The 57132-nt window shown below is 62.0% G+C and carries 54 protein-coding genes (2 of these 54 only partly in view); 27 read left to right on the top strand and 27 right to left on the bottom strand.

Annotated elements, in window-relative coordinates; all coding sequences use genetic code 11:
* Window positions 1-506, top strand: the 3' portion of a protein-coding gene (locus FFM53_RS36125; protein WP_138390158.1) for a pyridoxal phosphate-dependent aminotransferase. The gene continues 697 nt to the left of window position 1, outside the view; the window shows 506 of its 1203 coding nt (coding positions 698-1203); its start codon lies off the left edge, out of view; its stop codon occupies window positions 504-506.
* Window positions 507-517: 11 nt separating this feature from the next.
* On the opposite strand, the gene nac is transcribed toward FFM53_RS36125, so the two are convergent.
* On the bottom strand, window positions 518-1423 hold the full coding sequence (gene nac, locus FFM53_RS36120; protein WP_138390157.1) for a nitrogen assimilation transcriptional regulator NAC: 906 nt from the start codon (window positions 1421-1423) through the stop codon (window positions 518-520).
* 246 nt (window positions 1424-1669) lie between these two features.
* On the opposite strand from nac, the gene FFM53_RS36115 reads away from it, so the two are divergent.
* The 6 genes from FFM53_RS36115 to FFM53_RS36090 all read left to right on the top strand — a co-directional run bounded on the left by FFM53_RS36115 (window position 1670) and on the right by FFM53_RS36090 (window position 6296).
* Window positions 1670-2449 (top strand): SDR family oxidoreductase, encoded by a 780-nt coding sequence (locus FFM53_RS36115; RefSeq protein ID WP_138390156.1) that lies wholly within the window; start codon window positions 1670-1672, stop codon window positions 2447-2449.
* On the top strand, window positions 2446-3153 hold the full coding sequence (locus tag FFM53_RS36110; protein WP_003555457.1) for an amino acid ABC transporter permease: 708 nt from the start codon (window positions 2446-2448) through the stop codon (window positions 3151-3153). The genes FFM53_RS36115 and FFM53_RS36110 overlap by 4 nt, the downstream gene beginning before the upstream one ends.
* A complete protein-coding gene (locus FFM53_RS36105; RefSeq protein ID WP_138390155.1) occupies window positions 3150-3908 on the top strand; it encodes an amino acid ABC transporter permease in 759 nt (252 codons plus the stop codon). The genes FFM53_RS36110 and FFM53_RS36105 overlap by 4 nt, the downstream gene beginning before the upstream one ends.
* Window positions 3905-4669 (top strand): amino acid ABC transporter ATP-binding protein, encoded by a 765-nt coding sequence (locus FFM53_RS36100; protein ID WP_064246187.1) that lies wholly within the window; start codon window positions 3905-3907, stop codon window positions 4667-4669. Before FFM53_RS36105 ends, FFM53_RS36100 begins: the two co-directional genes overlap by 4 nt.
* Window positions 4670-4700: 31 nt before the next feature.
* On the top strand, window positions 4701-5537 hold the full coding sequence (locus tag FFM53_RS36095; RefSeq protein WP_138390154.1) for an ABC transporter substrate-binding protein: 837 nt from the start codon (window positions 4701-4703) through the stop codon (window positions 5535-5537).
* A gap of 84 nt (window positions 5538-5621) precedes the next feature.
* Window positions 5622-6296, top strand: coding sequence for a 4-carboxy-4-hydroxy-2-oxoadipate aldolase/oxaloacetate decarboxylase (locus FFM53_RS36090; RefSeq protein WP_138390153.1), 675 nt, complete (start codon window positions 5622-5624; stop codon window positions 6294-6296).
* An 84-nt stretch (window positions 6297-6380) separates the two neighbouring features.
* Here FFM53_RS36090 and FFM53_RS36085 read toward each other — a convergent pair whose 3' ends face one another.
* The gene (locus tag FFM53_RS36085; RefSeq protein ID WP_173883723.1) at window positions 6381-7415 is read right to left on the bottom strand and encodes a LacI family DNA-binding transcriptional regulator; all 1035 of its coding nucleotides are present in this window, start codon (window positions 7413-7415) and stop codon (window positions 6381-6383) included.
* A 166-nt stretch (window positions 7416-7581) separates the two neighbouring features.
* Between FFM53_RS36085 and FFM53_RS36080 the strand changes: the two genes are divergently transcribed.
* The 9 genes from FFM53_RS36080 to FFM53_RS36040 all read left to right on the top strand — a co-directional run bounded on the left by FFM53_RS36080 (window position 7582) and on the right by FFM53_RS36040 (window position 18962).
* Complete coding sequence (locus FFM53_RS36080; RefSeq protein ID WP_138334724.1) at window positions 7582-8556, top strand: substrate-binding domain-containing protein; 975 nt, start codon at window positions 7582-7584, stop codon at window positions 8554-8556.
* A gap of 111 nt (window positions 8557-8667) precedes the next feature.
* Complete coding sequence (locus FFM53_RS36075) at window positions 8668-9666, top strand: ABC transporter permease (RefSeq protein ID WP_138390151.1); 999 nt, start codon at window positions 8668-8670, stop codon at window positions 9664-9666.
* Between the two features lie 10 nt (window positions 9667-9676).
* Window positions 9677-10489: an ATP-binding cassette domain-containing protein gene (locus FFM53_RS36070; protein WP_129421274.1), complete on the top strand. Its 813-nt coding sequence runs from the start codon at window positions 9677-9679 to the stop codon at window positions 10487-10489.
* A 92-nt stretch (window positions 10490-10581) separates the two neighbouring features.
* Entirely contained in the window at window positions 10582-11487 is a 906-nt protein-coding gene (locus FFM53_RS36065; protein WP_047612241.1) for a sugar phosphate isomerase/epimerase family protein, read from the top strand.
* 119 nt (window positions 11488-11606) lie between these two features.
* Window positions 11607-12779: a Gfo/Idh/MocA family protein gene (locus FFM53_RS36060; RefSeq protein WP_138390150.1), complete on the top strand. Its 1173-nt coding sequence runs from the start codon at window positions 11607-11609 to the stop codon at window positions 12777-12779.
* Between the two features lie 78 nt (window positions 12780-12857).
* Entirely contained in the window at window positions 12858-13799 is a 942-nt protein-coding gene (locus FFM53_RS36055) for a sugar phosphate isomerase/epimerase family protein (RefSeq protein ID WP_138390149.1), read from the top strand.
* 122 nt (window positions 13800-13921) lie between these two features.
* The gene (locus FFM53_RS36050) at window positions 13922-15835 is read left to right on the top strand and encodes a bifunctional 5-dehydro-2-deoxygluconokinase/5-dehydro-2-deoxyphosphogluconate aldolase (RefSeq protein ID WP_138390148.1); all 1914 of its coding nucleotides are present in this window, start codon (window positions 13922-13924) and stop codon (window positions 15833-15835) included.
* Entirely contained in the window at window positions 15832-17667 is a 1836-nt protein-coding gene (gene iolD / locus FFM53_RS36045; protein WP_138390147.1) for a 3D-(3,5/4)-trihydroxycyclohexane-1,2-dione acylhydrolase (decyclizing), read from the top strand. The genes FFM53_RS36050 and iolD overlap by 4 nt, the downstream gene beginning before the upstream one ends.
* Window positions 17668-17777: 110 nt before the next feature.
* Window positions 17778-18962: a hypothetical protein gene (locus FFM53_RS36040; RefSeq protein WP_138390146.1), complete on the top strand. Its 1185-nt coding sequence runs from the start codon at window positions 17778-17780 to the stop codon at window positions 18960-18962.
* Between the two features lie 15 nt (window positions 18963-18977).
* On the opposite strand, the gene FFM53_RS36035 is transcribed toward FFM53_RS36040, so the two are convergent.
* The 8 genes from FFM53_RS36035 to FFM53_RS36000 are packed head-to-tail and all read right to left on the bottom strand — an operon-like array spanning window position 18978 to window position 27169.
* Window positions 18978-19991, bottom strand: coding sequence for a succinylglutamate desuccinylase/aspartoacylase family protein (locus tag FFM53_RS36035; protein WP_138390145.1), 1014 nt, complete (start codon window positions 19989-19991; stop codon window positions 18978-18980).
* A 31-nt stretch (window positions 19992-20022) separates the two neighbouring features.
* Window positions 20023-20367: a RidA family protein gene (locus FFM53_RS36030; RefSeq protein ID WP_028755790.1), complete on the bottom strand. Its 345-nt coding sequence runs from the start codon at window positions 20365-20367 to the stop codon at window positions 20023-20025.
* A gap of 37 nt (window positions 20368-20404) precedes the next feature.
* On the bottom strand, window positions 20405-21715 hold the full coding sequence (locus FFM53_RS36025; RefSeq protein WP_138390144.1) for an alanine racemase: 1311 nt from the start codon (window positions 21713-21715) through the stop codon (window positions 20405-20407).
* Complete coding sequence (locus tag FFM53_RS36020) at window positions 21708-22664, bottom strand: amidohydrolase family protein (protein ID WP_138390143.1); 957 nt, start codon at window positions 22662-22664, stop codon at window positions 21708-21710. The genes FFM53_RS36025 and FFM53_RS36020 overlap by 8 nt, the downstream gene beginning before the upstream one ends.
* Entirely contained in the window at window positions 22661-23602 is a 942-nt protein-coding gene (locus FFM53_RS36015; RefSeq protein ID WP_138390142.1) for an ABC transporter permease, read from the bottom strand. The genes FFM53_RS36020 and FFM53_RS36015 overlap by 4 nt, the downstream gene beginning before the upstream one ends.
* Entirely contained in the window at window positions 23599-24561 is a 963-nt protein-coding gene (locus FFM53_RS36010) for an ABC transporter permease (protein ID WP_138390141.1), read from the bottom strand. Before FFM53_RS36010 ends, FFM53_RS36015 begins: the two co-directional genes overlap by 4 nt.
* On the bottom strand, window positions 24558-26072 hold the full coding sequence (locus tag FFM53_RS36005) for a sugar ABC transporter ATP-binding protein (RefSeq protein WP_138390140.1): 1515 nt from the start codon (window positions 26070-26072) through the stop codon (window positions 24558-24560). The genes FFM53_RS36010 and FFM53_RS36005 overlap by 4 nt, the downstream gene beginning before the upstream one ends.
* A 23-nt stretch (window positions 26073-26095) precedes the next feature.
* The gene (locus FFM53_RS36000) at window positions 26096-27169 is read right to left on the bottom strand and encodes an ABC transporter substrate-binding protein (RefSeq protein WP_138390139.1); all 1074 of its coding nucleotides are present in this window, start codon (window positions 27167-27169) and stop codon (window positions 26096-26098) included.
* A gap of 218 nt (window positions 27170-27387) precedes the next feature.
* On the opposite strand from FFM53_RS36000, the gene FFM53_RS35995 reads away from it, so the two are divergent.
* From FFM53_RS35995 to FFM53_RS35975, 5 genes are all read left to right on the top strand, one after another.
* The gene (locus FFM53_RS35995; RefSeq protein WP_138390138.1) at window positions 27388-28173 is read left to right on the top strand and encodes an IclR family transcriptional regulator; all 786 of its coding nucleotides are present in this window, start codon (window positions 27388-27390) and stop codon (window positions 28171-28173) included.
* 406 nt (window positions 28174-28579) lie between these two features.
* Window positions 28580-29932, top strand: a complete 1353-nt coding sequence (locus tag FFM53_RS35990; RefSeq protein WP_029873577.1) for an LLM class flavin-dependent oxidoreductase — start codon at window positions 28580-28582, stop codon at window positions 29930-29932.
* A 10-nt stretch (window positions 29933-29942) separates the two neighbouring features.
* Window positions 29943-30794: an ABC transporter permease gene (locus FFM53_RS35985; protein WP_138334709.1), complete on the top strand. Its 852-nt coding sequence runs from the start codon at window positions 29943-29945 to the stop codon at window positions 30792-30794.
* A 40-nt stretch (window positions 30795-30834) separates the two neighbouring features.
* Window positions 30835-31818, top strand: coding sequence for an ABC transporter substrate-binding protein (locus tag FFM53_RS35980; RefSeq protein ID WP_113544853.1), 984 nt, complete (start codon window positions 30835-30837; stop codon window positions 31816-31818).
* A gap of 9 nt (window positions 31819-31827) precedes the next feature.
* On the top strand, window positions 31828-32598 hold the full coding sequence (locus FFM53_RS35975; protein WP_138334707.1) for an ABC transporter ATP-binding protein: 771 nt from the start codon (window positions 31828-31830) through the stop codon (window positions 32596-32598).
* Window positions 32599-32688: 90 nt separating this feature from the next.
* On the opposite strand, the gene FFM53_RS35970 is transcribed toward FFM53_RS35975, so the two are convergent.
* Window positions 32689-34503, bottom strand: a complete 1815-nt coding sequence (locus FFM53_RS35970; protein ID WP_138390137.1) for a chloride channel protein — start codon at window positions 34501-34503, stop codon at window positions 32689-32691.
* Window positions 34504-34704: 201 nt separating this feature from the next.
* Here FFM53_RS35970 and FFM53_RS35965 point away from each other — a divergent pair, with 201 nt between their 5' ends.
* Window positions 34705-35139 carry a MarR family winged helix-turn-helix transcriptional regulator gene (locus FFM53_RS35965; protein WP_138390293.1) on the top strand — a complete coding sequence of 145 codons (435 nt, stop codon included), beginning with the start codon at window positions 34705-34707 and terminating at the stop codon, window positions 35137-35139.
* 29 nt (window positions 35140-35168) lie between these two features.
* On the opposite strand, the gene FFM53_RS35960 is transcribed toward FFM53_RS35965, so the two are convergent.
* The 5 genes from FFM53_RS35960 to FFM53_RS35940 all read right to left on the bottom strand — a co-directional run bounded on the left by FFM53_RS35960 (window position 35169) and on the right by FFM53_RS35940 (window position 39240).
* Entirely contained in the window at window positions 35169-36077 is a 909-nt protein-coding gene (locus FFM53_RS35960) for a homocysteine S-methyltransferase family protein (RefSeq protein ID WP_138390136.1), read from the bottom strand.
* Window positions 36078-36199: 122 nt separating this feature from the next.
* Complete coding sequence (locus FFM53_RS35955; RefSeq protein ID WP_138390135.1) at window positions 36200-36889, bottom strand: ABC transporter permease; 690 nt, start codon at window positions 36887-36889, stop codon at window positions 36200-36202.
* Window positions 36890-36901: 12 nt separating this feature from the next.
* Window positions 36902-37627: an ABC transporter permease gene (locus FFM53_RS35950; protein WP_033184140.1), complete on the bottom strand. Its 726-nt coding sequence runs from the start codon at window positions 37625-37627 to the stop codon at window positions 36902-36904.
* Between the two features lie 12 nt (window positions 37628-37639).
* The gene (locus tag FFM53_RS35945) at window positions 37640-38413 is read right to left on the bottom strand and encodes a transporter substrate-binding domain-containing protein (RefSeq protein WP_017997599.1); all 774 of its coding nucleotides are present in this window, start codon (window positions 38411-38413) and stop codon (window positions 37640-37642) included.
* A 47-nt stretch (window positions 38414-38460) separates the two neighbouring features.
* On the bottom strand, window positions 38461-39240 hold the full coding sequence (locus tag FFM53_RS35940; RefSeq protein WP_138390134.1) for an ABC transporter ATP-binding protein: 780 nt from the start codon (window positions 39238-39240) through the stop codon (window positions 38461-38463).
* A 163-nt stretch (window positions 39241-39403) separates the two neighbouring features.
* Between FFM53_RS35940 and FFM53_RS35935 the strand changes: the two genes are divergently transcribed.
* The 5 genes from FFM53_RS35935 (at window position 39404) to mctP (ending at window position 43950) form a co-directional block, all read left to right on the top strand.
* Window positions 39404-39868, top strand: a complete 465-nt coding sequence (locus tag FFM53_RS35935; protein WP_003555489.1) for an Lrp/AsnC family transcriptional regulator — start codon at window positions 39404-39406, stop codon at window positions 39866-39868.
* Between the two features lie 121 nt (window positions 39869-39989).
* Window positions 39990-41375: a two-component system sensor histidine kinase MctS gene (gene mctS / locus FFM53_RS35930; protein WP_138390133.1), complete on the top strand. Its 1386-nt coding sequence runs from the start codon at window positions 39990-39992 to the stop codon at window positions 41373-41375.
* On the top strand, window positions 41372-42016 hold the full coding sequence (mctR, locus tag FFM53_RS35925) for a two-component system response regulator MctR (RefSeq protein ID WP_138390132.1): 645 nt from the start codon (window positions 41372-41374) through the stop codon (window positions 42014-42016). Before mctS ends, mctR begins: the two co-directional genes overlap by 4 nt.
* 271 nt (window positions 42017-42287) lie before the next feature.
* Window positions 42288-42485 carry a DUF3311 domain-containing protein gene (locus FFM53_RS35920; RefSeq protein WP_003555492.1) on the top strand — a complete coding sequence of 66 codons (198 nt, stop codon included), beginning with the start codon at window positions 42288-42290 and terminating at the stop codon, window positions 42483-42485.
* Entirely contained in the window at window positions 42475-43950 is a 1476-nt protein-coding gene (gene mctP / locus FFM53_RS35915; RefSeq protein ID WP_138390131.1) for a monocarboxylate uptake permease MctP, read from the top strand. The genes FFM53_RS35920 and mctP overlap by 11 nt, the downstream gene beginning before the upstream one ends.
* A gap of 148 nt (window positions 43951-44098) precedes the next feature.
* On the opposite strand, the gene FFM53_RS35910 is transcribed toward mctP, so the two are convergent.
* The 11 genes from FFM53_RS35910 to FFM53_RS35860 form a co-directional block, all read right to left on the bottom strand.
* Entirely contained in the window at window positions 44099-46060 is a 1962-nt protein-coding gene (locus FFM53_RS35910) for a HAMP domain-containing methyl-accepting chemotaxis protein (RefSeq protein WP_138390130.1), read from the bottom strand.
* 503 nt (window positions 46061-46563) lie between these two features.
* Entirely contained in the window at window positions 46564-47634 is a 1071-nt protein-coding gene (locus FFM53_RS35905; protein WP_138390129.1) for an LLM class flavin-dependent oxidoreductase, read from the bottom strand.
* A 63-nt stretch (window positions 47635-47697) separates the two neighbouring features.
* A complete protein-coding gene (locus FFM53_RS35900) occupies window positions 47698-49071 on the bottom strand; it encodes an LLM class flavin-dependent oxidoreductase (protein WP_138390128.1) in 1374 nt (457 codons plus the stop codon).
* A 35-nt stretch (window positions 49072-49106) separates the two neighbouring features.
* Window positions 49107-49856 (bottom strand): ABC transporter ATP-binding protein, encoded by a 750-nt coding sequence (locus FFM53_RS35895; protein ID WP_138390127.1) that lies wholly within the window; start codon window positions 49854-49856, stop codon window positions 49107-49109.
* On the bottom strand, window positions 49832-50722 hold the full coding sequence (locus FFM53_RS35890) for an ABC transporter permease (RefSeq protein ID WP_138390126.1): 891 nt from the start codon (window positions 50720-50722) through the stop codon (window positions 49832-49834). Before FFM53_RS35890 ends, FFM53_RS35895 begins: the two co-directional genes overlap by 25 nt.
* A gap of 33 nt (window positions 50723-50755) precedes the next feature.
* Complete coding sequence (locus FFM53_RS35885; RefSeq protein ID WP_138390125.1) at window positions 50756-51781, bottom strand: ABC transporter substrate-binding protein; 1026 nt, start codon at window positions 51779-51781, stop codon at window positions 50756-50758.
* A 328-nt stretch (window positions 51782-52109) separates the two neighbouring features.
* A complete protein-coding gene (locus tag FFM53_RS35880; RefSeq protein ID WP_062940405.1) occupies window positions 52110-52448 on the bottom strand; it encodes a hypothetical protein in 339 nt (112 codons plus the stop codon).
* A 95-nt stretch (window positions 52449-52543) separates the two neighbouring features.
* Complete coding sequence (locus tag FFM53_RS35875) at window positions 52544-53641, bottom strand: ABC transporter substrate-binding protein (protein ID WP_029873594.1); 1098 nt, start codon at window positions 53639-53641, stop codon at window positions 52544-52546.
* Window positions 53642-53692: 51 nt separating this feature from the next.
* A complete protein-coding gene (locus FFM53_RS35870) occupies window positions 53693-54733 on the bottom strand; it encodes an ABC transporter permease (protein ID WP_003555504.1) in 1041 nt (346 codons plus the stop codon).
* Between the two features lie 18 nt (window positions 54734-54751).
* Window positions 54752-56248 (bottom strand): sugar ABC transporter ATP-binding protein, encoded by a 1497-nt coding sequence (locus tag FFM53_RS35865; RefSeq protein WP_138390124.1) that lies wholly within the window; start codon window positions 56246-56248, stop codon window positions 54752-54754.
* 107 nt (window positions 56249-56355) lie between these two features.
* On the bottom strand, window positions 56356-57132 hold the 3' portion of the coding sequence (locus tag FFM53_RS35860) for an NAD(P)-dependent oxidoreductase (protein WP_138390123.1). The gene runs 117 nt beyond the window's last position; the window shows 777 of its 894 coding nt (coding positions 118-894); the start codon falls outside the window, past its right edge; it ends in the stop codon at window positions 56356-56358.

The raw sequence follows: 57132 nt of genomic DNA, 5'->3' as shown, positions 1-57132 counted from the left end.
CGATGAACGGCGTTTCCAAGGCTTACGCGATGACTGGCTGGCGGCTCGGCTTTTGTGCCGGGCCGAAAGACTTGATCTCCGCCGTCAGCAACGTCAACGGACAGAATGGCGGCGGCATCGCGACGCTGACGCAGGCTGCGGCGACTGCGGCGCTCGATGGGCCTCAGGATCTCTTGAAGGAGCGTGCGGCGATCTACAAGGAAAGACGCGACTTCGTTCTCGACAAATTGTCTGAGGTGGAAGGGTTGCGCTGCCATAGGCCCGAAGGCGCCTTCTACATCTATCCCAATATCTCGGGGCTGATCGGCAAGACCAGCAAGGGCGGGCGAAAGATCGAGACCGACGTCGATTTCGTCATGGCGCTCGTCGACGAGCATCATGTCGCGACCGTGCAAGGAGCGGCTTACGGAATGAGCCCCTTCTTCCGCATTTCCTATGCGACCAGCATGGAAAAGCTCGGCGAAGGCTGCGCGCGCATAGCCCAGTTCTGCAGGGATATGCGCTAAGCGCAGCCTCCTCAGACTTTCAACCGCGCCGTCAGCTCAAGAAGGATGTCGCGGACGGCGAGGGCCGGTTCCGACAGGGGATTCTGGTCGGAAACGCATAGCGACAGGGTTTCTTCGATCCGCGGCGAGACGAGCCGGCAGATCAGCGGCTCGCTCGATTCCGATACGATGCGGTCGGCGATGGCTTTCGGCATGATCGTCGCGCCGAGACCGCTGCCCACCGCGCGGGCGAGCGTGCGGACGATTTCGACTTCCGCCACGACTTTCAAATTGGTGCGCGTGCGCGTGAAGGCGGTATCGACCGCGCGGCGGACGAAATTATAGGCCGGCGGCAACAGCAGCGGTATTCCGTCGAGAGTGTTGACCGGAACGGGTTTCGAATCCGCTTCGATCGCAAAGTCCCGATGCGCGACAAGGAAAAACTCTTCGCTCAGGATCGGCTCGAACCGGACGCCCTTGATCGGTCCGGTTCCATGGAGAAGCGCCATCTCCAGCCGACCGTTCATGATCATCTGGCTATAGGTCTGGCCGACGCTTTCGGTGAGGTGCAGCAGGATACCGGGATGCCGTTTCCGGGTCTCCGCCAGGAGGTCGACCGACAGCGTGGCGGCACTGCTGAAGGGCACGAGACCGACGGACACACGCCCGGCAAGCGAATTGCCGGCTGCCGATGCATCGGCTTGCGCCTGCTCCATCTGCCGAAGGATAATCTGCGCATGGCGGTACACCGCATGTCCCGCATCGGTCATGCTGACGCCCTGCTGGCTGCGGATCAGCAGCTTGTGGCCGAAATGCTCCTCCAGTGCCGCAAGCTGCTGGCTGAGCGCTGGCTGGGCGATATGCAAAAGGTCCGCCGCTCGCGTGATGCTGCCGCTGTCGACGATCACGATGAAAGATTTGAGGCGTCTGATGTCCATGAGGATCGGGGTACCGTTCTGATCTGCGCGGCTTACATTTGCAGACACGCATTGCTTTTGCAACGCGACGCCGTCGCTGCTTTCCTCAGGCCCGGACGCAGCAAGCTGATGCCCGGCATCAGCTCTTTCTCTTCTTCAGCAGCCTGCGCGGGCTCCATAACCGTTGCTTATTGCTCCAGAGATAATCGGTCTTAGGCAAGGGGTTTAAGCTTCGCTACTGTCTCGATCAACAACAAGGGAACGACAATGCCATTCTCCGACTACAAGACCGCACTGGTGACCGGCGCATCCTCCGGTATCGGCGCAGCCGTGGTTGAGCGGCTCCGCCGGGAGAACATCGAGGTCCATGCCGTTGCCCGCAGTGCCGAAGCGCTACAGCAGCTAGCCGCCCGAACGGGCTGCGTCGCCCACGTCATCGACGTGACCGACCGTCAGGCCATTGCAGAGCTCACCCGTCGGGTGGAGTTCGATATTCTCGTCAACAATGCCGGTGTCGACCGGCCGAAAAAGTTCCTGGAAGCCGACGAGGGCGATATCGATCTCATCGTCGACGTCAATCTCCGGGCGGTCCTGCACATCTGCCGACTGGTCGTGCCCGGTATGGTGGCGCGCGACCGCGGGCATGTCATCAACATTTCGTCGATCGCCGGCGCCTACAATTTCGGCGGCAACTCATCCTATCACGCCACCAAGGCAGGGGTGAGCATGCTGTCCAACCAGCTGCGCATCGACGCTTTCGGCAAGCGGGTACGGGTCACGGAAATCTGCCCCGGCCGGGTCGCCACTGACATTTTCAATCACGTCCATGGCGATGACCCCAGCATCCGCGAACGGTTCATCGACGGCTTCGAACTGCCGCAGGCGGGCGATATCGCCGACGCGATTGCCTTCGCCATAGCAGCCCCCGTCGCCGTCAACATCGGACACATGGAGATCACACCAACGCTGCAGGTCATGGGCGGCCTGCAGACGGCAAAGCCCCAGCCTCCGGCGAAGCCGGATCAATCCGGGGAGCCAAGCCCGTGAGCGGTTTCGACCTTTCGGCAATCCTCGGAAATCCGGAATATACCGCCATGCTGCTGCATGGCATCGAGATGACCTTCATCATCTATGCCGGCTCCTGGTCTATGGCGATGGCGCTGGCACTTCTGCTGCTGGCTTTGCGTTTGTCGCCCTTTCGCTTCGGCGATCCGTTAGTTGCCGCTTACGTCTCCTATCACCGGAATGTTCCCACCCTGGTTCAGCTGATGCTGTGGTACTTCGGGATTTTCACCCTGATGCCAAGCGGAGTAGCCGAATGGCTGGCCGTCCATAATGCCGAGGCCATCTTCGCGGTGATCGGGCTCGGGCTTTGCCAGGCGGCCTATTTCAGCGAAGATCTTCGTTCCGGCGTACGCTCGGTCAGCCCCGGCCAAATGCAGGCAGCCCGCGCGCTTGGCCACGGCTATGTCTCCGCAATGCGTTTCGTCATCATGCCGCAGGGCGTGCGCAACGCGCTGCCGCCGCTCATCAATCACAGCGTTTCCCTGTTCAAGAACAGCAGTCTCGCCGTCGTCATCGGGGCTTCGGAACTGACGCATGCCGTCAAGGAAATCGAGAACCTCAGCTTCCGGACCTTCGAGATCTACCTGATCGGCACGGTTCTCTACCTTTTCTTCTCGCTCGTGATCATGAGCATCGGCGCCTATCTGTCGATGCGCACCGATCCTGCCAGGAGCGCGCGCGCATGATCCACGACATGATCGCCATCGTCCAAGACTACTGGCTGCTGCTGCTGATCGGCCAATATCCGAACGGGCCGCTTGGCGGGCTCGCCAACACGCTAATCCTTTCGGCGCTCAGCATCGCTCTCGCCTTTCCGGTCAGCATCCTGTTCGCACTGGCGCGGCTCTCCAAGTCGCCGCTGCTGCGCTGGCCGGTCACGGCACTCGTCTATTTCACCAGGGGCGTGCCGCTGCTGATGCTCATCCTGTGGAGCTATTTCCTCGTTCCGCTGCTGACTGGCGCCGATGTACCGAGCTTCGTGACGATGCTGACGACGCTCGTGGTCTATCAAAGCGCATTCCTGAGCGAAGTCGTCCGTGCCGGCATCGTCGCGCTCGGACCGGGCCAGATGGACGCGGGGCGTGCGCTTGGCCACGGTTATTTAGGTGCGATGCGCTTCATCATCCTGCCGCAGGCGCTCTACAACATGATCCCGAGCATCATCTCCACCTTCGTCTCAACGATCAAGGACACGACGCTCGGCTACGTGATCAACGTGCCGGACCTGACCTTTGCCGCAAGCCAGGTCAACAACCAGCTCCTGACGCAGCCTTTCCAGGTCTTCCTCATTCTGGCGATCGTCTACTTCGCCATCTGCTGGACGCTCACCTACTTCGCAAATCGCCTCGAGCGGAGCATCACGCGGCGGCGTGCGGGACTTTCCAACCTTCCTGCCGCCGCCTTGGTCGCGCCATCGAAAATCATATCGGAGCAGCCATGACCATGTCAGTTTCAGCCCAGGAATTGCAGACGATCCGGCTTTCGCAGGTCTGCAAGAGCTACGGCGACTACCCGGTTCTGAAGGACATCGATGCGCAGGTGACACGCGGCGAAGTCGTGGTCATCTGCGGGCCGTCCGGTTCGGGAAAATCGACGCTGATCCGCACGATCAATCGCCTCGAGGAGATCAACAGCGGATCGATTACGCTCGACGGGCAAAACATTCATGCCGCCATGCGGGCGAAAGAACTCAATGCGCTGCGCAGCCGGATCGGCTTCGTATTTCAGAACTTCAACCTGTTTCCGCACCTTTCGGTGGTCGAAAACGTGTCGATGTCGCCAATCCGGGTGAAAGGCGTGGCGCCTGACGTCGCAAAGGATAAAGCCCTCAAGCTTCTCGATCGGGTCGGCCTTGCCGACAAGGCGCGGGCCTATCCCGGTCAACTCTCGGGCGGCCAGCAGCAGCGGGTGGCAATTGCCCGCGCCCTTGCCATGGAACCGCCGGTGATGCTGTTCGACGAGCCGACCAGCGCGCTCGATCCTGAAATGGTCGGCGAAGTGCTGGCCGTCATGAAGAGCCTGGCGTCCGAAGGCATGACCATGCTCTGCGTCACCCACGAAATGGGTTTCGCGCGCGACGTCGCGGATCGGGTCTGGTTCATCGATGCCGGCCAGATCCTCGAAATGGCGACCCCCGAGGAATTCTTCAACAATCCACGCCATCCCCGGGCTCAGCGATTCCTCGCTGATCTCAGGCATTGATACCAACCACCAAAAACAAAGGAGAACAGCAATGAACTGGAAATGCCTAACCCTCACCGCCGCATTTGCCGGCATGGCGGCCGCCTTGCCCGCACAAGCCGATCAGCTCGACAGCATCCTGTCGGCGAAAACCCTGCGCTGCGCGACGTTCGCCGACGTTCCTCCCTTCGCCTCTCCCGATCCGAAGACCCGCGAAATGGCCGGTTTCGACGTCGACCTCTGCGGCGCCATCGCCAAGGAATTGGGCGTCAAGGCTGAAATCAAGCCGGTTTCGGTCGAGGCGCGCGTGCCCGAGGTCAAGCTCGGCCGCGTCGACATCACCGTTGCCAACCTTGCCTATACTCTCAGCCGCGCCGAGCAGATCCAGTTCAGCGATCCCTATTATCTCGCCAAGGAAATGCTGATCGTGCCGGCGGACGATGCCGGCAAGAAGAAGGCCGATTACGCAGGCCAGCGCATCGCTTCGACCAAGGGTTCGACCTCCGAGATGTCGATCAAGCTCAACAAGTCCGACCCGCTGACCTTCCAGGATACCGCCTCGGCCTATCTCGCCGTCCAGCAGGGCAAGGCGCGCGGCATGGTGGCCAACACCATGACGACGACCAAGTTCGTCAATGAATCGAAGAGCAAGGGCAAGGCAATGCGGATGATCGAGGAGCCGATGCTGTACCAGCCGATCGGAATCGGCATGGCCAAGGATCAGCCGGCGCTGACCGCCAAGATCAACGAGATCCTTCGCAAGCTCGACACATCGGGCGAGATCAACAAGATCTGGGACAAGTGGCTCGGCCCGGATACCGAATACAAGATGACGCGCACCGACAAGGTCGTATCGCTCTCGGAACTGAAGTTCGACCCGATCCCTTAAGACCTCGGCGTCTTCCAATGACGATATCCAAACGAAATCAGACGGCGGGACACGCCCGCCGTCGGCCAAAAATGGGAGGCATCCATGATCCATATTAAAGATATTGCCGAACGGCCAAGCAAAGCCGATATCGACGCCGTTTCCAAATTTTCGCCCGCGACGATCCACGAGGCCCAAGGGCGCCGCGGAGCCCTTTCCTCCCGCCTCAAGCCCGTCGACTACCGCATGAAACTCTGCGGTCCGGCCTTTACGGTGAAGTGCGCGCCGCGTGACAACATCATGCTGCAGCTCGCCATCAACTACGCAAAGCCGGGCGATATCATCGTCGTATCGGCAGGAGAGTACGAAGAGGCCGGATCCTTCGGCGATGTGCTTGCCAATGCCTGTCTTGCAAAGGGCATCGGCGGTCTCGTGACCGACACCGGCGTGCGCGACACGCTGCAACTGAAAGAACTCGGTTTCCCGGTCTTCTCGCTCAGCGTCTGCATCAAGGGTACGGTGAAGGAAACCATTGCGGCGGTGAACGACACGATCATCGTCGGCGGCGAAATCATCCATCCCGGCGACATCATCGCCGGCGATGCCGACGGCCTTGTGATCGTGCGCCGCCAGGAAGCGCAGGAAGTCGCCAGGCTGTCACAGGCCCGCGAAGATGCCGAGGCCGGCTATATCGCGGCATATAAGCAGGGCAAATCGGTCATCGAGGTCAGCAATCTCGAACCGGTGCTGAAAGCCAAGGGCCTCGTCGTCGACATCTGAGACGACACCGCAACAGCTATCAGCCCTGCCACTTTATAGGGCGGCTGGCCTTTTCTGCCAGCCGCCCTATGCAAACCGGGCGGTTCAAACGCTTTCGGGCGTAATCGTTTCGAAGGGAACCACACGCTGAAGGATGGTTGTGCTGTCGCGGTGTTCCAGCGCGGCGATCATCGTGGCGATCAATTCGTCTGATATCTGATCCAGCGGATGGCACAATGCCGCCATGATCAGGCCTTCCGTCAAGCCCTTGCGCGTTTCCGGGCCGATGTCGCGGCAGACGACCCTGACCTTATCTCGCTTTTCGACCGGCGCTTCGCGAAGAGCGCGCAGCACACCGGAAATCCCCCCTCCGACAATGAAAATGCCTCTGAGGTCATCGAGTTCAGAGAGCAGCTGGCTGACGATGCGGTAGGCTTCCTGCGGCTCCTCATGTGTCGGTCTGCTGTCATCCACCTGAAGATGGGGTGCGTGCTCGCGCATATAGGATCGAAAGCTCGCATCAGAAACATCCTGGCATTGATAACGATGATTGCCGATGAAGACGGCGATCCGGCCGGGCGCCGGCGTGGTCTGAGCCAGAAACCATGCCGCGGTCCGCCCAAGTTTCCAATTGTCGGTGCCGACGAAGCCGGCGCGATCCCGGGCAGACTGATCGGTTATGTATGCAACGACCGGCTTTCCTCTCTCCTTGAGGGATTGGATGGTCTGCCCGATTAACGGGTGGTCACCCGCAATGACAGCAACTGCATCACAGCGTTTGCCAAGCGCTTCGAGACGATCTGCAATATTTTGTGGCTCCAGGACATCGACGAAATCGACCACAGCCACAACTTTTTCGTGCTGGCGTCTCGCGGCCGCCTCCGTGATCTTGGAGCCGAACAGCCGGTAGAGCTCACGGCTCGACTGCTGGAGAAGAAAGCCGAAACGATAATTCGGCAGGAGCCGTTGTCTGCGGTCCTCGATCACGCCGCGGCCATAAAATCCAATCTCTTCCGCGGCATTTTGCACCCTCTCGATCGTTTCCGCACGCACTGTGCCGGTACCTCCGAGGATGCGGTTGACCGTGGCGATGCTGACGCCGGACGCCTGGGCAAGATCGGCAATGGTCGGTCTCTTCATGAGATATTTCATTCCATTTTTGGATGAAATGAAATGATACATTAATTTCATCAAAACGCAATAGGCATTCCATTTTCGGCGGTCCGTTGATACAAATATTCCAGCGAGTTGGGAGCCTTGCTTTGAGGAATTGTTACTCTCGACCGCCTTTTTGGGAGGAAATCACATGAGTTTTTCAATGCGCGCCGTACGCGGGCTGCTGGCTGGCGCTGTTTTCGTTCTTGGCGCGTCTTCAGTCATGGCCGCGAATATTGCTGTCGTCGGCGGCAAGACCGACGACGAATTCTGGAGCCGTATCAAGAAGGGCGTCGATGACGCCCGGCTCGTCGTCGAGAAGAATGGCGGCTCCGTCAGCTATCTGCAGCTGCAGACCTACGACAATCTCGGGCCTGACGCCGCCCAGCTCGTCCGCACGGCCATCAGCCAGGGCGTGACCGGCATCGTGGTGCCCGACTGGGTGCCCGAGGCCGAGGACGAGGCCATAAAGGCTGCCGTCGCTGCAGGCATCAAAGTCATTCTCATGAATGCCGGCAGCATCGACAAAGCTCGTGAGCTTGGCGCGATCAACTATGTCGGCTCGGATGAATACACGGCCGGCAAGGCAGGCGGCGAATATTTCGCGTCCAAGGGTGCGAAAAATGTCATTTGCGTCAATACGCTCCCGGGTGCGGCAAACCAGGAGGCCCGTTGCAAGGGCGTCATCGACGGCATCACCGGAAAGGGCGGCACTGGCAAGCAGCTGCCATTGCCGGCGACCAGCTTCGGCGATCAGACGGCAATCGCCGAGGCCGTCAAGGCGACACTGCTCCAGGACGACACCATCGACGGCGTCCTCAATGTCGGCGCTTCCGACGCCGATGCGGCTGCAAGCGGGATCGTTCAGGCGAACAAGGGCGGCAAGGTCGCGCATGGCACCTTCGACCTGAATGCCTCGGGGCTTGCCCGCATCAAGGATGGTTCGCAGACCTTTGCAATCGACCAGCAACCTTACCTGCAGTCGCTGCTGGGGGTCTCGCTTCTCGCCGCGCATATCGACTACGGCACCAACCTGCCGACCGCACCGGTGCTGACAGGCCCGGGCATCGTCGATGCGTCGAACATCGACGCCACCCTGGCCGGCGTCAAGGAAGGCGCTCGCTGATCGTTCGAAACGGGCTCCGGCCCGCGGGATATCCGCGGGTCGAAGTTTATCGAGCGTGCGGACCACCGCGTCCGCGCGCCTGGAGATTCACGCCCAAACTGGGATAGGCATATGAACAATCTTTCATTCGGCAACCTGTTGCGCCGTCCCGAGGCGGGTGCATTCCTCGGACTTGTCGGCGTCCTCCTGTTCTTCGTCGTATTCGGCAGCACCAAGTTCCTGGAGCCCGCCGGCGCCGCAAGCTGGCTCAACGTCGCCGCCAATCTCGGCATTATAGCTCTTCCCATCGGACTTTTGATGATCGCAGGCGATCTCGACATTTCGATTGGAGCGATGATCCCCGCCGGCTCGATGACGGTTGCGGTCCTCTCGGGCTACTACGATCTTCCCATATGGGTCGGAATGTTCGGTGCGCTTGCCTTCGGCCTCATCGTCGGGCTGGTCAACGGCTACCTCGTCGTGCACACGGCCGTGCCTTCGCTGATCGTAACGCTCGGCACCCTCTTTGCTGTACAGGGCCTGATGCTTGGAACCTCGGTTCTCGTAACCGGCACCACGAGCGTGGCGCTGACGGCCGACCCCTGGGCAAAGTTCCTTTTCGGGCAGTTCCTGGCCGGATCGTTTCAGGTGATCATTCTGTGGTGGGTGGCCATCACCGCGATCTTCATCTTCTTCATTCACTTCTCGCCTTACGGGAACTGGATTTTCGCGATGGGCGGAGACAAGGTCAGTGCCCGCAACGCCGGCATTCCGACGACCCGTCTGACGATGGTCCTCTTCGTCCTCTCGGCAATGAGCGCGTCCTTCGTCGGCATGTGCCAGGCCATCCTGTTCAATTCCGCGCAGGTTTCGGGCGGAATGACATTCATCTTCAACTCGATCATCTCGGTCGTCGTCGGAGGTGTGCTGCTGACCGGAGGGTTCGGGTCGGTGATCGGGATCTTCTTCGGCACGATCACCTTCGCCGTCGTCAACCAAGGCATCTATTTCACGACCTTCGACCGCAATTGGTCGAGCCTGATCATCGGCGTGATGCTGCTCGTGGCCGTCCTGATGAACAATACGTTCCGCCAGATGGCGCTGACCTATTCACCCAAGAAGAAGAAGTGAGAGCTGAGACATGGCTGGCCCAATTCTTGAACTTGAAAACGTCAACAAGTCCTTCGGCCCGATCGATGTGCTCTACGACATCACATTGAGCGTTCATCCCGGTGAAGTACTTTGCCTGCTGGGAGACAACGGCGCGGGAAAGTCCACCCTGATCAAGACCTTTGCCGGTGTCTACAAGCCGACGAGCGGCGCGGTAAAGTTCGAAGGTCAACCCATCGTCTTCCAGAATCCGCGCGAAGCCGCAGACCTCGGCATCGCAACGGTCCATCAGTTCGGCGGCACCTTTCCGCTGATGAGCATCGGCCGTTCGTTCTTCGTCGGGCGGGAACTGACCAAGGGCTTCGGCCCGTTCAAAATCTACGACCGCAAGGCGGCCAATGAAATCGCAGTAAAGGCCGTGCGCGAGTTCGGCATTACCCGCATCGACGATGGCGATCGCCTGATCGGCGGTCTGTCGGGCGGTGAGCGGCAATCCCTGGCAATCGCCCGAGCCGTCCACTTCGGCGCCCGGGTGCTGATCCTCGACGAGCCGACCGCCGCTCTCGGCGTCAAGGAGGCGGCGCATGTGTTGCGTATCGTCCTGGAAGCGCGCCGTCGCGGCCTAGCCGTCATTTTCATCACTCACAACGTCATTCACGCCATGACGGTGGGAGACCACTTCGCGGTGCTCATCAAGGGTGCGAAGGCGGCCGACTTCCGCAAGGGCGAAAAGACGCGCGAAGAGATTACCGACCTGATGGCAGGAGGCGAGGCCATGGCCGAACTCGAAGCCGAAATCGAAGCGTACTCGACGGCGCATAGCGGACATCCCCCACCGGTCTGACCGGCCGCCGCCGCGGATGAACTCCAGAAACTCTAAAGAGCTCGCCTACCCCGGCGGGATGGCCCAGCACAATCATCGGACGGGTAACAGCCATGAAGATTGCAATCGACCCCTTTATGCATCGCCACCTCTCACTCGAAGAGCTGCCCTCGAAAGTGGCCGAACTCGGATACGAGTGGATAGAGCTCAGCCCGCGGGCCGATTTTCTCGAGTGGTTCAAGGCGCCGCGCGTGTTTCCGGCCCGTGCCAAGGCATTCAAGAAGGCGCTTTCCGATGCCAATGTCGGCATTGCCTCGATCCTGCCGATGTATCGGTGGGCCTCGAACGATGAAAATGAGCGGCAAGCTGCCGTCAAACACTGGAAGCGCGCCATCGAGATCAGTGTCGAACTCGGCGTCGACACGATGAACTCGGAATTCGGCCGCGGCCCCCACCCGGACAAGGGTTCGTGCTACTGCTGCCATACCGGTTCCATGATCGAGGCCTGCGAAGACGCCTGGTGGCGCTCGATGGAAGAGTTGGTGCCGATCTTTGAAAAGGAAGGCATAAATCTGCACGTCGAACCGCATCCCGAGGATTGGTGCGAAACCCTGCAGCCGGCGCTCGATATCATCAGGACGGTCAACTCGAAGAACGTCAAGTTCCTCTATTGCGCGCCGCATACCTTCTACTTCGGTGATGACACCAAGGCGATGCTCCGGGAAGCAAAGGACGTGCTCGCCCATGTCCATGTCGGCGACACCTTCAATCACAAGGCCTCCTCGGGGCTCCGCTACATCCTCAACCCTCCGGGCACGCAGGCGAGGGTGCATCAGCACCTGAACATCGGCCAGGGCGAGGTGCCTTGGGAAGATTTCTTCAGCACGCTGGCGGAGATCGGGTTCGACGGCATCATGACCGCATGCGTCTTCGCCTGGGAGGACAAGGCCGACCACTCCGGCAAGTTCATGCGCGCCGAAATGCAGCGCTTTGTCGACAAATACTGGACCGCGAAATAACGCGCGATGCCCCTCCAGCGGTTCGCGATGCAGCCAGGAGATTGACGCGAGCGACCGCGACCGGGGGTTCTGCCCGGAACGCTTAAACATCACAGACATCATTCCTGGAAGGACAGAAGATGATCAACGGAGAAAGATCCATCGAGCGCCCCCTGCGCTGGGGCATGGTCGGCGGCGGCCGCACCGGGCAGGTGGGCTACAAGCATAGAACCGGCGCCCAGCGGGACGGCACCTACCGGCTCATCTGCGGAGCCTTCGATCTCGACGCCGAGCGCGGACGCGACTTCGGCACGAAGATCGGCGTCGCTGCGGACAGATGCTATGGCGATTATAAAGAGCTGATCGCCAAGGAGGCCGGGCGCGAGGACGGCGTCGAGGTCGTCTCGATCGCCACGCCGAACTTCACCCATTACGAGATCACCAAGGCGTGCCTCGAAGCCGGTCTTCACGTGATCTGCGAAAAGCCGCTGTTCTTCACCGTCGCCGAATGCGACGAGGTCGCGAGGCTCGCCGAAGAGAAGGGCCTGATCGTCGGTGTCACCTACGGCTTCACCGGCCATCCGCTGGTTCACCAGATGGCGGCGATGGTCAAGAAGGGCATGCTCGGCGATATAAGAATCGTCGACATGCAATATACCCACGGCTTCAACGCGGGCGACGATGTCGGCGCCGGCGAAGCCTTGAAATGGCGCACCAATCCGAAGACGGCCGGCCCGACCTTCGTTCTCGGCGATATCGGCACGCACCTCTACCATCTCTCCGAAGTCGTGCTGCCGCATATGAAGATCGAAAAGCTGCTCTGCGACCGCAAGGCCTTCATTCCGACCCGTGCGCCGCTCGAAGACCATGCGACCGTTCTCATGCATTACGACAACGGCGCCCGCGGCCGTCTTTGGGTGTCCTCGGTGAATGCCGGGAATATGGGTTCGCAGCGCTACCGTTTCGTCGGCTCCAAGGCTTCCGTCGAATGGTCCGATTCCCACCCCGACCAGCTGATTTACGAAGTACAGGGCGAACCGAACCGCACCTTGCATCACGGCATGCCCTACCTCGAAGAGGAAAGCCTCGCCTACGACCGCATGGGCGCACTGCACACCGAAGGCCTGGGCGACAGCTGGGCGAACATCTACCTCTGGATCGCCCAGGCGATCGACGCAAAACGCCGCGGCGACGAGGCATTCCTCAAGGGCCATCATTATCCCGGCATCGAAGCCGGCACCGAAGGTGTGCGCTGGCTGGAAAACTGCGTCCGCTCGGCAGACGCAGGCTCGGCCTGGGTCGAGTTCAAGTGATCAGCCAGGGGACGTGCCGGATCTCCTCCATCCTCCTCCCAGGCGCGTCCCCAACCTCTCCTTTAGAAAGACAATGACATGAAACTATCGATCTGCACCGACGTGATGGGCGACCTCTCCTTCACGGACATGCTCGACAAATGCGTCAAACTTGGTGTCGAGGGTATCGAGATGACCGGCGGCGGCTGGTCGCACGGGCCGCACTTCCGTGCCGACGAGCTGCTGGCCGACAGGGGCCTGCTCAAGACCAAGCTGAAGGAAATCGAAGCCCGCGGCCTGGAAATCGCCGCGCTGAATTGCTCGGCAAACCCGCTCGATCCGGGTGACATGGGCAAGCGCCACCGCAAGGAAATGGAAGACACCATCCGGCTCGCCGGCGAAATCGGCGTGAAGACGATCGTCACCATGTCCGGCCTGCCGGAAGCCGCCCCCGGCGACACGGTGCCGAACTGGCTGGTCTACACCAAGAGCTGGCCGAATGAGATGCCTGAGCGCGACCGATATCAGTGGGAAGATCGGGCCTTCCCGCTCTGGCACGGCCTGGTCAAGCTCGCCGATGAAGTCGGCGTCGAAAAATATGCGCTGGAAAACTTCTCGGCCTTGCTCGTATGGAACCCCGAGACCCTCTTCCGCCTGCGCAACGAAGTCGGTCCGAAAGTCGGCATGAACCTCGACCCGTCGCATCTGATGTGGATGGGCGCCGACCCGATCGCCTCCGCCCGTGCGCTGGGCGATGCCATCCATCATTGCCATGGCAAGGATACCCGCATCGAGCGGGGCCTCGCCGACGTCAACGGCTTGCTCGAGCTCAAGGACGTAACCGACGTCGCCAATCGCAGCTGGAACTATGTCGCCGTCGGCGCCGGCCATGACCTGCAATGGTGGAAGGAGTTCTTCTCCGTGGTGCGCATGGTCGGCTACAACGATTGGGTCAGCCTCGAGATGGAAGACTTCACCATGTCGACCGAGGCGGGCATCCAATCCTCCATCGATGCGCTGCAGGCAACAATCAGCCGCTGATGGACTGGCGCGGGCGGTAGTTCGCCCGCGCTCCCTTGCATTGGTCGTTTCTTGTGAAGAGGCCGACGATGCCCAACCCCGATCAGCATGACCGAATTCAATACTATTGCGAGGAAACCGACATGACCAAGACATTGGACGTGATCACGATCGGGCGCGCCGGCGTCGACCTCTATGGGGCGCAGGTCGGAGGACGGCTGGAGGATATGGGATCCTTCGAAAAATATATCGGCGGCAGTCCGACCAACATTGCCTGCGGCACGGCGCGACTGGGCCTCAAGTCGGCACTGATCTCCCGGGTGGGCGATGAGCATATGGGCCGGTTCATCCGCGAGGAGCTTGCCCGGCATGGTGTCAACGGCAAGGGCGTCGTGACGGATCCCGAGCGGCTGACGGCACTCGTCATTCTCGGGATCCGGGACGAAGAACGTTTCCCGTTGATATTCTACCGGGAAAATTGCGCCGACATGGCGCTTTGCGAGAATGATATCGACGAAGCTTTCGTTTCCAGCGCCCGTTCGGTGCTGGTGACGGGAACACACCTCTCCCATCCGCGCACGAAGGCGGCCGTGCTCAAGGCGCTCGGCTTTGCGCGCAAGCATGGCGCCAAGACGGCTCTCGACATCGACTATCGTCCAAACCTTTGGGGAGTGGCCGGCCATGGCGAAGGGGAAAGCCGCTATGTGGCAAGCGGACAGGTAACCGAAAAGCTCCAGACGACGCTTCATCTGTTCGATTTGATCGTCGGGACAGAGGAAGAATTCCACATCGCCGGCGGGACGACCGATACCGTGGCGGCACTGCGGGCCGTGCGCGCCGTGACTGCGGCGACGCTGGTCTGTAAACGCGGCGCCAAGGGGGCGGTCGCATTCGAAGATGCGATACCGGACAATCTGGACGAGGGCATTTCGGGTGAGGGGTTCCCGGTCGAAGTCTTCAACGTTCTCGGCGCCGGAGACGGCTTTTTCGCCGGGCTGCTGAAAGGCTGGCTTGATGGCGAGGATTGGCCGACCGCACTCAGATACGCCAATGCCTGTGGCGCTTTTGCAGTCTCTCGTCATGGCTGCACGCCGGCATATCCGTCACTGCAGGAACTGAATTTCTTCCTCGAGCGCGGCATGGCGCGTCACGACCTGCGCAATGATGCCGAACTGGAGCAGATACACTGGTCGACCAACCGGCATGGCGACTGGTCTGAGATGCGAGTCTTCGCCTTCGATCACCGGATGCAGCTCGAAAGCATGGCGGGCTACACGCCGTCGAAGGGCGGCGCTTTCAAGGAACTTTGCCTTGAAGCGGCACTCAAGGTGCAGAACGGGCGTTCCGGTTACGGAATCCTCTGCGACGACCGGATCGGCCGACGCGCACTCCACGCTGCCTCCGGGAGCGGCCTTTGGATCGGCAGACCCTGCGAATGGCCGGGGTCTCGGCCGCTTAGCCTGGAGCCGTCACTCGGTCCCGATTGCGGGGGACTTTCGGAATGGGCGCGCGAGAACGTCGTCAAGGTGCTCTGCTTCTGCCACCCCGATGACGACGATGCGACCTGGGCCCGGCAGCTGGCGGAAGTGCGGCGGCTTTACGTGGCCTCGCGCCGCAACAGGCTGGAATTCCTGCTCGAGGTCATCCCCTCCAAGGTCGCAAGCGTCACCACGGATACGACCGCGACGCTGATCCGCAGCTTCTACGCCGAAGGCATCTATCCTGACTGGTGGAAGCTCGAGCCGCTGGACGAGCCCGAAGCTTGGACGCAGGTCTGTGCCGCCATCGAGGACAACGATCGTCATACAAGAGGGATCGTCGTCCTCGGCCTGGATGCGCCGGAGGACGTGCTGAAGGCGAGCTTCGAAGTTGCCGCGCGCTTCCCGCTCGTCAGGGGATTTGCCGTCGGCCGTACAATCTTCGGCTCGGTCGCCCGCGGCTGGTTCGAGGGCTCGATCAATGACGAAGAGGCCGTCGAGGAAATGGCGAAACGATACTCCCGGCTTTGCACGGTCTGGGACGGCGCGCGGGCGCGCGTTCAGGAGGCAGCAGAATGAGCACGATACGACTGACCGCCGCGCAGGCCATGGTGAAATGGCTCTCGGTCCAGATGACGGAGGATGGCGAGCGCTTCATCGAAGGCGTCTGGGCGATCTTCGGTCACGGCAACGTCGCCGGCATCGGAGAGGCGCTGCATGGGATCGGCGACGCCCTTCCCACATGGCGGGGCCAGAACGAACAGACCATGGCGCATGCGGCGATCGCCTATGCGAAGACACTGAAGCGCCGGCGCGCCCAGGCCGTGACATCGTCGATCGGCCCAGGCGCCACCAATATGATCACGGCCTGCGCACTTGCCCATGTCAACAGATTGCCGGTTCTTTTCATACCCGGCGACGTGTTCGCCAATCGCCGCCCCGAGCCGGTGTTGCAGCAGATCGAGGATATGAACGACGGAACGGTCAGCGCCAATGACTGCTTCCGGCCGGTCTCGGCCTATTTCGACCGGATCGCCCGTCCCGAGCATCTCCTGACTTGCCTGCCCCGCGCCCTGGCCGTCATGACCGATCCTGGTAGCTGCGGCCCCGTTACGCTCGCCTTCTGCCAGGATGTGCAAGCAGAGCACTACGACTACCCGGAAGCCTTTTTCGAACCGAAGGCGTGGCGCATCCGCCGTCCAGAACCGGATCCGCGAGAGGTCGCAGATCTTGCCGATGCCATCCGGGCTGCGCGCAAGCCAGTCATCATTTCCGGTGGCGGCGTCATCTATTCGCAGGCCGAGGCCGAACTCGCCGCATTCGCGGAGAAGCACCATATCCCGTTTGTCGAAACGCAAGCCGGGAAGGGCGCCAACAGCTGGGAGCACCCGCTGAATTTCGGGTCGCCGGGTGTGACCGGATCGGTGTCGGCCAATGCGCTTTGCGCCGAGGCGGACCTCGTACTCGGCATCGGCACGCGCTTCCAGGATTTCACCACAGGCAGCTGGGCTCTATTCCGCAATCCCTCGCGCCGGCTCGCTTCGATCAACCTTGCCGGATATGATGCAACCAAGCATTCGGCATTGCCCTGTGTCGGCGATGCCAGGGTCACGCTGGCGCGCCTGTCCGCCGCGCTCGAGGCGTATCGTGGGCCTGGCATCGACGCCGGGAGCAGGACCGACTGGCACCAAACGGTCGAGCGCGTGACGGCGGCGCCGGAAGGCGACGGGCCTGGAAACCTGCCCACCGACGCGCAGGTCATCGGCGCCGTGCAGCGGGTGGCGACGCAAAAATCCGTGGTCATGTGCGCGGCCGGCACCATGCCGGGCGCATTGCAGGTGCTGTGGCAATCGGCCAAGGGCGGATACCACATGGAATATGGCTTCTCCTGCATGGGATACGAAGTGGCGGGCGCCATGGGCATCAAGCTCGCGCGCCCCGACAAGGAGGTCATCTGCTTCGTCGGCGACGGCTCCTACATGATGGCCAATTCGGAACTCGCAACCGCCGTCATGCGGCGGGTGCCGTTCACCATCGTGTTGACCGACAACCGCGGTTACGGCTGCATCAACCGCCTCCAGATCGAGTGCGGCGGCGCTGAGTTCAACAACATGTACAAGGACTGCAATGTCGACGTGCAGCCCGAGATCGACTTTGTCGCGCATGCCGCCTCGATGGGCGCCCATGCCGAGAAGATTGGGTCCATCGCCGAGCTCGAGGCACACATCGTCGCGGCGCGGGAACGGAACATTCCGAGCGTTCTGGTGATCGACACCGATGCGGTTCCCGGAACCGACGCAGGCGGCCATTGGTGGGACGTTGCCGTTCCGCAGGTCGGCGGGCCGGAGCGGCTCGAGCAGGCTCGCGCGCGTTACAACGAGAATGCTCACAATCAACGTGCGTTTGACTGAAGGACAGGTGCTCCCGGCGGGCGTCTGCGGACGCCCGAGCTCAAAGATCAGTCTGGACACTATTATGGACACGTGTTCTATAAAATGGACAGATTTGACGGGAGCACGCCATGCATCTTTCCATGTGGACTTACCCCTGGGATATCCAGGACCAAGGGCTCACAGCACTCACCGCCGAGCTTACCGGCCGGGCGGGCCTGACGACGGTCAGCCTGGCGACCTCCTATCATGCCGGCCGGTTCCTGCAACCGCGGAGCCCGCAGCAGAAGGCCTATTTCCCTGAAGACGGGACGGTCTACTTCCAGCCGGACGAGAGCCTGTGGCAGGACAAGCTGATCCGGCCGCTGATGGCTGGGAATGTCACTGAGCGCGGTGACATGCTGGAAGCGCTCGTCAAGGAGCGCGAGGCGACGGGTCTCAAGGTCTCCTGCTGGACGGTCTGCCTTCACAATAGCCGTCTCGGCATGCTGCATCCCGATCACGTGACGCGGAATGCCTTCGGCAATGCCAATTATTACAATCTTTGCCCTTCCAGCCCGGCGGCGCGGGATTATGCCGTCACCCTTGTGCGCGACATCACGATGAACTACCGGCCCGACATGGTGGAACTGGAGAGCCCGAACTTCATGGGATTCGCGCATGAATATCATCACGAAAAAGACGGCATCGGCCTGAACGCCGAAGACGATTTCCTGCTGTCGCTCTGCTTCTGCGACCATTGCACGGCGCGCGCCGAGAAGGCCGGTGTGCCGGTCGAAGGTGCGCGCCGGTCGGTCGCGCGCTTCATCGCCGAACTTTGTGAACGAGCTGTCCCGGAACGGCAATTCCCGGATTTCCCGGCAGCCGGTATCGATGCCTTTCGCGACCAGCCTGATCTGCATGCCTATCTCACCTGGCGCAGCGAACCGGTGACCAGCCTGATCGGTGAGATCAGGGCGGCAGCCGATCCGGCAACCCGCATCGTGCTCATCGACCTGAAGGACGGCTGGCTCGGCGGCGTCGATCTCGCAGCCGTCGGCAAGCTCTGCGACGGGGCGATCCTCTGCTGCTACGACATGGCGCCGGATGCCGTGGGCAATGTCATCCGGACCGGCCGGGCGGCAATCGGACCGGGCAAATTCCTCGGGGTGGGCCTGCGCGTCTTCTATCCGGAGGTTGGCGGGCCTGAGATCCTGGCGGCACGCACCAAGGCCGCCGTCGATGCCGGCGCTGACGGTGTGAACTTCTACAATTATGGCCTCATACCGGCAAAGCGCCTCGACTGGGTCAAGGCAGCAGTCGACGCAATCACTTGAACAGATCAGCGTCCCTCAGGATGCGATGGGTTCGGCGACCTGGATCAGGCAGTCGCCGGCCTGGCTGTCGCAGTGCAGCCTGTGGGAAATGACAATACCGCTCTCGGCAAAGCGCAGCTCTTCCTCCGGCTGCTCCAGGCGTTCCAGATCATGATACCATCCGGCAAGCTCACCGGCGGCAACAGTGGCGCCGAGTGCCACGGCCGGCTCGAACCAGCCTCTATTGTTCGCATAGATGCCCTGGCTGTGGCGGGATAGCGAAAGCAGCTGCAACGGCCCGGGCTCGGTGAGCGGCATGCGCGACAGGACCGGACGCTCAACGATGCCGAGTGTGACGAGCAGCCGGTCGATTGCCGCCGCCGTGAAGGCCATTGTCTCAGGCGTTACGGTGCCGCCGCCGCCGAACTCGCCGGAAAGACCGACGGTCCCGGCCCTTGCCGCAGCCCCCATCGATGTCGGCGCCGTCGGCCCGTTGTCGGCGATGAAGGCATGCGCCGCCCCCATGGCGCGCATCAGCGAAACGGACCGTTCGAAGCGGACGGTATCGGCCTGCCGCTCGATCAGCGTGCAGGGCAGGTGGGCCATGGAGGTGCCGCCCGAATGCAGGTCGAGCACGACGTCATGGCGAGGAAAGAGCTCCTGTTCGAGGAAGTGCGCGAGGCGAGCCGTTGGCGAGCCGGTGGGATCGCCCGGAAACGCCCGATTGAGATTGCCGCCGTCGAAGGGCGAGCAGCGCTTGGCCGCCATCACCGCCGGCAGGTTCGCCATCGGCAGGATGGTGACGGCGCCGCGGATGTCGGCGACATCAAGCAGCCGCATCAGCCGGCCGAGCTGGAGTTCGCCTTCATATTCGTCGCCATGGTTGCCGGCCATCAGCAGCAAAGACGGCCCCTCGCCATTTTTCAGGCGAAGGATCGGAATGCGGATCTGATAATAGGGCGACCGGTCTATCGAATAGGGAATGGCGAGGTGGCCGGCCTGCCGGCCCTGGCGCGAAAAGTCGATCGGATTGACGAGACCGCTATGCATGATGTCTCCAGTGCGGGCAGTTGCAATGCCGTCAAAGGGCGGCGATCGCGGTCATTTCGACACGCAGATCGGGATCGGCAAGACGAGCTTCGGTGCAGGCGCGGGCCGGCGGGTTTTCGATGTCGATCCAGCTGTCATAGACGCTGTTCATCGCCTCGAAATCAACGATCGCCGGCAGGAAGACATTGACGGCGATGAGGCGCGAGCGATCGATACCGGCTTCTTTTAAAAGGGCGTCGATCTTGCCGAGCACGTCGCGGGTCTGATCCTCGATGCCCGCCTTGCGATTTTCCGCGACCTGGCCGGCAATATAGACGAGGCCGCCGTAGCTGACGGCTTGGCTCATACGCGAACCTTTCTGATAACGCTGGATCATAAGCGGGTTTTCCTTTTCTTGCTTTTGGAGGGAGAGGTCAGCCGAAGCTGGTCAGATAGGCTGTTGTCACCGAATGGTCCGGATCGAGGCCGTAAAGGATGGCATGCCGGTCGAGGCAGGTGCAGGGATGCGAGATGCCGTACTCGATAACGTCGCCCACCATGACGTCGCTGCCCTCGGCAAGGGCCACGAAGGCGTGCTGATCGTTGAGGCGAAAGACGTCGGCGCCCATGAGATCGGCGAGATACACCCCATTGCGATAGAGCGCCAGCGGCCGCGGCAGGCCTTGGTCCATCGCCACGTCGCGCATGCCCATGCCGCAGATCGCCAGCCGCGGCTCCGGCCGGGAGAGGACCTCAGCCCAGACCCGCAGCGCCGGACGGAAACCTGCGGCCGCCGAAACCATCTCGCCGCCGATGCGGAAGCCGCCGCGCGCATCGAGGCCGGCAAGGCCGCGCTCGTAGATGCCGTGATCGTGGAAGAAGATCGCGCCGCTGCGCAGCACCAGCCGGCAGGCGGGATCGGCCGCAACGGCGGCTGAAAGCCTGGCAATCACAAGGTCGAAAAACACCGAGCCGCCGGCCGTGACCAGGAGCGGCCGCTCGTCGCCGATGCGGGCGCGCACCTTCGGCAGGAAATCGGATGTCACCGCCATCAGCGCGTCGATGCGACGCATCGTCTCTTCCGCATCGGCGGTTGCGGCCGCACCCTCATAGGCGGCGATGCCGGTCAGCCGGAAGGCCGGCGTCTCCACGGCAAGGATCGCCTCCAGAATTGCCTCGGCGGCGTCGACGCCGCGGGCACCGGCGCGGCCGGCGCCGAACTCCACCAGCAGGCCGAGGGGCGGTAGATCGGCACGCTCATGCCATGCGGAACGAAGAGCCTCGACCAGCGCCGTCGAATCCACGAAGATATCGAGTTCCGCACCGGGATAATGGGCAAGCAGGGCCGCAAGCCGGCGGGCAGCGGCCACCCCGCCGATCTCGTTGGCGAGGATCAGCCGGCGTTGTCCCGCCTTGAGCAGGACAGCGGCCTGGCGGATGTCGGCGACCGTCGTGCCCCAGGCGCCTGCCGCCAGAAGTGCCTCCGCCAGCGCCGTCGACATCGGTGTCTTGGCGTGCGGCGCGATATCGGCGCCGTGGCTCTTCACATAGGCCATCATCAGTTCGATATTGCCGGTGAAAGCCTGCCGGTCGAGAGAGATCAGCGGCAGGGCCATCCTGCCGTCATAGGGTTTCCATCCCTGCTTGCCGATGGCATCAAGCGGCAGCGGCGGATTGCCCGGCGGAAAGCCGCGCACCCGCTCGTCGATCAGCATGTTTTCCGTCGTGGTATGAAGGTCAGACATGGCAGCCACTCCTGATCTCGGCCGGATCGGCGATGCCGAGGCGATAGGTGTCATTGGCGGTGGCAAAGAACAAAGCACGCTGCTCGTCGTAAGAGAGCTTTGAGGCGACCGTGCGGAAAACCTGGTAGACCTCGTCAAAAGAGGCACGCAGGCCCGCAACCGGAAAGTCGCTCGCGAACATGGCGCGCGCCGGACCAAAACAATCGAGGCAATGCTCGATCACCGGCTGCAAGCTTTCGAGCGTCCACGCATTGTCGTAGGCGACGAGGTCGGAAATCTTCAGGCGCAAATTCGGCTCGCTGCCGAGCGCCCGCAGGCCGCGGCGCCAGAGCGCCATGCCGTCCGCCGTCCGGTCGGCCGGGCTGCCGCCGTGGTTGAGCACAAAAAGCGTTTGCGGAAAAGCGCGCACCAGTTCGAGCGCCTCACTCATCTGCCAGGGATAGAGCATCAGGTCGAAGACCAATCCGAGCCGCGTGGCATGGGCAAGCCCCGCCCGCCAGGCGGGATCGCCCATACGGTTCGGGCGCGGCGCAAAACTCTTCGCCGCGTCCGGATGCCAGCTCAAAATATCACGGATGCCGACGACATTCGGGTTCGCCGCCTCCGCCTCGAGCAGGCGCATGGCGTCCGGCCCGTCGAGGGGCACGCGCGCGATATAACGATGCGCCACACCGGAGCTGCGGTCGAGGCCATCCAGCCAGCGGCTCTCTTCCAGCGGGTAGGCAACGGACCAGCCGGCTTCCACATGCACGGTTGCAATCACGTTCTGGCGGGCAGCATCGGCACGATAATCGTCGATGCCATAGTCGCGCAGGATCGGTGCGAGGCTTCCGAAAACCATCTCTTCGCCGGAAGCTCGGGCCTTCTGCAGCCAGGGATGGCGTTGCAGGCTGAGGTCCCAGAGGTGGTGATGCGGGTCGATCACCGGCCCGTCGTAGCGCTCCGTCATCTGCGCGCCTCGCGGCCGGAAACCAGCAAAAGAGCAAGGATCAGCGTGCCGAACATGATCGACCGCCAGCCGGGCGAGGCATTGACGACAGTAATCAGCGCCGTCGTCGTGACGAGCAGGATTGCCCCGGGGATGGTCCCGGCATAGGTGCCGCGGCCGCCGAGGATGGAGGTGCCGCCGAGCACGACGGCGGCGATCGAGGTCAGCAGATAGGGGTCGCCGATGCCGACATAACCTTGCCGGTTCATGCCGAGCACGAGAATGCCCGCAAGCCCTGCGAAAAAGCCCGCCAGAGTGTGGACGATCAGCGTGTTGCGCGTGACGCTGACGCCGGAAAGCCGGGCCGCCAGCGGGTTTGCCCCAAGCGCCAGGAAACGCGCGCCGATCGGCATGCGGTGGACGAGCAGCAGGACGACGATCGAGACGACGAGCCACAGAATGATGCCCGAGGGAATGCCGAGCGGCCGCGCCTGCCCGAGCAGAATCACCGCCGGGTTGCTGACGGTGACTGCGCTGCCGCCGGCGACGATGACGAGCAGGCCCTGCAGGAAGGTCGCCATGGCAAGCGTCATGATGATCGGCGGCACGCGAAGATAGGCAGCACCGGCGCCGTTCATCAGGCCGATGCCGGTGGCGATGGCAAGGGCCGCCGCGATGCCGGCGAGGCCAGTCGGGTCCCAGGCGGGCGAAATCAGCGGCAGCAGGATCGCCGTGACTGTTATGACCGCGCCGACGGAAAGATCGATGCCGCCCATCAGGATGACGAGCGTCTGCCCGGCGGCGGCAATACCGATCACCGCGGCGAGTTCGAGCAGATAACGCAGGTGGCCATAGGCGCCGAAACCACGCAGCGAGCCGCTTGCGACGATCCAAACGAGCGCGACCAGAAGGAAGGTCAGCAGCGGCGGATTGCGGAACGCGGATCTGATGATGTTCATCGTCTTGCCCTCCATTGCCCAAGAAGTTCCGGCACGGCGACTGCGCCGACGATGATCAACCCTTGAGCGACATATTGCGCGACCGGCGGGAAGCCCAGGAAGAACATGACGTTGATCATCACCGAGAGCAGCAGGCTGCCGCAGATCGCGCCGCGCATCGTGCCCTTACCGCCGAGGAAACCCACGCCGCCGAGCACGGCGGCGGCGATCGAGTTCAGCGTGAAGGGCGTGCCGATAACAGGATCACCCGAGCCGGTCTGCGCGGCGACGAAGAGGCCAGTCAGGGCTGCGAGAAGACCGGACAGCGCGAAGGCGACAACCTTCACCCGTTCGACCGGGACGCCCGAGCGGAACGCACCGACCGGATTGTCGCCGGCCGCATAGATGCCGAGGCCGAGCGGCGTTGCAAGAAAGGCCTTCCAGAGTACGAGGATCACGACGAGCAGCAGGAAGGCGACGGGCGTGTGGCCGGCCAGCGTCGTCGACAGCCAATCGGGAATGAACCCGCCCGGCCGCGGCAGCAGGATGAGCGCGACCCCGCCGATGATAAAGGAGCCGGCAAGCGTGACAATGATTGCAGGCAGCCTCAGATAGGTGACGATGACGCCGATGGCGGCGCCGATCGAAAGACCGGCAAGCGAGACCGCAAGAATGCCGCCCGGCACGCCGAGCGGCCCTTCCATCGTCGTCGCGGCAATCACGGCTCCAAGGCTGACGAGCGGGCCAATCGCCAGCGTGATGCCGCCATTCAGCATGAGCAAAGCCTGCGCCATGGTAACGAGCGCGAGCGGGAACCAGTTCTGCGTGAACTTGGAGAAGCCGCCGATCGAAAGGATGCCGGGAAAGAGCAGCGCATAGAGAATGAGAAAGGCGGCGACAACCAGGTAGAGGCCGGCAAGGCCGCGGTTGCGGCGGAGCTGGATCGAGCCGTAGAGCCGGGATGACGAACTTGTGCTCATGCCGCCTCTCCCCGCGTCGTGGTGGTGATGCCCATTGCTGCGCCGACGATCGCTCCTTCGCTGACTTCATCCTGTGACAGCGACGCGGCGACGCGGCCCTCGCGCAGAACCACGACGCGGTCGCAGAGATGCACCAGCTCCGGCGTATCGGAACTGGCCAGAATGACGAGCCGCCCCTCGGCGGCGAAAGCGCGGAGCATGAGGTAGATTTCCCGCTTGGTCTCGATGTCGACGCCGCGCGTCGGATCGTTGAGGAGCAGAACGGAGGGATCGAGCGGCAGCCATTTGGCCAGCGCCACCTTCTGCTGATTGCCGCCGGAAAGCGCCTGCACCGGGCGGGCCGTGTCGCCCTTGATCGTCAGCCGGCGCGCGAGATCGGCGACCAGTCCGTTTTCCGCCGGCCGGTCGCGCAGCCCCTTGCGGGCGAGCCGTCCGAGCGAGGGCAGGATGAGATTGGAGGCAATGGAATGCGGCAGCACCAGCCCCTCATGCTTGCGGTCGGCCGGGACATAGACGATGCCGGCGGCATTCGCCTCACCGACATCAGCGGGCAGGGCGGGTTTGCCGGATACCTCCGCCCGATCGGCCGAGGCCGGAATCGCGCCGTAGAGACCGAGCAGCAGGTCTTCCTGCCCTTGTCCCACGAGCCCGCCAATACCGACGATCTCGCCGGCGCGGGCGGAGAAGCCGACGTCACGCACCATGCCGGCGGAGAAACCTTCGACGCTGATGCGCATCGCACCGGGTGCTGCGGCCAGGCGCGGCGGGAACAGGTCGCCGGTCTCGCGGCCGACCATCAGGCGCACCAGGCCCTCGCCGTCGATACCGGACAGCGACTGGTCGGCGGTGACCAGGCCGTCCTTCAGCACCGTGACGTGCGAGCAGAGCGCCTGCACCTCATTGAGGCGGTGAGAAATATAGAGAAGTGCCGTGCCGCGGTCTCTCAGCGTCTCGATCAGGCGGGCAAGAATGCCGGCTTCGTGCGCGGAGAGCGATGAGGTCGGCTCGTCTAGAATGAGCACACGCGGGTTGCGGAACAACGCCTTGGCGATCTCCACCATCTGACGGCGGCCAAGCGCGAGGTCGGCGACCGGCATGTCGAGCGGCTCGGTGAGCCCCACCATATCGCAGACGTCTGACACGCCGCGATGAAGCGCGTTGTAGTCGATGAGACCGAACCGGCGCGGAAAGGCGCCGAGCCCGATGTTTTCGGCTATCGAGAGACTGGCCGTGAGGCTCAGCTCCTGCTGAACGACGGCGATACCCGCACCGCGCGCAGCCGCCGGGCTGAAGCGCTCGACCGGCTTGCCGTCGACGAGGATGGAACCGCCGTCCGGCTGGAGAGCGCCGGACAGGAGGTTGATCAACGTGGACTTGCCGGCGCCGTTTTCGCCGAGCAGGGCGTGAACCCTGCCCGGCAGAAGGGCGATATCAACGCCCTTCAAAACGGGATTGCCGAAAAATCCCCTGAACACCTGCCGGGCTTCCAGCAGGGGTCTTTCTTCCGTCATGACGGCTTTCCTCAACGCGGGGATTACTTGGTGGCAAGCAGCTTATCGAAGAGCGCCTTGTCGTAGTCCGAGTAGATATAGCCGTCAGCCGGGAACTTGTCGGCGCGGGCGAGATAGCTGCCGATCGTGCTGTCGTCGATGACAGGCAGCGGCACTTTGACGAAGGCCGGAACGTCCTTGCCTTCCAGCGCCTGCACGGCGATGTAAACGGAAAGCGCGCCGAGCCAGTTGGGCTGCATGGTCGCCCAGCCCTTCAGTCCCTTCTCCTTCCAGAGTTCCAGGAACTGCCTGGCGTTTTCGCCTGTCGTCGGCACCTGGTCGCGGCCCTGGCGCTCGAAGGCCAGCACCGAGCCGGCCGATAGTGCGCCGCCGAGCGACAGCACGCCGTCGATTTCGGGGTTGGCGAAGAGCAGGCTGGTCATCGCTTCCTGTGCCGGGGCGACGTTATATTCCGTGTTCGTCTCGGTGATCACCTGGAGACCGGGATTGGCGTCGAGGACCGGCTGGGCGCCCTTGCGGCGGTCATCGCTCACCGAAATGCCGGCCGGGCCGTTCATGATGATGATCTTGCCCTTGCCGCCGAGCTGGCTGACCATCCACTTGGCAGCGGTCGCGCCCCATTCGTTGGAATCGGTGTTGATCTTCGCCGTCACCTTGTCGGTGTTGACCAGACTGTCGAAATTCACGACGGCAATGCCCTTGTCGCAGGCATCTGAAATGACGCGGTCGAGCGCATTGGAAGAACCGGCGATCACGACGATGGCGTCGACATTGGCGTCGATCATCGACTGGATATGCTGGATCTGCGTCTGGGCGTTGCCCTGCGCGTCCGTGATCATCAGGTCCTTGACCAGGCCTGCCTTCTTCAGCTCCTCCACTTCAGCCGTGATGGTGCCTTCGGTCTGCTTCATCCAGGTCGGCACCGAATAAATGTTTGCCCAGCCGATCGTATAGGGCGCTTTCCTGTCACCCTTGATGCAATTGGCGGCGGCCGAGGCCGTGCCAGCCGAAAAGACCAGGAGTGCCGCAGCGGCGGCAGCACCCGCGAGAAGGCGGCGGCGTAGCGAAGCGGAAATGCCGTTTTCAAAATTCTTCATGTCGATCCCCTTTTTTGTGTGCGGCAGCGTTGACGGCTTGCCATCTATGTCCAATATATCGTACATGTGATCTATATACCGGACGAGGTGATCTTATGCCGATTTTTTTACCTCGCAAGAGGGGTGCAAAAATTTCATTCGCGATGAATGACGGGATCGATTGACAGATGCGGCAGACGGCTTGAAAAGCTTGGCCGGACAAAAAGGGATCGATAGCAATGGATGCAGTTCAGGACGAAGCAGCCGGCAAGCGCGCCCGAGGGCTCGACCGCGCCTTCGAGATCCTCGATTTCCTGCGCCAGAAACGCCAGGCCCTGAAGCCGAACGAAATCGCCGCGCAGATCGGCGCGCCGCGCTCATCGGTTTACGAGCTCGTTAACTTGCTGCTGCAGAACGGCATCCTGGAATTCACCGGCGGCGAGGGGCGTGTCTATCTCGGCCGCAAGCTGTATTTCCTCGGCGCAGCCTATGAGAACCATTTCGACTTCACCCGCGAATGCGAGGCGACGCTGGAACAGCTTGCCGACGAGACGCGGGAGACGGCACAGTTCTGCATGCTGGATGGAAACAGATACACGGTCGTCCGCATGCGCGAAGGCGCGCGCCCCTTCCGCATTTCGACGGATGTCGGGCAATCGGTGCCGATTCCGTGGACGGCGTCGGGCCGCCTGCTGGTCGCACACCTGTCGGATCAGGACATCCTGAACTTCATTCCGCCGCAGGATTTTCGCCTGCCGAACGGCGAATGGCTCGAGCCGCAAACCTTCATCGCCGAGGTACGCCAGGCCGAGCGTGAAGGTCTCTTCACCTTCAACAGCATCGTCGACAGCTTCACCCACTGTTTTGCTGTACCGGTGCGCGGCGAGGAAGGTCATGCAGCCGCAACGCTCTGCCTCGTCACGCCGCGCGACGACGGCATCGCCAACCGCGACCGCTACCTCGACTGCCTGAAGAAGGCCGCCGCCGGCCTCGACCATGCCCCGACCCGGCCAAAACGAGGCTGATGCCTGAGCACATGGAGGCATTGATCTCAGGTGGCGCGGACGTTCGTGCGCAAGCCGCCATTCCGTTACATGCTCGTCAAGCCGGATCCTGCTCGCTCCAGCGGTGCTGCAGGCGGGCATAGGACGCTAAGAAGACCTATTCCTATTTGTCGTCTCAGCCGGGCTCTTCGCCACGCCCGCAGATCCCACCTGCCGGTCCGCGCCCGCATACCCCGGGGTAGTCGCCCCGACCATTGATTTCCGATTTCACGCCAAACCGAGAAATCTATTCACAATTGCTCCGAAACTATGAAATTCAGTTTCTCTATAAATTCTATGGAGAACGTATTTTAGCAACCCAACAGCCAATTTAATACTTGGCCCTGGGGAAGACCGGGCTGTTGACGGAAACCGGAGAGGACGCGAAATGACACGGAAAATCAGGCTTGGAGCATTTCTTCCCGGTGGCGGACAGCATGTTGCGTCATGGCGGCATCCCGACCAGCCGGCCGACGGCGCGACCAGTTTCGAGTTTCACAAACGTCTTGCCCTCACAGCTGAGCGTGGCCTCTTCGATGCTTATTTCCTCGCCGACGGGCTGGCTGTCGGTTTCGGCGGTGCGCGTGAAGGCGGCAACGCCCGCGTGGCCGGCTTCGAACCCGTGACGTTGTTCTCGGCCCTTGCGCCTTTCACCACCCATCTCGGCTTTATCGCCACGTCCTCGACCACCTACGAAGAGCCTTACACAACCGCCCGCAAATTCGCCTCGCTGGATCTGATCTCGGAGGGCCGTGCCGGCTGGAATGTCGTCACCACGACGGGCGACCTGACGGCGCAGAACTTCAACCGCGATACGCAGCTTCCGCATGCAGACCGATATCGCCGCGCCGCCGAGCACGTCGATGTTGTCCGCAAACTCTGGGAAAGCTTCGAGGACGACGCGTTCATTCGGGACAAGCAATCCGGCGTGTTCTTCGATCCGGCGAAACTGCACGACACCGATCATCGCGGCGAACACTTCAGCGTGCGCGGTCCGCTCAACGTCTCGCGATCGCCGCAGGGGCATCCCGTCATCGTCCAGGCAGGGCAGTCCGAAGATGGACGCGGGCTCGCCGCAGCAACGGCCGAGGTCATCTTCACCGCGCATCAGCATATTGAAACTGCCCAGGAGTTCTATCGGGATATCAAGGCACGCGCCCGCGCTCTCGGCCGAAACCCCGATCATATCCTCGTCATGCCCGGCGTATCCGCTTTCGTCGGCAGGACCGAGGCGGAGGCACGCGAGAAATACGACCGACTGACCTCGCTCATCGTCGAAGAGGACGGGATCGGCCTCCTCAATGGCCTGACCGGCGGCACGCTCGACCTGCACGGCTATGACCTCGACGGGCCTCTGCCGCCGGCGCCGCCGACGGAAGGCATGAAGAGCCGACAGGCCCTCATCCGTCAGATCGCCGACGAAAACAATTTCACCATCCGCCAGCTCTATCAGTGGATCGCCTCCGCCCGCGGTCACTACACCATCGTCGGAACGCCCGAACAGATCGCCGATACGCTGCAGAAATGGTTCGAGAACGAAGCTGCCGACGGCTTCAACATTCTGCCGCCCTGGCTGCCGACGGCGCTCGACGATTTCGTCGATCTGGTCATCCCGGAACTGCAGCGCCGCGGCCTGTTCCGGACGGCCTATGAGGGCAAGACGCTTCGGGAAAACCTCGGCCTGCCTTTCCCGACCAATCGGTGGGCTGCAGGACATGCAGCTCTCCAGGCAGCAGAGTGAGGAGCGGTCGATGTCCTATGAAATCAACCAGACTCTTCCGCGAAGCTTCGGCCGCCTGAAGAGCAGCGAAAGCAATATTTCCACTCTCGCCTCGCATCTGCGCGGGGTGCTCGCATCGCTTTTGCCGCGCTACGGCCTTCTCATCGGCTTCCTCGTGTTCTGGCAGGTGTCGAGCACCAGAGGCTGGGTCAATCCCGCCATCTTCCCGCCCCTGGACGTTATCCTGTCCGCTCTTTGGACCAATCTTGCCAACGGCGCGCTGCTCGATGATATCGCCATCAGTCTGCAGCGATCCGGAACCGCCTTCGCTTTTGCCGTGGTGATCGGCATTCCGCTCGGCCTGTTCATGGGCCAGGTTCGTGCGGTCGAACAGGCGCTCGATCCGATCCTGCAGCTCTTCCGCCAGACCTCGGCGCTGGCGCTCTACCCGGTCTTCATCCTGCTGCTCGGCCTCGGCGAAACATCGAAGATCTTCGTGATCTTCTGGGCCACACTGTTTCCGGTGCTGCTCGCCACGATCGGCGGCGTCAAGGAAGTGGACAAGAAGCTCATCGAGATGGCGCGGACCTATGGCGCCGGACCGCTGACCATCTTCCGCCGCGTCATCCTGCCGGCGTCGGTACCGGCGATCTTTGTCGGCCTGCGTCTTTCGGCGACGACTGCGCTTCTGCTGTTGATTGCCGCCGAGATGATCGGCGCCAACAAGGGCATCGGCTTCCAGGTGATGAATGCCCAGTACAATTTCCAGATCCCGCTGATGTTTGCGGCGATCCTTCTGCTCGCCTTCCTCGGGCTTGCCGCCAATGCCTTGCTCGTTCTCTTGCAGCGCCGTCTCTGCCGCTGGTCTCAGCCGAGCCGCTGACCTGCTTTCCCGATTTTCCTCTTCCGAAAGGTCCCACCAGATGACATTCCATCCCCGCCACCTTCTCCTGCCGGCAGTGATCGCTCTCGGCCTAACCTCACCCGCCGCGGCGGCCGATACGGTGAAGCTGCGCTATCTCGCCAGCCAGGGTGGTCTTGCCGCCCATGAACTCGCTGCCGAACTCGGCTATTTCGACGGAACGGGCATCACGCTCGAAAATGTCGGCTACGCCCAGGGCGGCCCAGCCTCCTTGATCGCTCTGGCATCGGGTGATGTCGAGATCGGCAGCGCCGCAACTTCCGCCGTCCTGAATTCGATCATCGGCGGCAATGATTTCGTCGCGGCCTATCCCTCAAACGGCATCAATAACGAGGTGCAGTCGACCTTCTACGTGCTGGAGGACAGCCCGATCAAGAGTATCAAGGACATTGCCGGCAAGAGCATCGCGGTCAATACACTCGGCGCGCATCTCGACTACACCATCCGCGAAGCCTTGCATTCCGTCGGCCTGCCGGCGGACGCAGCCAATCAGCTTGTCGTTCCCGGGCCGCAGCTCGAGCAGGTGCTGCGCTCCAAGCAGGTCGATATTGCCGCCTTCGGCTACTGGCAGACGACCTTCGAGGGAGCTGCGCTGAAGAATGGCGGCCTGCGTCCGATTTTCGACGATACCGACGTGCTTGGAGACATCGCCGGGGGCTTCGTGGTCTTGCGCCGTGATTTCGCTCGCGAGCATCCTGAAGCTGCAAAGATATTCGTCGAGCAGTCGGCTCGTGCTCTCGATTACGCCCGCGAGCATCCGGAGGAAACCAAGAAGATCCTGGCCAAGGCGCTCAGCGAGCGTGGTGAGAACGCTGATATCGCACAGTACTTCCGAGGTTATGGGGTGCGCGCCGGCGGCCTGCCGGTCGAGCGCGACATCCAGTTCTGGATCGACGTCCTGGTTCGCGAAGGCAAGCTGAAGCAGGGCCAGCTGGCCGCCAAGGACATCCTCTTGACCGTCGACGCCAAGCCGGCAAGCAACTGAGGAATGATGATGAGCATCGCTGAGGACACGCGTCGCGGGGAGGTGACGATCCGTCACCTTTCCAAATCCTACAGGTTGAACGGGACACCTCTACAGGTTCTCAGGGATATCAACCTCCACGTCCGCTCCGGCGAAAGCCTCGCCATCGTCGGCGCCAGCGGCTCGGGCAAGACGACCCTGCTCAGAGTTCTGGCAGGTCTTGAGGATTCCGACACGGGAGAGGTTCTCGTCGATGGAAAGGCGGTGCGAGGCGTCGGCACAGAGCGCGCCGTCATCTTTCAGGAACCGCGCCTTCTGCCCTGGCTGACCGTGCTCGACAATGTCTCCTTCGGGCTGGAAACTAGCGGCCTGTCGCGTGAGCAGGCGAGGGGGCGGGCGCGCCATTATGTCAAGCTCGTCGGCCTGCAGCAGTTCGAGGCTGCCTATCCCCGGCAGCTGTCGGGCGGCATGGCCCAGCGCGTCGGCATCGCCCGGGCTCTGGCCGTCCAGCCCGAGATCCTGCTGCTCGACGAACCGCTCGGCGCGCTCGACGCGATGACCAAGATCGGCATGCAGCAGGAACTCGCACGGATCTGGCGCGATGAGGATGTGACGACCATTCTCGTTACCCATGATCTCGAGGAGGCGATCTACCTGGCCGACAGGATCCTGATCCTGCCACGGGAAAGGGGCGGCGAGCCGCGTCTGATCGAAATCGATCTGCCCCGTCCTCGCGACCGCAGCGCACCGGAATTCGTTCGACACCGCGAGGAGTTGCTGAACCTGTTCGGACTGCACTGAAGTCTTCAAGCGTCAGCGCGCGCCGCATGAGACCTGATCCATGCGGCGCGCGGCAGTAGCAGTAGCGATGCGGAGGACGCCCGCGGACCGCTACCGCGACTTGCTCTTCGAGCCGGCGGTGAGATACGGACGCCGATCCAGTTCCGCCGACCTGTAGGAACTGCGCAGCCGCAGCAGATCCTTGCGGGCGATCAGGCCGCACAATTTCCCTGAGGTCGGATCGACGATCGGAATGCGTCCGTCGCCGGTCGACAGCATCAGATCGGCGATGAACGCGACCGTATCATCGGGATGTCCCACCGGAACGGAACCGTCCGTCACGTTTTCCGCAAGCGTCTGACTGGCGAGGTTCGGATTCCCCTGCCAGAGCAAAGCGTCGGCTCTCGATACGACGCCGGCTAGCCTGCCTGCTGCATCGACCACCGGATAGATCCGGTGCGTTTTCTGCTGCGAGGCGAAGAAATCGCACGCTTCTCCCACAGTCATGGTGACGGGAAGAGTATCGACATCGCTGATCATGATCTCCCTTGCGCGCGACAGTTCGAACGGGTCGACGCCATATTCGCGGGTGATGTGCTGGCCGCGGCGGGCGATCTTCTCGGTGAGGATCGAGCGGCGCAGCAGCAGGACCGTGACGGCATAGGCCACCACGGTTGCCGCAAGCAGCGGAACGAGCGTGCTGACGTCACCAGTGATTTCCATCGCAAAGAAGGTTCCCGTCAGCGGCGCACGCATGGTTCCGCCCATCATCGCCGCCATTCCGAGCAGCGCCCAGAAGCCGGGATCGTTGCCCGGCATGACAAGGCCGACCAGCCATCCGAGAGCCCCGCCGAAGATGAGAAGTGGCGCGAGGACGCCACCGGAGGTGCCCGACGACAGGGCAAACAGCCAGATGATGGTCTTCACCAGCAGGATCGACATCACCGCCGGGGCAAGCAGCCGGTTGTTGAGCAAGCCATCGATGATGTCGTAGCCGACGCCCATTGCCCGCGGTTCGATCAGGCCGCCGAGACCGATGACGAGACCGCCGAGTGCCGGCCACCACATCCAGTGGATCGGCAAGGCTTCGAACAGGTCCTCGATCCGGTAGAGCAGCGTCGTCAGCAATCCCGATTGCAGACCGGAAATGATCCCCATCGCCGCGCAGGCAAAAATACCCCACCAGGGCAAGGCCACCTGGAAGTGGGTCGGGAACAGCGGGCCTACACCGAACAGCAGCGGACGCCAGCAGATCGACACGCAGGCGGCAACGGCGACCGGAATGAAGCTGCGCGGCTTCCATTCGAACAACAGCAGTTCGACCGCCAGCATGACCGCGGCGATCGGCGAACCAAAGATGGCCGTCATGCCGGCGGCCGCACCAGCGACGAGCAGCGTCTTCCGCTCGGCAGCGCTCATGTGAAAGAATTGCGCGAACAGCGATCCGATCGCACCGCCGGTCATGATGATCGGCCCCTCGGCGCCAAACGGGCCGCCGGTTCCGATAGAGATTGCCGACGACAGCGGCTTGAGGACCGCGACCTTCGGCGACATCCGGCTGCCACCGATCAGGATGGCCTCGATCGCCTCGGGAATGCCGTGGCCGCGGATCTTCTCCGACCCGAAACGGGCCATCAGTCCGATGACAAGTCCACCCAGCGGCGGAACCAGCACCACCCACAGCGAGCGTGGCATGGCAGCCAGAGAGGCGGGCTGGATGCCGATCTCCCCGAACCAGATGACATTCGTCACCAGCGCGATGAGGCTGACGAGACACCAGGCGGCAAACGCGCCGGCGGTGCCGACAATGATGGACATGCCGACCAGGAGGAGGACCCGCCTGTCGGTGGTGAAATCGCCGGCCTCGCGCCGGGAAAGACCGCCGGTGAAATCGTGCGGCCGGTTGTTTGGTGGATGCTGCGCCATGGAAGCCTCTGCTACGCCGGAATGGATACGCTTGAGGCGCGTCAATATATCGTGATACGATATAAATCAATGGGTGAAAGCATGAAGGCGAAAATGTCCCATGAAGATGCCTCACTTGACCGGCTGGCGACTGCCCATCTATTCGATGATGGCGGCATGGGCTGCCGACCCTGGCAGCCGTTGCGGCAGAGGAGAAGTGCTTTGAAGAAGACCGCGCCGCCGCTGAGGCAAGAGGATTACGAAGCTCTCGCCGACCTCCGATTCGCCCTTCGCCAGTTCATGGACTTCAGCGCCTCTGCCGCCCAGTCGGAAGGATTGCCCCCGCAGCAGCATCAGACCCTTTTGGCGATCAAGGGACAACGCGGCGAAGCCATGACCATCGGCATGCTGGCCGAGCGGCTGATCATCGCGCCGCATACGGCGACCGAGCTTGTCGGGCGGCTGTCGGATGCCGGACTGGTCGAACGTCATGCCGATCCGGCCGACAGGCGCCGCCAGACGGTTCTCCTGACGGACAAGGCGGATGCGCTTCTGACGCGACTGAGCGCCGTCCATCTTTCGGAAATCAGGGAGATGGCCCCGAAGTTGATCGACCTTCTCCTTGAGCTCCAGAATACGGCGGCGAAAGCTGAATAGCATTGCGGCGGCGTAACCGCCTTGCCGCCTCAACCCAAAAGCGTCTTCTTGAGCCGATGGATATGGGCGGCGCCGATACCGCAGCAGCCGCCGATGATCGTCGCACCGGCCTCAGCCCAGGAGCAGGCATAGCGCGAATAGGCATCGTCATTCAGATCGTTGCGGGTCTCATGCAGGCCTTCATTTGCCGCTGCCTCGCCCTGTTCCCCTTCGAAGGCATTGGCATAGACGCCGATTTCGATGCGCGCGTCCATTTTCCGGAACACGCGCGCTGCCGTCTCCACGGCCGCCTGCATGACCTCAGGCTTGCTGCAATTGAACAAGAGGGCTTCGGCGCCCGATGAGGCCACCCAGGATGCCGCGTCCTCGACCCTTTCTTCGGAGCGCAGCTTCGGTTCGCCGCCCCTTATCGCTGCCTCGTCATCTGCCAACGTGAACGAAATCCAGAACGGTTTGCCTGACGTCGCCACCGCCTTGCGGACAGCCTCTGCCTCGGCGATCAGGCTCAATGTCTCGCCGAGCCATATATCGACGAAGGGAGAAAGATTTTCGACAAGCACATCGAGATAATCCTGCACCCGTGAAGGCTGAAAGTTCTGCGGCTCGTATGAGCCGAAGATCGGCGGCAGCGAGCCGGCAACCAGCACCTTGCGATCCGTGGCCGCATCGGCCGCCTCGCGCGCTAGGCGACCGGCGAGGCGCATCAGCTCTGCCCCCTCGTTCTGGAACCGGTCTTCACCGATATGAAAGGGTACGAGCGCGTAGCTGTTTGTCGTAACGACCTCAGAGCCGGCGACGATGAATTCCTGGTGTACCCTACGGACGATATCCGGCGCATTGATCAGCGCCAATGCCGACCATTCCGGTTGTTTCAGCTCGGCGCCCAGCCGCAACAGTTCGCGGCTCATGCCGCCATCGAGAATTCGCATCGTGCTCATGAAGAGGTCTCCATTCATACTGTCGCGCCGTCAGCGGCGGCGGGCTTTTGCATAACAAGGTGGGCGAGATGTATGTGGTTCGTGCGTGAAGGAACTCATGACCAGTCTCTTTTCCCGTCGGCCTAGCGGCGAACCGGCACCTGCGCTTCGAGACGTCGGAAGACGCGGGCGATGACGGCGGTCAGGGCGAGATAGAAGAAGGTGACGACCAGCAGCGGTTCATAGACGAGCAGCGTGTCCTGCCGAACCTTGTTGGCCACGGCATAGAGATCCATCACCGTCACCGTAAAGGCGAGCGGCGTCGCTTTGAGCTGCATGACGATCTCTCCTGCAATCGTCGGCAGGGCGATGCGAATGGCGCGCGGCAGCCAGATGCGACGGATCAGCATCCTGGGCGACAGGCCGAAGGCCCGGCCCGCTTCGAGCTCGCCCTTGGGAACGGCAAGCAGCGCGCCGCGCAACACCTCTGCCTCATAGGCTGCGTAGTTCAGGGTAAAACTGACGGCGGCGAAGAAGAAGCCCTCGCGCAGAATCGGCCAGAACAGGCTCTGGCGGATGCCGGGGACCATCGGCAGCAGCGAACCCACCCCGTAGTAAAGAAGCCACAGCTGTATCAGCAGCGGCGTACCGCGGAAGAAGGTGCAGTAGCCACGGGCGAGCAGCCGCGTCAGTCTGCCGCCGCTGACCTGCGCGAAGGCGAGGCCTATGGCGAGGACGAAGCCGAACACCACGGAGATCACCAGCAGGCAAACAGTCTGCCAGGCGCCGGTCAGAAGCAGCGGCCAGTAGGAAGAGATCCAGGTGAAATTCATGGGGCGCTTTCTTCAGGCAAGACGCGGCTGCCCCCGCCGTACCCGTCCCTCGATCAGTTTGAAGACGACGTTGGAAACAAGCGTGATGGCGAGATAGAGAAGGGCCGAAGCAAGGAAAAAGACGAAGTAATGCTTGGTGCTTGCCCCGGCAAGACGGGTGGCGAGCGCCAGTTCCTGGTAGCCGACGACTGCCACCAGCGCGCTGTCCTTGGTGACCGACATCCACAGATTGGCAAGACCCGGCAGCGCGTTTGGCAGGAGCGCCGGCAGCAGGACCCGGCGGAACCTTAGCACCGGCCCCATGCCGAAGGCCTTGGCGGCCTCGATCTGGCCGACGGGAATGGCAAGGATCGCGCCTCGCAGCACCTCCGTCATGTAGGCACCCTGGACGAAGCCGAGCACGGCGACGGCCGCGACGAAGCCGTTCACATTGACCGGCGGCAGCTCCAACGCGGCGAGCAGCCGGTTGAGGCCATCGGTGCCGGCATAATAGAGCCCGACGATCAGGATCAGCTCGGGAACAGCGCGGATCAGCGTGGTATAGAGATCGAGCAGCAGGCGCAGGATGCGATTGCCCGAAAGCTTTCCCAGCGCGCCGCCCGTGCCGAGCAGCAAGCCGATCGCGAAAGCGCAAGCCGAGATGGCAACCGTAGAGACCGCACCTGCCAAAAGAACGCCGCCCCATCCCGGAGGATAGGGAGACAGCAGGTCCAGAATACCTTGTTGCGTGGTCGCCATCGTTGCGGCTGCTTACTTTGCGCCGTAGATGTCGAAATCGAAGTATTTCTTATTGATGGCGTCATACTGGCCACTGGCACGGACGGCAGCGATCGCCGTGTTCAGCTTGGCCTTCAGCTCTGTGTCTTCCTTGCGCAGGCCGCCCGAAACGCCGGCGCCGAGAATCTCCTTGTCGTCGGCAACGTCGCCCATCTTGGCGCAGCAATCCTTGCCGCCATCGCTTTTCAGGAAAGCGTCGAGCGCCAGTGAATCGCCGAAGACATAGTCGATACGGCCGGAGGCGAGATCCTGGAACGCTTCGTCGAGCGTTTGGTAGGTCTTTTCCTCGGCAGCCTCGGCGAAATACTTCTTGTAGTATTCCGACTGGATCGTCGACACCTGGATGCCGATGGTCTTGCCTTTCACGTCCTCGGCAGTGGCGCCCGGCTTCTGGTCCTTGGGGCCGATCAAGGTGCTCGGCGTGTTGTAATATTTATCGGTGAAGTCGATCACCTTCGAGCGTTCCGCGGTGTTCGACATCGACGACCAGATCACGTCGAACTTCTTGCTCTGGAGAGCCGGAATGAGACCATCCCAGGAAATTTCGACGATCGAGCATTTCTCTTTCATCTCCTCGCACACAGCGTTCATCAGGTCGATCTCCCATCCCTGCCATTGGCCGGAGGCATCCTTGGCGAAGAAGGGCGGATAGGATTCGTTCATGACACCGAAGCGGACCTCGGCCTGTGCGGTGACGGCAGAAAGCACGAGTGCCGCGCCGGCAAACAGTGTGGGGAGCAGTTTCATTCGCAGGATTCTCCTGGTTTGTGTTGGCGATGAGAGTTCGGAGTGCATCAATGGGCGCTGAGGCCGGTGAATTCCCGGCAGCGGGCGCTGACGGGCGCGCCGAATATCTGCTCCGGCGGACCTTCCTCCTCGATCCGTCCCTGATGCAGGAACAAAACACGGCTGGAGACATCGCGGGCGAAGCGCATTTCATGCGTGACTATCAGCATGGTCCGGCCTTCTTCCGCGAGATCACGGATGACTTTCAGGACCTCGCCGACCAGCTCCGGATCGAGCGCCGACGTCGGCTCGTCGAACAGCATGACGGCAGGGTCGACGCAGAGGGCTCTCGCAATCGCCGCGCGTTGCTGCTGACCGCCGGAGAGGAAAGCGGGATAGGCATCGCGCTTGTCGAAGAGCCCGACCTTGTGGAGGAGGGCCTCGGCCTTTTCGATGGCTTCGCGCCGCGAAATGCCCATGACGTGCACCGGCGCCTCGATGACGTTCTCCAGCACTGTACGATGAGCCCAGAGATTGAAACTCTGGAAGACCATCCCCAGTCCGATCCGTATCCGTTCGATCTGCCGCCAGTTGCGCGGCTGCAGCCGGCCGCCCCGCCCCATCTTCAGCGCGATTTCCTCGCCGTTCACGGCAATGCGGCCGCGATCCGGCGTTTCCAGGAAATTGATGCATCTGAGAAAGGTGCTCTTGCCGGAGCCCGACGAGCCGATGATCGAAATCACGTCAGACTTTTCGGCCTGCGTCGAGATACCCTTGAGAACCTGTTGCGAGCCGAAGCTTTTATGGAGATCATCGACACGAAGAGCAGGAAAGGGTTGATCTGGCATGCATGGTTCCGGGTGAATTGAGCTTGCGAAGGATAATGATAAAATAACGCGGTTTTTTCGCGCAGTTTTCATCTATTATGCATATTTTATGCAAAATATTCTTCTTCGCGCGGCAAGTACGGCAGAATGCGCGAATTGCTGCGGCGAGAATTAGGATTGGACAATGGAACAGCTGGATCGTTTTGACCGTGACATTCTCGATATCGTTCAGCGCGATTGCCAGCTGAAAGCCGAAACGATCGCCGAACGGATCGGACTGTCGGTCTCGGCCGTGCAGAGGCGGCTGAAGCGGCTGCGCGAGGAAGGCATCATCAAGGCAGAGGTGGCCGTCGTCGACCGCAAGGCGACGGGAACAGCAATGGTGTTCATCGTCGGGATGGAGATCGAGCGGGACAATTACGACGCGTTGGCGAAGTTCCGCCTCTGGGCGGAAAAGCAGGATCACATACAGCAGGTCTATTATGTCACCGGCGCAGTCGATCTGATCGCGATCGTCACCGCCCGCGACGTCGAGCATTATGACGACATCGCCGCGCTGATCATGGCTGACAATCCGCAGATCCGCCGCATGCACACGAATGTCGTGTTGCGGGACGTCAAGCTCGGTCTGTTCGTTCCGCTGGATTAGCGCGCACGCGATGCGCGCCGGCATTGGTTCCGGCTGTCACAGATCGGGCACCGACAAGCCGCTGGACTCGCATTTGACAAAGGGCATAATTCCCGGCGCAAATTCTCGGGAGGAATGATCGTTGACGTTACGACACCAGATCATCGCATTGGCGATCGTTCCGCTCGTCATTTCGATCCTTGCGATCACCACCTTCATCACCTGGCAATCGGCAAACCTCGCCAAGAACAGCATCGACACGTTCGAGCAGAACATGCTGAAGACCAAGGAAGCCGAGATCCTCAATCTGACCAACCTTGCCCTGTCCGCCATCCAGACGATCTATGACAATGCCGGTGCCGACGACGAAGCCGCCAAGCAAAAGGTGGCGGCGATCCTGACTTCGCTCGACTACGGCAAGGACGGATATTTCTTCGTCTACGATTACGACGGCAACAACATCGTCCATCCGCGCCAGAGTTTCCGCCATGGGCATAATTGGCTCGACCTCACCGATCCGGATGGCGACAAGGTCATTGCCGAACTGATCGCCACGGCAAGAGCGGGCGGGGGCCTGCATCAGTACAAATGGCAGAAGCCATCGACCGGACAGATCGCCGACAAGCTCTCCTTCGTCGTCAGTCTCGACAAATGGCACTGGGTCGTCGGCACCGGCGTTTACCTGGACGACGTCTTTGCCCAAAGTGCCGCCGCCAACGCCGGAATGCGCGCCAACATAAGACGGACCTTCATCATCGTCGCGCTGATCGCCGTACCTTCGGTGCTTGTCGTTTTCACGACCTGCATGCTGCTGACGTTCCATGAGCGCCGCATGGCCGACAGCCGGCTCAAGGCGCTGACGCAGCGGGTCATCGATGCCCAGGAAGAAGAGCGCGCGCGGCTGGCCCGCGAGTTGCATGACGGCATTTCCCAGAATCTCGTCGGCGTGCGCTATGCGATGGATCTTGCCGGCCGCAAGGTCAGGACCAATGTCGACGATGCCGCACTGACCATCGATCGCGGTGTCGAGGCGCTGAACGGCGCCATCAAGGAAATCAGACGGCTGTCGCACGATCTGCGCCCGCGCGTGCTCGACGATCTCGGCCTGACGGCCGCGCTGGAGGCACTCTGCTATCACTTTGCCGAGCGGACGGGGATCGAGACGAAGATCGACGCCTCAAGCTTCACCGACACGCTGAAGGCCGAAGCCAATACCGCGCTTTATCGTGTCGCACAGGAAGCGTTCAACAATGTCGAACGCCACTCGAGCGCCTCCAAGCTTGCGGTCAAGCTCTGGAGCGACAACGGCCGCGCCCGCATGACGGTCACCGACAATGGCACTGGCTTCGACGGCGCCAAGGACGGCCTATCCGGCAGATCGGGTCTCGGCCTGCGCAATATGCAGGAGCGGATGGCTCACTTCCGCGGCCTGCTGCTGATCAACAGCAGCGAGGCCGGCACGACGCTGACGGCGATGATGCCGAAATCGGCCAATCTCCCCGCCGGCAAGCAGGCAGAAGCCGCATGACGGAACGCCCGAAAATCAGGGTGCTCTTGATCGACAACCATCCGCTGGTGCTGGACGGGTTGAAGGCCGTGCTCGAAACATTCGACCATATCGAAGTCGCCGGCACGGCCGGCCTCGCGCAAACGGGGCTCGAGATCGGCCGGCAGGTCCTGCCGCAGGTCGTGCTGATGGACATCAACATGCCGAAGCTGAGCGGCATCGATGCGATCGAATTGTTCAGGAACGAACTTCCCCAGGCGCGGGTCGTGATGCTCTCCATGCATAACAGCCGCGAGTATATTTCCTCCTCGGTCATGCATGGCGCTGCCGGTTACATCCTGAAGGACGTTTCGACCGACGAGATCGTCTCGGCCATCGAGACCGTGGCGGGCGGGGGGACATATTTCTCGTCCGGCGTCTTCGACGCGCTGATGGGCGAACGGGCAGAGGAGGGTAGCGACCCCCTGACCCCGCGCGAACGCGACATTCTCGGGCTGATCGTTGCCGGCAGAAGCAACAAGGAGATCGCCGAAACGCTCGGGATCACCTCCGCCACGGCGGAAACCCATCGCAAGAACCTCAAGAAGAAGCTCGGTATCGCCACCACAGCGGGCCTCATCCGCTATGCGCTCGATCACGGCATCGTCTCGAAAGTCGGGTAAATCGCGTCTACCCACTTCTGGGTAGGCCCCGGCATTTCAGCGCCGCGCCCATCTTGTGAGAACAAAACCACCGCCATAGGACTCCATCCACGGCTGGCCAAGTGCGAGCCGTTGGGAGGAATTCACATGCGTTACATCAGCTTCCGATCGGTCGGAAAACCTCGAGCGACCCGAGCCGGGCCTGCCGCGGCCGCCGGCTGACAGACCTGCCTTCCACGCCGACAACTGGAACATGGCGACCGCCGACCCGGCGCCTGAAAGGTATCCCGACATGGAAAAACCACGTAGCAAGGCAGCGCTCTGGCTGCTTGTCATTCCCTATCTAGGTCTGCTCTGGCCACCATTTTACAATGTCCGCGAGCCATCTCTTTTCGGCTTTCCCTTCTTCTATTGGTATCAGCTTCTCTGGGTGCCGATCACCGCAGCGCTGACCTGGATCGCCTATCGGAGCACTCGCCATGACGACTGACATCAACGGCACGGCGCTTGCCGTCTTCATCTTCTTTTTCGTGCTCGTTACCGTCATGGGCTTCGTCGCCAGCCGCTGGCGCAAGCCCGAGACACTGGCCCATATCGATGAATGGGGCCTCGGCGGACGCAACTTCGGCACCTGGATCACCTGGTTCCTGGTCGGCGGCGATTTCTATACCGCCTACACGGTGATCGCCGTCCCGGCGCTGGTCTACACGGTCGGCGCCTACGGCTTCTTCGCGCTGCCCTACACCATCGTCGTCTATCCCTTTGTCTTCATGGTCATGCCTGTGCTGTGGAAACGCGCCAAGGATTTCGGCTATGTGACGGCTGGCGACGTCGTCCACGGTCAGTACGGATCGCGCGGTCTCGAACTCGCCGTGGCGGCAACCGGAGTCATTGCCACCATGCCCTATATTGCCCTCCAGCTGGTCGGCATGACCGCGGTGCTGAAGGCCCTCGGGCTGCATGGCGAACTGCCGCTGGCGATCGCCTTCATCGTGCTGGCGCTCTACACTTATTCCGCGGGCCTGCGCGCGCCGGCGCTGATCGCCTTCGTCAAGGACATCATGATCTATATCGTCGTGATTGCGGCCGTCGCACTGATCCCGTCGAAACTCGGGGGTTACGCCAATGTCTTCGCCTCGGCCGATGCGGCCTTCCAGGCCAAGGGTTCCGGCAACCTGCTGCTCGGCGGCAATCAGTATGTCGCCTATGCAACACTCGCTTTGGGTTCGGCGCTCGCGGCTTTCATGTATCCGCATACGCTGACCGGCATCTTTGCCTCCAACAGCGGCAAGACGATCCGCAAGAATGCGATCATGTTGCCCGCCTATACGCTGCTGCTCGGCCTTCTGGCTCTGCTCGGCTATATGGGGCATGCCGCCAACCTGAAGCTCGACAGCGCCAATGACGTTGTTCCGACGCTGTTCAAGACGCTGTTTTCAGGCTGGTTCTCCGGCTTTGCCTTTGCGGCGATCGCCATCGGCGCGCTGGTTCCGGCAGCGGTGATGAGCATCGGCGCCGCCAATCTCTTCACCCGCAATTTCTGGAAAGCCTATGTCGATCCCAAGGTCAGTGACGCGGGCGAGGCGAAGGTCGCAAAGATCACCTCGCTCGTGGTGAAGGTTGGCGCGCTTCTCGTCATCATCTTCCTGCCGACACAATTCGCCCTCGACCTGCAGCTGCTCGGTGGCATCTGGATCCTGCAGACGCTTCCGGCCCTGGTCTTCGGCCTGTACACCAACTGGTTCCGTGCACCCGCTCTGCTTGCCGGCTGGTTCGTCGGCTTCGGCGGCGGCACTTTCCTCGTCTGGGATGCCGGTTGGAAGCCTCTGCATCTGATCAGCCTCGGCGGCGAACCCTTCACCGTCTATACGGGACTGCTGGCGCTTGCGGCCAACATCGCCGTTGCGGTCGTGGTCAACGCCTTGCTTCCGGCCAAGGCTCCGGCCCGGGCCTAGAGCATGATGCCGAAAAGTGTGAGCAGTTTTCGGACAACATCATGCTCACCTTCTTTGATCCGAAAATGCGAAGGGCAGCAAATGCTGCCCTTCGCAAGAATCATATGGCTTTGCTTTCCAGTGTCAGCCGAAAAGAGATCCGGGCGACTTAAAACTCTTCCCAATCGCCGGCCAATGCCGCATTCCCGTTCGTCTGGAACGACTTACCCACCTTGGCAATCATCTGACGCGCAGGCGAGGACGCCGGTTGAGCATGTGGCGCCGCGGCAGCGGGCTGCGATGTGCGCTTCGGTGCCACCACTCCGCCAATGTTGAACTGGCCCAGAAGCTGGAACAGCGCGTCGGCTTCCTTGGCAAGGTTATGAGCGGCCGCTGTCGCTTCTTCCACCATGGCGGCGTTCTGCTGCGTCCCCTGATCCATCCTGTTGACGGCGGTATTGATTTCTTTCAGTCCCGTCGCCTGCTCTTGCGAAGCGCCGACGATGGCCCCCACATTGCCGTCGACCTGCTGCACCTGCTCGGCAATCTCCTTCAGCGCCTTTCCGGTCTCGCCAACCAGGGCCACACCGCTTTTGACGTGGCCATTCGAAGCGTTGATCAGTTCCTTGATTTCTTTTGCCGCCTTGGCGGAACGTTGCGCCAACTCGCGCACTTCCTGAGCGACGACGGCAAAGCCCTTGCCTGCCTCACCGGCACGGGCGGCTTCGACGCCGGCATTCAGCGCCAGCAGATTGGTCTGGAACGCGATTTCATCGATGACGCCGATGATGCTGCCGATTTCGGTGGCGGAGGATTCGATCTTGCCCATGGCGTCGACCGCATCCCGAACGACGCTGCCCGAGCGCTCCGCACTCTCCTTCGTCTTGCGAACGAGCTGGCCGGCTTCCTGAGCCTTGTTGCTCGAGTCGGCAACGGTGGTCGTAATCTCTTCCAGAGCAGCGGCGGTTTCCTCGACGGAGGCTGCCTGCTGTTCGGTCCGCTTGGCGAGATCGTCCGAGGCGGAGCGGATCTCCTGTGCACCGCCCGCGATGGCGCTGGCGTTCTGGGCAACCTTCTGCATGGCGGCACGGAGCTTTTCGACTGCAGAATTGAAGTCGGCTCTGAGCTTTTCTAGAGACGGAATGAACGGAGTGCCGATCTGCTGTGTAAGATCGCCGTCAGCCAGCGCCTGCAGCGCATCGCCAAGCTGGCCGACAGCCTTGTCCGTCTGCTCGGCAAGGGTGCGGCGTTCATCTGCATCCTGCTCGAGCCGATGCCGCTCCGACACGGCTCTCTTCGCCTCTGCGTCGGCTTCCCGTTCGGCCTTTGCCGAAATTGCGTCGCGCAGCCCTGCCACCGCCCGTGCAAGCTTGCCGATCTCGTCGCCCCGCGCTTCGAGGCGGCGATCGCCGTCGAGATTGCCGTCGGCCATCGCTTTCAGCGAAAGCTGAAGTTTTGCCAGCGGGCCGACGATCGTGCGTGCGGTCACGGCGGCGGCAACGAGTGAAAGAACAGCCGCAATGCCAAGCGCGGTCAGGGCCAATGGCTTGAAGCCGCTTGCCGTGCTGCGCACCTCGCCGCCAATAGATTTGTTCAGCGCTTCCTGATAGTCGATGAATTTGTTGATGGCGCCAAGCCAGGCAACGAAGGCCGGCCGAGCCTGTTCGAGCAGGATCTTGCGGGCCGCCTCGCCGTCGCCCTTCTCCTGCAGCGCAATGATCTGGGCGACCAGAGGATTGGTCTTCGCCTGGATGTCTGCAATCTCACCGAGAATGGTCTTTTCCTGTTCGGTCGCGCCAGCCGGAGAAGCAACCATATCCGCCATGCGCTTTTCATTCTCGGCGTAAGAGGCCGCCAGCTTTTCGATCAATGCCTCGGCGGTCTTCCGTTCATCGGTCGATGTAACCAGAGTGACGTCGCGGATGGCGATCGCCCGATCATGCACGCTGCCACGATAGTTGATGGCAAACCGCTGCTTAACGCTGTTGACGTCGTTGATGGTTCCAAGCTTATCGTTGATCTGCGCAACTTTGTCCGTCGAATAGATGGTCAAGCCAACCATCAGCAAAAGGAGAACGCTGAAGCCAAGCGCCAGGCGGGCCACAACCCCGAAACTCATGATATTCTTCATATGCACTCTCCCCTCGCGGTGAGGTTTGTTGGAAGGATGTCTCGGCAGCCAGGATTGCTTGTCATATCTCGTTCGAATGCAGCGCCTCGGTGTCTCCGAGTGCATCCGACGGGTACCCCTGTGCCCGGAATCGCGCTCGAGATACGGGACATCCGTCAAAGCAATAAAAGCCGATTTCATGCGAAATTCGGGTGCCTGGCCCGCTATCATGGCGGAGGTGACGAACCTAAAGAACGTCGTCCCGATATCTAAAAAAAATTAGAGGAATATATTTTAGAGAGTGTAAACGGAGCCGACGGAGCTTGCTATATCGCCATATCTGGATAGCATTTGCGCTTTTCGGATGGACAATTCGACGAGCGCTCTCCCGATGGTTGCGAAATCACCAACCTCCCCCGCATAGCAAGGTTTTGCGGCTTGCCCGTGAACTGCGCGACGCTCTGAACGATCTCGGCAATCGGCATGAATTGCAGCTGCGGTACCGGAGCGCCGTTGCTCCGGCTTCAGCCGCGCAGCAGCGGAAGAAGCTGATCGCCCTGCCGCTTGATTTCGGAGAGATAGGGCGTGTCGGACAGCACGAAGTGGGTGATGCCGAGATCCTGATATTTGCGCAGCGAGCGGGCGACGTCTTCCGCCGATCCGACCAGCCAGGTGGTGCCGGCGCCGCCACCGCCGAACTTGCCCGGCGCGGTATAGAGGTTGTCGTCGAGGACGTCGCCGCGCTCATGCAGATCAAGCAGCCGCTGCTGGCCGACGGCGAGCGCGCGCTGGTGATCGTGCCAGCCGGTGCCCTTGCTTCTCGCCATCTCGGCGACCTTCGCCTCGGCGTCGGTCCAGGCCTGTTCGGTGGTGTCGCGGACCAGCGTCGTGATCCGCAGGCCGAATTCCAGCGGCGGGAGATCGCGGTCCAGTTCCCGGCTCAACGCCTTGAGCCGCGCGATCCGTTCCCGAACACCATCGAGCGGCTCGCCCCAGAAAAGTTGGACATCGGCCTCGGTCGCGGCCACCCGTTCGGCCGCCTCCGAGGCACCGCCGAAATAGAATTTGGGGTGCCGACGGTCGCCGCGAACCTGGATGCGCGGCACCACGGTGGATTCAGCGACGCGGAAGTTCTCGCCGGTGGATGTGACGTTTTCTTCGGTCCACAATCTGCGGACCAACCGCATGAACTCCTTGGTCCTGGCATAGCGGTGTGCCTGATCTCCCTCGCTATCGCCGTAAGCAGAGAGGTTGTCCTTGCCCGACACGATGTTGATCCGCACGCGGCCGCCGGTCAGATGGTCCAACGTCGCCGCCGCGGAAGCGAAGTTCGCCGGTCGCCAATAACCTGGACGGATCGCAATGAGTGGCTCGAAGGTGGTGGTCCGGGCGGCGAGCGAGGCCGCGACGGTGAACGTGTCGGGGCGGCCCCAACCGGTGCCGATGAGCGCGCCCTTCCAGCCATGCTCCTCCAGTGCCCTGGCGTGGCTGGTCAGCGTATCCAGGCTGTTGTGGTTCTCGACGGCGGAATCGCCGCGATGACCGGCTTTGACGTCGTTCGGAATATACCAGAGAAATTCGGAATTATTGCTCATGCGATGCTGCAGTTCTGTGTGTGATTGGAACAAAGCCAGGGGGAGGGAAGCCCCCTCAAGAGATCATACGGCCGCCTGCACCTGCTGCTGCCCCGCCTGAACCACAAAGCCATTCGGCGGGCGTTGGAGGCCAAGATTTTCCCGTAGCGTCGTCCCTTCATATTCGTGCCGGAACAGGCCGCGCTTGCGCAGGATCGGGACGACCTGATCGACGAAATCGGTAAGCGCGGTGGGCAGGATCGGCGGCATGATGTTGAAGGCGTCGGCAGCACCGTTCTCGAACCAGGTCTGCATCGCATCGGCAATCTGCTCGGGTGTTCCGACCACCGTCCGGTGGCCACGAGCGGTGGCGACCGCCAGATAGAACTGGCGCAGCGTCAGATTGTTGCGCGATACCAGATCCGAAACCAGCTTGAGGCGGCTCTTGTTGAGTTCGGTATTATCAGGCAGGGGAGGGGCGCGATCATCCAGCGAGTAGCCGGAAAGGTCGATGCCCTTGTAGTGGCGGGCAAGGATATTCCAGGCGATGGAGGGATGAACCAGCGATTGGATATGGTCGTAATTCGCCTGGGCTTCCGCTTCCGTCCCGCCGAGAACCGGGAATATGCCGGGACTGATCAGCAGTTCGTCCGGCCGGCGCCCGTAGCGGGCGAGCCGCCCTTTGACGTCGGAATAGAATTCCTGCGCATCCTCGAAGGTCTGGTTGGCGGTAAAGATCATCTCGGCCGTGCGGGCGGCAAGTTCGCGCCCCGGTTCCGATGCGCCGGCCTGCACGATCACAGGATAGCCCTGCACCGGGCGGCCGACGTTGAGCGGACCGGCCACCGAGAAGAACTTGCCCTTGTGATCGACGAGATGCACCTTGTCGAGGTCGAGATAGACCCCGCTTTCCTTGTCGCGGATAAAGGCGTCGTCCTCATAAGAATCCCACAGGCCCTTCACCAGGTCGACGAATTCCTCGGCCCGCTCATAACGATCGGCATGGGCAGGATGGCCTGCGATTGAAAAATTCTTCGAAACATCCGCACCTGTCGTGACGACGTTCCAGGCGGCGCGACCCTTGGAGATATAGTCCAGCGACGCGAACCTGCGGGCGAGAAGGTAGGGGTCCTCGTAGGTCGTCGATGCCGTGGCGACGAAGCCGATATGTTTGGTCACCTGGGAGAGGGCGGCCCAGAGGGTCAGCGGCTCGAAATGCGCGCCCTGGGCGGTGCGACGAAGCGCTTCGGGGTCCTTGGCGCGGTCCCATCCAGCCGGACTGTCGGCGACGAAGACGAGATCGAATTTGCCGCGTTCGGCGGTCTGGGCGAGCTCGCGGTAGTGATCGATATTGAGGCCGGCATCGGCCTGCGCCTCCGGATGGCGCCAGGCGGCGATATGATGGCCGGTCGCCATGATGAATGCGCCAAGCCGCATTTGCCTTTTCGATGTGCTCATTGGCTTATCCTCATCAAATTGAACTGTTGCTGATGTCAGGCGGCCTTGCGGCCCGGAAGCTCGACTCCGAGCCGGCTGAGGAGATGGATGCGGGTTTGAGCAAAGCTCGGATCGCCGTGGTCGCGCGGCGTCGGCAGATCGATCTTGAGATCCTCGATGAGGCGGCCTTCGTCGAGAACCAGTATCCGGTCGGCCAGCGAAATCGCCTCATCGACGTCGTGGGTGACGAGCAGCACGGCAGGACGGTGTCTTGCACACAACTCCCGCAGCAGATCGTGCATTTTCAGCCGGGTCAGCGCGTCGAGCGCGCCGAATGGCTCATCGGCGAGAAGCAGGGCCGGTTCGCGCACCAGCGAACGGGCAAGCGCGACCCTCTGCTGTTCCCCGCCCGAAAGCTGGTTCGGCCACGCCGTTTCCCGGCCGGCAAGTCCTACTTCCGCCAAGGCTTTCCGTCCGGCTTCCTGGCCGGAAGATCCACGTAGGCCGAGTGTGACGTTCTGGATGACGGTACGCCACGGCAGCAGGCGGGCGTCCTGGAAAACCACCGAAAGGCTCTCCGGCGTCTCGAGGGTGCCGGTTCCCTCGACACCATGATCGAGACCGGCAAGAGCCCTGAGGAACGTGCTTTTGCCGGAGCCGCTGCGGCCGAGCAGGGCGACGAACTCGCCTTCCTCGATGTCGAGATCGACGCCGTCGAGGATCGTCTTCGTCGCAAACCGCCGTGCGAGGTTTCGCACGTGGACGGCCTTGGTTGCGGGCTTCAGTTTGCCAGGGTGCGGCGCCATGAGAGGACCCTCCGTTCAAGCAGGCGGACGAGACCGTCCGAGACGAGACCCAGCAGCACATAGACCACCAGGCCGACGAGAATGACGTCGGTCTGTCCGTAATTGCGGGCAAGATCGATCATGTAACCGAGCCCGCTGGTGGCGTTGATCTGCTCGACCACGACGAGAGAAACCCAGCAGAGGGTGACGGCAAACCGCAGACCCAGAAGGAAACCCGGCAAAGCACCAGGCAGCACGACCTGAAGGACGAAGTCCTTCTGGCTCATCCGCAGGGTTTCGGCCAGTTCGACATAACGGCTGTCGATGCTGCGGAGCGCGTTGTGGGTGTGGATATAAATCGGCACGATCACGGCAAGCGCGATTGTCGTAACCTTCATGCTCTCGCCGATGCCGAACCACAGGATCAACAAAGGGATCAGGGCCAGCGTCGGTATCGCGCGCTTGATCTGTACCGGCCCGTCGATCAGGGCTTCGCCGATCCGGGAAAGGCCGGCGATCACCGCCAGGATCGTGCCGATCAGCAATCCGATGCTAAGGCCGAGCAGGGCGCGTGTCGCTGACGTCACGAAATTGTCCTGCAGGCGACCCTGCTCGATGAGCCTTACGAAAGCCTCAGCCACTGTCCACGGCGCCGACAGGATCCGCGGGTCGATCCATCCGAGCGCCGAGCCAACGACCCAGGTCAAGACGAGTAATGCCGGCCCGATCTGCAATCCGAAAGGGATCGCCGGTCCGGGGCCCAACCTGCGCCGGGCTCGGGGGCCAGCGGAGCCAGCCGGTTTTACGAGGCGAGAACCTGCCCGCACAATTCTACCGCCGGACGACCGCGACAGTTTCGCCTCATCTGCATCCCAAGTGGTTGCCATGCTTCAAATCTCCTCTCCGAAGGGTGTCGAGCGTTACTGGCTCTTGGCCAAGGCTGCGGCGCCGAGCTTTTCGAAGCGATTGTCGAAAATCTGCTCCACATTGAAGCTCTTGTAGCCGAGCTCGTCTGCCAGCAGGTCGATGGTTTCCTGGTGGCGCTTCTTCACTTCGCTCCAATCGCTAGGAACGACCTGTTCGCCGTTCAACTTGACGAGATATTCCCCGTCCTCCTGGCTCAACCCCTGCTGACCGACGTAATATTCCTTGATCCAGAGATCCGGGTTCCGGTTCACCCATTCGGTGGCGCGTGCCCACAGGCCGACATATTCGGCGAGAGCTGCCGCCTTGGCGGGATCGTCCAGAACCCATTGCGGCGCATAAAGATGGCTCGGATCGTCGCGCAGGCCATGTTCCACGAGGGTCGCGCCATCAGGCCCGTATTGGGTGATATAGCGCCTGATGTAGACGCCGCCGAGCGGCGCGATGTCGACCTGCTTGCTCGCCAATGCCTTCGGGTAGACGTCACTGGTGCTCGGCAGTTCCACCAGGGTGACGTCACCGCTCTTCAGACCTGCCGCGTGCAGCGCGCGTAGAACAAGCGTGCCCTGTGCCTGACCCGGGCTGAAGGCGATGCGCTTGCCGCGGAAGTCCGCGAGCGTCTTGATGGCCGCGCCTGGCGCGATGCCGAAGCGGTAGATGGGATTGGCGATCGGGTCACGACGTTCGCGATAGGCGATGTTGCGGACGGGCAGATTGTTCCAGTTGGCGAAGATCGAAGGGATCTCGGCCACCGACCCGACGTCGAGTGCATGGGCGCGGAAAGCTTCCGACGTCTGCGGCCCGCCGCTGATATTGGCCCATTTGACCTCGAAACTGAGCTCCTTGCCCAGGCCGGACACTTCGAGCGCTTTCTGCGTGACCGGATCGCCGATCGTCAGCACCGTGCCCGGCGGCACTTTGGAAAGCAGGGGAGCGTCTGCCTGGGCTGCCGCCGGACCGTGAATGGCACTGAGACCAAGCAGACTGAACAACGCAATTTTGAATGTCTTTGCCAATGTCATCGTCGATCTTCCCGTTTCGGATTGCTGATTGCAGGAGCGATGCACGGTAAGATGGAATATAATCTACTAAATCGATAGACTATTTAGTTTAATGAAAGTGGCGCTGAGGGAAAATTGTCCTCAAAAGTCGGGCAACCGGAACGATCGCATCCGGCGCGTCCGAAGGATGCTCGGCGCGTCCCGACATGAAAAAAGCGCCTGGGACGTTCGTCCGCGAGCGCTTTCCGGGTCTTTGTTCAAACCCTTACTTTTGTTTAAGGCCGGGCAGCGGACCGCAGCGACCGCCCTTCAGACGCCAAGCCGTCGCGGACGTCGGGATCGCCTTATGTCAGGCAATATGCGGTGCATATTCGTTGGCCGCGAATACGTGATGGTGCACCTTGCCGGTAAAGAGCTGCAGGAGTTCGCCGGTGACCTCGCGGCTCTGCGACCGCACATCGGAGAGAAGTGCCGCGTTCACCGTATCCATATCGGGATAACGAATGGCGAGCGCCATGGCATAGATCGGGGCGCCTTCGTCGCGCTCCATTCCATCCAGCACCCGGATTTCCTCGGCGCCCGGAAATTTCGTCCAGAGAGGGACGAGCCGCTGCCGCACGAATTCGCGGAATTCCCCTTCTTTACCGGGATGGATTTCGCCTTCAAACAAAGCATAACGAATGATCATAGGTTCTCTTTTCCAAAACTCGCCGGAGCTGGATCGATGGTGGCGGGCTGTCGTAGGATCAGGGCGTATCGATCGATACGCCCTGATTGAGAGGGTTATTTACCCCAGATTTTCTTGTATTGATCGCGATAGCCGTTGTCGGGATCGAAGCTGTTCTTCGGTCCACCGTCAAACTCGACGTTTTGGCTGGTCACCACATGGAGCGGCGACACGTAGCCGGACCATGGCGCTTTCGCAAAGGCGCGGTTCAATTCGTCGACGAGCTGCCAGCCCTGGAGGTTGAGCGGCTCGGCGACCGTGACAGCCTGGAACTGTTTGGCGCGGATACGCTGATAGGCGCTCTCCGAACCGTCGCCGGCTGCGACGTTCACCGGTTTTCCATCACCGGCAATGCCGGCCGAAGCGAGCGAAGGTCCCATGAAGTCGTAGTAGAGGTCATTGATCGCCAACGAATGCGTCCACTTCGCGCCATACTTCTGCAGAAGCGATGTGGTCAGCTGCGGCATGCGTTGGGAGGTTTCGGCGATCGGCGTGTCGACATATTCGAGCACCGTACCGCCGAGATCCTCGATCTCCTTCTTCATGCGATCGGCCTTGGCAATCGCGATCGCATAGGTGGAGTCGGTAAAGATGATGACGCCCGGCTTGCCGCCGGCATCGGCAAAGGCCCAATCCGCCGCCGACTTCGACACTTCCATCGCATCGGTGGTCACGTTTGCGAAGACACCGACTTCGGGAACCGGACCGACCGCCGAGGCAGCGTGCCAGGAAACCATCGGAATGCCGGCAGCCTTGGCTGCTTCCATCGCCGGCTTCTGCTCGACCGCGTCAAAGCCGTTGATGATGATGCCATCCGGCTTCAGCGCCATGGCCTGGCCGAAAGCCGCGGTCCGTCCGCCGATCGAACCGGCGCCGTCAAGCGCCTTCACCGTCCAGCCGAGCGCGCCTGCCGCTTCCTGAACGCCATTGACCACGCCGAGGATGCCGCCATTTTTCATATCACCGGCCAGAATGACGATGTTCTTTCCGGCAGCGCCCTTGGGGCCGCTCGTCGGGCCATCCCAGGCGCTCACCTTGGAAGCATATTTTTCGACCACGGCCTTGGCGTCGGCCATGGAATCGGCCAATGCCGGCATGCTCAGCATAACGGCGACGGTTGCGACCGTTGCCTGCAATAACGTTCTACGCTTCATGTTCACTCCTCCATTTTGTTTGTTGTGAAATGCCGGGACGAGCCGGCATCCTCATTTGGATGCGGGTGTGATCCTCCTCACAGCTCCGCGCTTGCGCTGGGCGTAGCCTGCTATGCCGATGGCAATCAGCAGGGTGACGCCGTTGAACAGCGGTTCGACGAAGAACGACCCGCCGAATTGCTGAATTCCTGATATTCCGACCGCCAGGATGATGACGCCGATCAAGGTGCCCCAGACGTTCACCCGTCCCGGCTTGATCGTCGTCGATCCCAGAAATGCGCCGACAAGCGCCGGCAGGAGATATTCGAGGCCGACGCTCGCCTGGCCGATCCGCAGCTTCGAGGCGAGCAGGACCCCGGTCAGAGCCGCGAGCAGCCCCGAGGTGACGAATGCGCCGATCACGAATTTGCGGACCGGAATGCCATTGAGGGCCGCCGCCTTCGGATTGGCGCCAATGGCGTAGAGATAGCGGCCGATCGGCAGGTATTCGAGCACGATCCACATGCAGATGGCGATCAGCAGCACGTAGAAGCCGGTGATCGGTAGGCCGAACAGCATCGTGCCGTTCAGCGCATAGAAACCATCAGGCAGGACGCCGACCACCTGCCGGCCGCCGGTGTGCCAGAGCGCAAGCGCGTATAGGACCGTTCCGGTGCCGAGCGTCGCGATGAAGCTGTCGATCTTCGCAACCTCGACCAGCAGCCCGTTGATGCAGCCGGTCAGAACGCCGAGCGCGAGCACGATGACGACCGCGACCGGCCAGGGCAGGCCGTAGGCCGTCTGCAGGCTGATAGCGAGAATGTGCCAGAGCACGATGCCATAGCCGACGGTCAGATCGATGCGACCCGATGCCATCGGGATCATCGCAGCCAGCGATAGAAGCGCGATGATCGCCTTGTCGGACACGATCGAGCGGACATTCAACACGGTCGGGAACGTATCCGGCAGAAGGATCGAGAAGATCACGATCAGGCCGACGGTCAGGATCACCAACCCGTAAACCGGGATCAGGCGTCCGATCTTCTGTCCTGTGGACAGACCGGCCATTTCGCTCTTGGTCGGCTCCAGGGCCGTGGATTCAATGGATTGCATGGCTGTTCTCCCGATGGCTCAAGCGGCTTCCGATGCGGATGCGGCCGTGATGACCGCCTCCGTCGTCAGAGCGCTTCCAGTCAGTTCACTGACGATTTTCCCGCGCGAGAAGACCAGCGCGCGGTGGCAGATATGGGCGATTTCCTCGAAGTCCGTCGACACCACGACAACCGCGAGACCGGCCTCGAGCGCCTGGGTGATCAGACGGTAGATCTCCGCACGCGCCCCGATGTCGACGCCGGCGGTCGGATCTTCGGCGACCAGCAGCTTGCGGCCGGTCGCCAGCCAGCGGCCGACGACCACTTTCTGCTGGTTGCCGCCCGACAGGGCCTCCACCGGCAGATCCGGGTCGTTCGGCCGCAGACCGACGGAATGGCCGATCTTATGGGCAAGGTCGGCTTCGCCGCGCGGCGACAGGAAGGACAAAAGCCCACGCCCGACGGCTCCCGGATTAAGATAGGTATTTTCCCGAATGGATAGCGAGAGCGCCACGGATTCCTCCGTCCGGTCACGGGCAATCAAGCCGATGCCCGACGCCATTGCCCCTCGTGGGCTGGAAAGGTCGGGGGCCTCGTCATGCAGCAGAACCGAGCCGTTGAAGGGCTCGCAACCAAACAGGGCGCGGCCGATCCGTTCCTGACCGGCGCCGCGCAATCCAGCCAGTCCCAGAAGCTCGCCCTCGCGGATATCGAAGGATATCGGGCCTGTGCCGGCGCAGACGAGATCGCGGACCTCGACGATCGCCTTGCCGGGCGTGATCGCCGTCTTGGAAAAAAGGCTGTCGCCGCTGCGGCCGATGATCATCGTCACCAGCTCCTCGGGGGTGGTCTCGCTGACGGGCTTCTGTCCCACCATGCATCCGTCGCGCAGAACGGCGACCCGATCGGCAATCCGGAAGATTTCGTCCAGCCTGTGGGAAACGTAGATCATGCCGACTCCCCGATCCTTCAACGGACGGATCGCATTGAACAGCCGATCGACTTCATCGGCGGGAAGGCTCGCCGTCGGCTCGTCGAGCACCAGCACGTCAGCTTCGACGGCAAGTGCACGGGCGATGGCGACAAGCGACTTTTCGGTGCGCGACAATGCCGAGACCCGCGTCGTGGGGTCAAAGTCGCAACCGACCAGTTTCAAGGCCTCGTTGGCGCGCGCCTGCGTCCTGTTCCAATCGATGAGGCCGCGACGCATCGAGAAACCCTGCGACAAGCCCATGTTCTCGCCGACCGTCATCCACTCGATCAAACCGAGATCCTGGTGGATGAAGGCAACCGGCTGCCGCTCGTTCGGCTTCGGGGGACGATGATGGTAGCTCTGGCCGCGAAACAGGATGTCGCCGCTATCGGGCTTGTAGATGCCCGCAAGCGTCTTGATGAGCGTCGATTTGCCGGCACCGTTTTCTCCCAGCAGCGCGAGGATTTCTCCTTCGCGCAGGTCGATCGAGACGTCCCGCAGCGCCTGCGTGCCGCCGAAGCTCTTGGTGATCGACTGGAATTCCAGCAGTCTCTTGGCTTCCACTGTGGCTCCTCCCAAAGCTGCGGTTTTCATGGGTGTATGTTATCGATAACATTTATGGATGGTCAAGCGGAAAGATGACGATCTCGAATTTCCCGAAGAGATTGACGTCAATCGGCCTGAAATCCATCGAGAAGGCGCATCATCTCGGCCGAGTCTTTTGGCCCAAGCCCGGCGGCGCAGAGCAGACGGTGAATCTCGACCACCGAGCCAGTCATCGGCAATGGCGTCTTCGTCTTGAGCGTAAAGGCTTGAAGCGAATCCAGGTCCTTCAACATGTTGTCGATTCTGCCTGTCGGCGAGAAATCCCGGGCGGCGAATTTCGCCATGAATTCCTGCAATATGCGGCTGTCCGCCCTGCCGCCGGCAAGGGCGGCCGGAATGGCGGCCGGATCGACGCCGCCGGCTTCAGCGAGCTTGACCGCCTCCGCGACGGCCTGAAACAGCACGGCGCAAAACAATTGATTGATCAGCTTCGTGGTCTGCCCCGCGCCGGATACACCCATCAGCGTGTAATTGGCGGCAAGATGCCGCATCACCACGCGTGCCCGTTCGAAATCCTCTGGGCTGCCGCCGGCCATGATCGTCAGGCGTCCGCTCAACGCACCCGGCACGCCGCCGGAAAGCGGGCAATCCACCCATGCCATGCCGGTTTCTCGACGCAGCCGCGTCGCCATGTCGGCCGTGTCGGCCGGGTCGATCGACGACATATCGATCAGCACCTTGTCGGCATTCGCCGCCGCCGCAACGCCCTTTTCGCCGAAGACGACGGCGCGGACGATGTTTGCGTGATTGAGGCTGAGCACGCAAAACGCCGACCATGAGACCGCTTCCTCCACGGAGCCGGCCGCGCGCGCCCCCTTGGCCTGCAAAGCCGCAACTTTTTC

Origin of the sequence: Rhizobium indicum (assembly GCF_005862305.2) — a bacterium.
Classification (GTDB): Bacteria; Pseudomonadota; Alphaproteobacteria; order Rhizobiales; family Rhizobiaceae; genus Rhizobium; species Rhizobium indicum.
This window is presented reverse-complemented; position numbering and strand designations above follow the sequence as displayed.

Excerpts from the sequence above, each read along its gene's own strand:
- FFM53_RS35890 (WP_138390126.1), bottom strand. The coding sequence starts at position 50,722 with ATGGCAACCACTTGGGATGCAGATGAGGCGAAACTGTCGCGGTCGTCC.
- FFM53_RS35910 (WP_138390130.1), bottom strand. The coding sequence starts at position 46,060 with ATGAAGAATATCATGAGTTTCGGGGTTGTGGCCCGCCTGGCGCTTGGC.
- FFM53_RS35870 (WP_003555504.1), bottom strand. The coding sequence starts at position 54,733 with ATGCAATCCATTGAATCCACGGCCCTGGAGCCGACCAAGAGCGAAATG.
- FFM53_RS36075 (WP_138390151.1), top strand. The coding sequence starts at position 8,668 with ATGAACAATCTTTCATTCGGCAACCTGTTGCGCCGTCCCGAGGCGGGT.
- FFM53_RS35920 (WP_003555492.1), top strand. The coding sequence starts at position 42,288 with ATGGAAAAACCACGTAGCAAGGCAGCGCTCTGGCTGCTTGTCATTCCC.
- FFM53_RS36030 (WP_028755790.1), bottom strand. The coding sequence starts at position 20,367 with ATGATCCAGCGTTATCAGAAAGGTTCGCGTATGAGCCAAGCCGTCAGC.
- FFM53_RS35945 (WP_017997599.1), bottom strand. The coding sequence starts at position 38,413 with ATGAAACTGCTCCCCACACTGTTTGCCGGCGCGGCACTCGTGCTTTCT.
- FFM53_RS36010 (WP_138390141.1), bottom strand. The coding sequence starts at position 24,561 with ATGAGCACAAGTTCGTCATCCCGGCTCTACGGCTCGATCCAGCTCCGC.
- FFM53_RS35895 (WP_138390127.1), bottom strand. The coding sequence starts at position 49,856 with ATGGCGCCGCACCCTGGCAAACTGAAGCCCGCAACCAAGGCCGTCCAC.
- FFM53_RS35995 (WP_138390138.1), top strand. The coding sequence starts at position 27,388 with ATGGATGCAGTTCAGGACGAAGCAGCCGGCAAGCGCGCCCGAGGGCTC.
- FFM53_RS35990 (WP_029873577.1), top strand. The coding sequence starts at position 28,580 with ATGACACGGAAAATCAGGCTTGGAGCATTTCTTCCCGGTGGCGGACAG.
- iolD (WP_138390147.1), top strand. The coding sequence starts at position 15,832 with ATGAGCACGATACGACTGACCGCCGCGCAGGCCATGGTGAAATGGCTC.
- FFM53_RS35940 (WP_138390134.1), bottom strand. The coding sequence starts at position 39,240 with ATGCCAGATCAACCCTTTCCTGCTCTTCGTGTCGATGATCTCCATAAA.
- FFM53_RS36035 (WP_138390145.1), bottom strand. The coding sequence starts at position 19,991 with ATGCATAGCGGTCTCGTCAATCCGATCGACTTTTCGCGCCAGGGCCGG.
- FFM53_RS35950 (WP_033184140.1), bottom strand. The coding sequence starts at position 37,627 with ATGGCGACCACGCAACAAGGTATTCTGGACCTGCTGTCTCCCTATCCT.
- FFM53_RS35885 (WP_138390125.1), bottom strand. The coding sequence starts at position 51,781 with ATGACATTGGCAAAGACATTCAAAATTGCGTTGTTCAGTCTGCTTGGT.
- FFM53_RS36095 (WP_138390154.1), top strand. The coding sequence starts at position 4,701 with ATGAACTGGAAATGCCTAACCCTCACCGCCGCATTTGCCGGCATGGCG.
- FFM53_RS36050 (WP_138390148.1), top strand. The coding sequence starts at position 13,922 with ATGACCAAGACATTGGACGTGATCACGATCGGGCGCGCCGGCGTCGAC.
- FFM53_RS36115 (WP_138390156.1), top strand. The coding sequence starts at position 1,670 with ATGCCATTCTCCGACTACAAGACCGCACTGGTGACCGGCGCATCCTCC.
- FFM53_RS36090 (WP_138390153.1), top strand. The coding sequence starts at position 5,622 with ATGATCCATATTAAAGATATTGCCGAACGGCCAAGCAAAGCCGATATC.
- FFM53_RS35905 (WP_138390129.1), bottom strand. The coding sequence starts at position 47,634 with ATGAGCAATAATTCCGAATTTCTCTGGTATATTCCGAACGACGTCAAA.
- FFM53_RS36105 (WP_138390155.1), top strand. The coding sequence starts at position 3,150 with ATGATCCACGACATGATCGCCATCGTCCAAGACTACTGGCTGCTGCTG.
- FFM53_RS35875 (WP_029873594.1), bottom strand. The coding sequence starts at position 53,641 with ATGAAGCGTAGAACGTTATTGCAGGCAACGGTCGCAACCGTCGCCGTT.
- FFM53_RS36005 (WP_138390140.1), bottom strand. The coding sequence starts at position 26,072 with ATGACGGAAGAAAGACCCCTGCTGGAAGCCCGGCAGGTGTTCAGGGGA.
- FFM53_RS35900 (WP_138390128.1), bottom strand. The coding sequence starts at position 49,071 with ATGAGCACATCGAAAAGGCAAATGCGGCTTGGCGCATTCATCATGGCG.
- FFM53_RS35880 (WP_062940405.1), bottom strand. The coding sequence starts at position 52,448 with ATGATCATTCGTTATGCTTTGTTTGAAGGCGAAATCCATCCCGGTAAA.
- mctP (WP_138390131.1), top strand. The coding sequence starts at position 42,475 with ATGACGACTGACATCAACGGCACGGCGCTTGCCGTCTTCATCTTCTTT.
- FFM53_RS36060 (WP_138390150.1), top strand. The coding sequence starts at position 11,607 with ATGATCAACGGAGAAAGATCCATCGAGCGCCCCCTGCGCTGGGGCATG.
- FFM53_RS35960 (WP_138390136.1), bottom strand. The coding sequence starts at position 36,077 with ATGAGCACGATGCGAATTCTCGATGGCGGCATGAGCCGCGAACTGTTG.
- FFM53_RS36055 (WP_138390149.1), top strand. The coding sequence starts at position 12,858 with ATGAAACTATCGATCTGCACCGACGTGATGGGCGACCTCTCCTTCACG.
- FFM53_RS36025 (WP_138390144.1), bottom strand. The coding sequence starts at position 21,715 with ATGTCTGACCTTCATACCACGACGGAAAACATGCTGATCGACGAGCGG.
- FFM53_RS35985 (WP_138334709.1), top strand. The coding sequence starts at position 29,943 with ATGTCCTATGAAATCAACCAGACTCTTCCGCGAAGCTTCGGCCGCCTG.
- FFM53_RS36020 (WP_138390143.1), bottom strand. The coding sequence starts at position 22,664 with ATGACGGAGCGCTACGACGGGCCGGTGATCGACCCGCATCACCACCTC.
- FFM53_RS36080 (WP_138334724.1), top strand. The coding sequence starts at position 7,582 with ATGAGTTTTTCAATGCGCGCCGTACGCGGGCTGCTGGCTGGCGCTGTT.
- nac (WP_138390157.1), bottom strand. The coding sequence starts at position 1,423 with ATGGACATCAGACGCCTCAAATCTTTCATCGTGATCGTCGACAGCGGC.
- FFM53_RS35980 (WP_113544853.1), top strand. The coding sequence starts at position 30,835 with ATGACATTCCATCCCCGCCACCTTCTCCTGCCGGCAGTGATCGCTCTC.
- FFM53_RS36015 (WP_138390142.1), bottom strand. The coding sequence starts at position 23,602 with ATGAACATCATCAGATCCGCGTTCCGCAATCCGCCGCTGCTGACCTTC.
- FFM53_RS36065 (WP_047612241.1), top strand. The coding sequence starts at position 10,582 with ATGAAGATTGCAATCGACCCCTTTATGCATCGCCACCTCTCACTCGAA.
- FFM53_RS36085 (WP_173883723.1), bottom strand. The coding sequence starts at position 7,415 with ATGAAGAGACCGACCATTGCCGATCTTGCCCAGGCGTCCGGCGTCAGC.
- FFM53_RS35935 (WP_003555489.1), top strand. The coding sequence starts at position 39,404 with ATGGAACAGCTGGATCGTTTTGACCGTGACATTCTCGATATCGTTCAG.
- FFM53_RS35970 (WP_138390137.1), bottom strand. The coding sequence starts at position 34,503 with ATGGCGCAGCATCCACCAAACAACCGGCCGCACGATTTCACCGGCGGT.
- FFM53_RS35955 (WP_138390135.1), bottom strand. The coding sequence starts at position 36,889 with ATGAATTTCACCTGGATCTCTTCCTACTGGCCGCTGCTTCTGACCGGC.
- mctR (WP_138390132.1), top strand. The coding sequence starts at position 41,372 with ATGACGGAACGCCCGAAAATCAGGGTGCTCTTGATCGACAACCATCCG.
- FFM53_RS36100 (WP_064246187.1), top strand. The coding sequence starts at position 3,905 with ATGACCATGTCAGTTTCAGCCCAGGAATTGCAGACGATCCGGCTTTCG.
- FFM53_RS35975 (WP_138334707.1), top strand. The coding sequence starts at position 31,828 with ATGAGCATCGCTGAGGACACGCGTCGCGGGGAGGTGACGATCCGTCAC.
- FFM53_RS36040 (WP_138390146.1), top strand. The coding sequence starts at position 17,778 with ATGCATCTTTCCATGTGGACTTACCCCTGGGATATCCAGGACCAAGGG.
- FFM53_RS36000 (WP_138390139.1), bottom strand. The coding sequence starts at position 27,169 with ATGAAGAATTTTGAAAACGGCATTTCCGCTTCGCTACGCCGCCGCCTT.
- FFM53_RS36070 (WP_129421274.1), top strand. The coding sequence starts at position 9,677 with ATGGCTGGCCCAATTCTTGAACTTGAAAACGTCAACAAGTCCTTCGGC.